Source organism: Roseateles asaccharophilus (genome assembly GCF_031458115.1).
Taxonomy (GTDB): domain Bacteria; phylum Pseudomonadota; class Gammaproteobacteria; order Burkholderiales; family Burkholderiaceae_C; genus Pelomonas; species Pelomonas asaccharophilus_A.
The window spans coordinates 170,172-225,978 of the sequence record NZ_JAVDXV010000006.1; the positions used below are offsets into that span (position 1 = coordinate 170,172).

General features: G+C 68.6%; 53 protein-coding genes and 1 pseudogene (2 of these 54 only partly in view). 17 read left to right on the forward strand and 37 right to left on the reverse strand.

The features are described 5' to 3' along the window. Positions 1-621 carry the 3' portion of a methyl-accepting chemotaxis protein gene (locus tag J2X21_RS16065; protein WP_404667357.1) on the forward strand. It extends 684 nt beyond the left edge of the window, so 621 of the gene's 1,305 nt are visible here — the last part of the coding sequence; the start codon falls outside the window, past its left edge; it ends in the stop codon at positions 619-621. A gap of 64 nt (positions 622-685) precedes the next feature. Here the strand turns inward: J2X21_RS16065 and rpiA are convergent, their stop codons facing one another. From rpiA to J2X21_RS16100, 7 genes are all read right to left on the reverse strand, one after another. Further along, on the reverse strand, positions 686-1,345 hold the full coding sequence (gene rpiA / locus J2X21_RS16070) for a ribose-5-phosphate isomerase RpiA (protein WP_310330275.1): 660 nt from the start codon (positions 1,343-1,345) through the stop codon (positions 686-688). Positions 1,346-1,397: 52 nt separating this feature from the next. Beyond that, positions 1,398-3,155: a glycoside hydrolase family 16 protein gene (locus J2X21_RS16075; protein WP_310330276.1), complete on the reverse strand. Its 1,758-nt coding sequence runs from the start codon at positions 3,153-3,155 to the stop codon at positions 1,398-1,400. A gap of 5 nt (positions 3,156-3,160) precedes the next feature. Continuing rightward, positions 3,161-3,772: a PEP-CTERM sorting domain-containing protein gene (locus tag J2X21_RS16080; protein WP_310330278.1), complete on the reverse strand. Its 612-nt coding sequence runs from the start codon at positions 3,770-3,772 to the stop codon at positions 3,161-3,163. 17 nt (positions 3,773-3,789) lie between these two features. Then, positions 3,790-4,452 carry a PEP-CTERM sorting domain-containing protein gene (locus J2X21_RS16085; protein ID WP_310330280.1) on the reverse strand — a complete coding sequence of 221 codons (663 nt, stop codon included), beginning with the start codon at positions 4,450-4,452 and terminating at the stop codon, positions 3,790-3,792. Between the two features lie 200 nt (positions 4,453-4,652). Continuing rightward, positions 4,653-6,116 (reverse strand): carotenoid oxygenase family protein, encoded by a 1,464-nt coding sequence (locus tag J2X21_RS16090; RefSeq protein ID WP_310330282.1) that lies wholly within the window; start codon positions 6,114-6,116, stop codon positions 4,653-4,655. Positions 6,117-6,125: 9 nt separating this feature from the next. After that, positions 6,126-6,554: a DUF2141 domain-containing protein gene (locus J2X21_RS16095; RefSeq protein ID WP_310330284.1), complete on the reverse strand. Its 429-nt coding sequence runs from the start codon at positions 6,552-6,554 to the stop codon at positions 6,126-6,128. 114 nt (positions 6,555-6,668) lie between these two features. Then, entirely contained in the window at positions 6,669-7,802 is a 1,134-nt protein-coding gene (locus tag J2X21_RS16100) for a 3-deoxy-7-phosphoheptulonate synthase (protein ID WP_310330285.1), read from the reverse strand. Between the two features lie 71 nt (positions 7,803-7,873). Here J2X21_RS16100 and J2X21_RS16105 point away from each other — a divergent pair. Further along, positions 7,874-8,432 (forward strand): annotated as a pseudogene (locus J2X21_RS16105) (transporter associated domain-containing protein); the annotation flags it as partial. 470 nt (positions 8,433-8,902) lie between these two features. On the opposite strand, the gene J2X21_RS16110 reads toward J2X21_RS16105, so the two are convergent. After that, positions 8,903-9,832: a DMT family transporter gene (locus J2X21_RS16110; RefSeq protein ID WP_310330286.1), complete on the reverse strand. Its 930-nt coding sequence runs from the start codon at positions 9,830-9,832 to the stop codon at positions 8,903-8,905. A gap of 99 nt (positions 9,833-9,931) precedes the next feature. Here J2X21_RS16110 and J2X21_RS16115 point away from each other — a divergent pair, with 99 nt between their 5' ends. Genes J2X21_RS16115 through J2X21_RS16125 form a run of 3 tightly spaced genes read left to right on the forward strand, consistent with a single transcriptional unit; the run spans position 9,932 to position 12,446 of the window. Then, entirely contained in the window at positions 9,932-10,882 is a 951-nt protein-coding gene (locus J2X21_RS16115) for a LysR family transcriptional regulator (RefSeq protein ID WP_310330288.1), read from the forward strand. A gap of 14 nt (positions 10,883-10,896) precedes the next feature. Continuing rightward, entirely contained in the window at positions 10,897-11,937 is a 1,041-nt protein-coding gene (locus J2X21_RS16120; RefSeq protein WP_310330290.1) for a quinone-dependent dihydroorotate dehydrogenase, read from the forward strand. 8 nt (positions 11,938-11,945) lie between these two features. After that, complete coding sequence (locus J2X21_RS16125; RefSeq protein ID WP_310330292.1) at positions 11,946-12,446, forward strand: outer membrane protein assembly factor BamE; 501 nt, start codon at positions 11,946-11,948, stop codon at positions 12,444-12,446. Between the two features lie 105 nt (positions 12,447-12,551). Here J2X21_RS16125 and J2X21_RS16130 read toward each other — a convergent pair whose 3' ends face one another. The 5 genes from J2X21_RS16130 to J2X21_RS16150 all read right to left on the reverse strand — a co-directional run bounded on the left by J2X21_RS16130 (position 12,552) and on the right by J2X21_RS16150 (position 18,725). Further along, positions 12,552-13,010: an FxDxF family PEP-CTERM protein gene (locus J2X21_RS16130; RefSeq protein ID WP_310330294.1), complete on the reverse strand. Its 459-nt coding sequence runs from the start codon at positions 13,008-13,010 to the stop codon at positions 12,552-12,554. Between the two features lie 174 nt (positions 13,011-13,184). After that, positions 13,185-15,539 (reverse strand): DNA topoisomerase IV subunit A, encoded by a 2,355-nt coding sequence (gene parC, locus J2X21_RS16135; protein ID WP_310330296.1) that lies wholly within the window; start codon positions 15,537-15,539, stop codon positions 13,185-13,187. Next, positions 15,536-16,195 carry a lytic transglycosylase domain-containing protein gene (locus J2X21_RS16140; protein ID WP_310330299.1) on the reverse strand — a complete coding sequence of 220 codons (660 nt, stop codon included), beginning with the start codon at positions 16,193-16,195 and terminating at the stop codon, positions 15,536-15,538. The genes parC and J2X21_RS16140 overlap by 4 nt, the downstream gene beginning before the upstream one ends. After that, positions 16,192-16,716 carry a GNAT family N-acetyltransferase gene (locus tag J2X21_RS16145; RefSeq protein WP_310330301.1) on the reverse strand — a complete coding sequence of 175 codons (525 nt, stop codon included), beginning with the start codon at positions 16,714-16,716 and terminating at the stop codon, positions 16,192-16,194. Before J2X21_RS16145 ends, J2X21_RS16140 begins: the two co-directional genes overlap by 4 nt. A gap of 14 nt (positions 16,717-16,730) precedes the next feature. After that, the gene (locus J2X21_RS16150; RefSeq protein ID WP_310330303.1) at positions 16,731-18,725 is read right to left on the reverse strand and encodes a DNA topoisomerase IV subunit B; all 1,995 of its coding nucleotides are present in this window, start codon (positions 18,723-18,725) and stop codon (positions 16,731-16,733) included. A 56-nt stretch (positions 18,726-18,781) separates the two neighbouring features. On the opposite strand from J2X21_RS16150, the gene J2X21_RS16155 reads away from it, so the two are divergent. The 7 genes from J2X21_RS16155 (at position 18,782) to J2X21_RS16185 (ending at position 25,008) form a co-directional block, all read left to right on the forward strand. After that, the gene (locus J2X21_RS16155; protein ID WP_310330305.1) at positions 18,782-20,182 is read left to right on the forward strand and encodes an amidohydrolase family protein; all 1,401 of its coding nucleotides are present in this window, start codon (positions 18,782-18,784) and stop codon (positions 20,180-20,182) included. A 13-nt stretch (positions 20,183-20,195) separates the two neighbouring features. Next, the gene (locus tag J2X21_RS16160; protein WP_310330307.1) at positions 20,196-21,413 is read left to right on the forward strand and encodes an MFS transporter; all 1,218 of its coding nucleotides are present in this window, start codon (positions 20,196-20,198) and stop codon (positions 21,411-21,413) included. Next, on the forward strand, positions 21,410-21,535 hold the full coding sequence (locus J2X21_RS16165) for a hypothetical protein (RefSeq protein WP_310330309.1): 126 nt from the start codon (positions 21,410-21,412) through the stop codon (positions 21,533-21,535). The genes J2X21_RS16160 and J2X21_RS16165 overlap by 4 nt, the downstream gene beginning before the upstream one ends. Beyond that, on the forward strand, positions 21,532-22,044 hold the full coding sequence (locus J2X21_RS16170) for a class I SAM-dependent methyltransferase (RefSeq protein WP_310330311.1): 513 nt from the start codon (positions 21,532-21,534) through the stop codon (positions 22,042-22,044). Before J2X21_RS16165 ends, J2X21_RS16170 begins: the two co-directional genes overlap by 4 nt. Positions 22,045-22,075: 31 nt before the next feature. Then, positions 22,076-22,957 carry a 4-hydroxy-tetrahydrodipicolinate synthase gene (dapA, locus tag J2X21_RS16175; protein WP_310330313.1) on the forward strand — a complete coding sequence of 294 codons (882 nt, stop codon included), beginning with the start codon at positions 22,076-22,078 and terminating at the stop codon, positions 22,955-22,957. 76 nt (positions 22,958-23,033) lie between these two features. Further along, positions 23,034-24,206, forward strand: a complete 1,173-nt coding sequence (gene bamC, locus J2X21_RS16180) for an outer membrane protein assembly factor BamC (RefSeq protein ID WP_310330315.1) — start codon at positions 23,034-23,036, stop codon at positions 24,204-24,206. Between the two features lie 22 nt (positions 24,207-24,228). Then, positions 24,229-25,008: an MBL fold metallo-hydrolase gene (locus J2X21_RS16185; protein WP_310330626.1), complete on the forward strand. Its 780-nt coding sequence runs from the start codon at positions 24,229-24,231 to the stop codon at positions 25,006-25,008. 113 nt (positions 25,009-25,121) lie between these two features. Here the strand turns inward: J2X21_RS16185 and J2X21_RS16190 are convergent, their stop codons facing one another. The 3 genes from J2X21_RS16190 to J2X21_RS16200 all read right to left on the reverse strand — a co-directional run bounded on the left by J2X21_RS16190 (position 25,122) and on the right by J2X21_RS16200 (position 27,100). Further along, entirely contained in the window at positions 25,122-25,328 is a 207-nt protein-coding gene (locus J2X21_RS16190; protein ID WP_310330317.1) for a hypothetical protein, read from the reverse strand. A 165-nt stretch (positions 25,329-25,493) separates the two neighbouring features. After that, complete coding sequence (locus tag J2X21_RS16195; protein WP_310330318.1) at positions 25,494-25,988, reverse strand: hypothetical protein; 495 nt, start codon at positions 25,986-25,988, stop codon at positions 25,494-25,496. Beyond that, entirely contained in the window at positions 25,985-27,100 is a 1,116-nt protein-coding gene (locus J2X21_RS16200; RefSeq protein WP_310330319.1) for a JmjC domain-containing protein, read from the reverse strand. The genes J2X21_RS16195 and J2X21_RS16200 overlap by 4 nt, the downstream gene beginning before the upstream one ends. Before the next feature lie 41 nt (positions 27,101-27,141). On the opposite strand from J2X21_RS16200, the gene J2X21_RS16205 reads away from it, so the two are divergent. Continuing rightward, on the forward strand, positions 27,142-27,660 hold the full coding sequence (locus tag J2X21_RS16205; protein WP_310330321.1) for an FKBP-type peptidyl-prolyl cis-trans isomerase: 519 nt from the start codon (positions 27,142-27,144) through the stop codon (positions 27,658-27,660). Between the two features lie 34 nt (positions 27,661-27,694). Here J2X21_RS16205 and dut read toward each other — a convergent pair whose 3' ends face one another. The 12 genes from dut to J2X21_RS16265 form a co-directional block, all read right to left on the reverse strand. Continuing rightward, a complete protein-coding gene (dut, locus tag J2X21_RS16210; RefSeq protein ID WP_310330323.1) occupies positions 27,695-28,144 on the reverse strand; it encodes a dUTP diphosphatase in 450 nt (149 codons plus the stop codon). Further along, on the reverse strand, positions 28,144-29,346 hold the full coding sequence (gene coaBC, locus J2X21_RS16215) for a bifunctional phosphopantothenoylcysteine decarboxylase/phosphopantothenate--cysteine ligase CoaBC (RefSeq protein ID WP_310330325.1): 1,203 nt from the start codon (positions 29,344-29,346) through the stop codon (positions 28,144-28,146). The genes dut and coaBC overlap by 1 nt, the downstream gene beginning before the upstream one ends. Then, positions 29,346-30,050 (reverse strand): tRNA (guanosine(46)-N7)-methyltransferase TrmB, encoded by a 705-nt coding sequence (trmB, locus tag J2X21_RS16220; RefSeq protein WP_310330327.1) that lies wholly within the window; start codon positions 30,048-30,050, stop codon positions 29,346-29,348. Before trmB ends, coaBC begins: the two co-directional genes overlap by 1 nt. Then, positions 30,050-31,360, reverse strand: coding sequence for a thymidine phosphorylase (gene deoA, locus J2X21_RS16225; protein WP_310330329.1), 1,311 nt, complete (start codon positions 31,358-31,360; stop codon positions 30,050-30,052). The genes trmB and deoA overlap by 1 nt, the downstream gene beginning before the upstream one ends. Before the next feature lie 2 nt (positions 31,361-31,362). After that, a complete protein-coding gene (deoC, locus tag J2X21_RS16230; RefSeq protein ID WP_310330331.1) occupies positions 31,363-32,127 on the reverse strand; it encodes a deoxyribose-phosphate aldolase in 765 nt (254 codons plus the stop codon). Further along, on the reverse strand, positions 32,124-32,960 hold the full coding sequence (locus tag J2X21_RS16235; RefSeq protein ID WP_310330333.1) for a purine-nucleoside phosphorylase: 837 nt from the start codon (positions 32,958-32,960) through the stop codon (positions 32,124-32,126). The genes deoC and J2X21_RS16235 overlap by 4 nt, the downstream gene beginning before the upstream one ends. Positions 32,961-32,967: 7 nt before the next feature. Next, positions 32,968-33,384 carry a cytidine deaminase gene (gene cdd, locus J2X21_RS16240; protein ID WP_310330335.1) on the reverse strand — a complete coding sequence of 139 codons (417 nt, stop codon included), beginning with the start codon at positions 33,382-33,384 and terminating at the stop codon, positions 32,968-32,970. Next, positions 33,385-34,350, reverse strand: coding sequence for an ABC transporter permease (locus tag J2X21_RS16245; protein WP_310330337.1), 966 nt, complete (start codon positions 34,348-34,350; stop codon positions 33,385-33,387). Beyond that, positions 34,350-35,441, reverse strand: coding sequence for an ABC transporter permease (locus J2X21_RS16250; RefSeq protein ID WP_310330339.1), 1,092 nt, complete (start codon positions 35,439-35,441; stop codon positions 34,350-34,352). Before J2X21_RS16250 ends, J2X21_RS16245 begins: the two co-directional genes overlap by 1 nt. 97 nt (positions 35,442-35,538) lie before the next feature. Further along, a complete protein-coding gene (locus J2X21_RS16255; protein ID WP_310330341.1) occupies positions 35,539-37,074 on the reverse strand; it encodes an ABC transporter ATP-binding protein in 1,536 nt (511 codons plus the stop codon). Positions 37,075-37,082: 8 nt separating this feature from the next. Beyond that, a complete protein-coding gene (locus tag J2X21_RS16260; protein WP_310330343.1) occupies positions 37,083-38,060 on the reverse strand; it encodes a BMP family lipoprotein in 978 nt (325 codons plus the stop codon). A gap of 77 nt (positions 38,061-38,137) precedes the next feature. Further along, positions 38,138-39,490, reverse strand: coding sequence for an MATE family efflux transporter (locus J2X21_RS16265; RefSeq protein WP_310330345.1), 1,353 nt, complete (start codon positions 39,488-39,490; stop codon positions 38,138-38,140). A 77-nt stretch (positions 39,491-39,567) separates the two neighbouring features. Here J2X21_RS16265 and acnA point away from each other — a divergent pair, with 77 nt between their 5' ends. From acnA to J2X21_RS16280, 3 genes are all read left to right on the forward strand, one after another. Beyond that, on the forward strand, positions 39,568-42,279 hold the full coding sequence (gene acnA, locus J2X21_RS16270) for an aconitate hydratase AcnA (RefSeq protein ID WP_310330347.1): 2,712 nt from the start codon (positions 39,568-39,570) through the stop codon (positions 42,277-42,279). 269 nt (positions 42,280-42,548) lie between these two features. Next, positions 42,549-43,676, forward strand: coding sequence for a mechanosensitive ion channel family protein (locus J2X21_RS16275; protein ID WP_310330349.1), 1,128 nt, complete (start codon positions 42,549-42,551; stop codon positions 43,674-43,676). Positions 43,677-43,678: 2 nt separating this feature from the next. Then, positions 43,679-44,896 (forward strand): potassium/proton antiporter, encoded by a 1,218-nt coding sequence (locus J2X21_RS16280; protein WP_310330351.1) that lies wholly within the window; start codon positions 43,679-43,681, stop codon positions 44,894-44,896. Positions 44,897-44,903: 7 nt separating this feature from the next. Here the strand turns inward: J2X21_RS16280 and J2X21_RS16285 are convergent, their stop codons facing one another. The 4 genes from J2X21_RS16285 to J2X21_RS16300 form a co-directional block, all read right to left on the reverse strand. Beyond that, positions 44,904-45,266: a hypothetical protein gene (locus tag J2X21_RS16285; RefSeq protein WP_310330353.1), complete on the reverse strand. Its 363-nt coding sequence runs from the start codon at positions 45,264-45,266 to the stop codon at positions 44,904-44,906. Positions 45,267-45,350: 84 nt separating this feature from the next. Beyond that, complete coding sequence (locus J2X21_RS16290) at positions 45,351-45,638, reverse strand: hypothetical protein (protein ID WP_310330355.1); 288 nt, start codon at positions 45,636-45,638, stop codon at positions 45,351-45,353. A 131-nt stretch (positions 45,639-45,769) separates the two neighbouring features. Beyond that, positions 45,770-47,422, reverse strand: a complete 1,653-nt coding sequence (locus J2X21_RS16295; protein WP_310330358.1) for an ATP-binding protein — start codon at positions 47,420-47,422, stop codon at positions 45,770-45,772. 8 nt (positions 47,423-47,430) lie between these two features. Further along, complete coding sequence (locus tag J2X21_RS16300) at positions 47,431-48,288, reverse strand: hypothetical protein (protein ID WP_310330360.1); 858 nt, start codon at positions 48,286-48,288, stop codon at positions 47,431-47,433. 558 nt (positions 48,289-48,846) lie between these two features. On the opposite strand from J2X21_RS16300, the gene J2X21_RS16305 reads away from it, so the two are divergent. Then, on the forward strand, positions 48,847-50,949 hold the full coding sequence (locus tag J2X21_RS16305) for a TonB-dependent receptor plug domain-containing protein (protein WP_310330362.1): 2,103 nt from the start codon (positions 48,847-48,849) through the stop codon (positions 50,947-50,949). On the opposite strand, the gene J2X21_RS16310 is transcribed toward J2X21_RS16305, so the two are convergent. The 5 genes from J2X21_RS16310 to J2X21_RS16330 all read right to left on the reverse strand — a co-directional run. Next, a complete protein-coding gene (locus J2X21_RS16310) occupies positions 50,946-51,755 on the reverse strand; it encodes a citrate synthase family protein (protein ID WP_310330364.1) in 810 nt (269 codons plus the stop codon). The two genes, J2X21_RS16305 and J2X21_RS16310, sit on opposite strands and share 4 nt — an antisense overlap. After that, a complete protein-coding gene (locus J2X21_RS16315; RefSeq protein WP_310330366.1) occupies positions 51,752-52,561 on the reverse strand; it encodes a citrate synthase family protein in 810 nt (269 codons plus the stop codon). The genes J2X21_RS16310 and J2X21_RS16315 overlap by 4 nt, the downstream gene beginning before the upstream one ends. Next, on the reverse strand, positions 52,561-53,316 hold the full coding sequence (locus tag J2X21_RS16320) for an SDR family oxidoreductase (RefSeq protein ID WP_310330368.1): 756 nt from the start codon (positions 53,314-53,316) through the stop codon (positions 52,561-52,563). Before J2X21_RS16320 ends, J2X21_RS16315 begins: the two co-directional genes overlap by 1 nt. Before the next feature lie 8 nt (positions 53,317-53,324). Next, positions 53,325-55,103, reverse strand: coding sequence for a thiamine pyrophosphate-binding protein (locus J2X21_RS16325; RefSeq protein ID WP_310330370.1), 1,779 nt, complete (start codon positions 55,101-55,103; stop codon positions 53,325-53,327). A gap of 334 nt (positions 55,104-55,437) precedes the next feature. Beyond that, on the reverse strand, positions 55,438-55,807 hold the 3' portion of the coding sequence (locus J2X21_RS16330) for a M20/M25/M40 family metallo-hydrolase (protein WP_310330372.1). 866 nt of this gene lie beyond the right edge of the window; 370 of the gene's 1,236 nt are visible here — the last part of the coding sequence; the start codon falls outside the window, past its right edge — the gene reads right to left on this strand; its stop codon occupies positions 55,438-55,440.

The following is a 55,807-nucleotide window of genomic DNA, read 5'->3' on the forward strand; positions in this document are numbered from 1 at the left end:
GCCCGCGCCGGCGAGCAGGGCCGCGGCTTCGCGGTCGTGGCCGGTGAGGTTCGCACGCTGGCGCAGCGCAGCGCCGAAGCCGCCAAGGAGATCAAGAGCCTGATCAGCGCCAGCGTGGAGCGCGTGGACTCCGGCACCCAGCAGGTGCAGTCCGCCGGCGCCACGATGACCGAGATCGTCGCCAGCGTGCAGCGCGTGACGGACATCATTGGCGAGATCAGCGCCGCAGCGCGCGAGCAGAGCGAGGGCATCGCCGTCGTCAATGCATCCGTCGTGCAGCTGGACCAGATGACGCAGCAGAACGCCGCGCTGGTGGAGGAGTCCGCCGCCGCCGCCGAGAGCCTGCGCGAGCAGTCGGGCCGCATGACCGAGGTCATCGGCGTGTTCAAGCTCGGCGGTGCAGCGCATCGCGCCGTCGCTGCCAAGGCACCGGCTGCCAAGGCCCCCGCTCCCAAGCCGGCTGCGGCCGCGAAGCCGGCGGCCAAGGTCGCCGCCAAGCCCGCTGCTGCGGCCAAGCCGGTGGCCGCGGCGCCCAAGGCCGCGACGCCCGCCCCTGTGGCGGCTCCCAAGGCTGCGCCGGCCCCAGCTCCGGCAGACGACGGCGACTGGGAAACCTTCTGACGCGGCAGCCAGCCGCAACGACAAAGGGCGCCTCTCGGCGCCCTTTCCTTTTATGCGGTGTCGCTCAGAACTTCAGCGTCTTCACACCATCCGCGCCGCCCAGCAGGCAGACGCTGGCCTTGTGATGCGCGAACACGCCCACCGTGACGACACCGGGCCACTGGTTGACGTCGTTCTCGAAAGCCAGCGGGTCGGTGATGGACAGGCCCGTGACATCGAGGATGTGGCCGCCGTTGTCGGTGACGACACCGCCGCGCAGCTGGGCCTTGCCGCCGATCTCGGCAAAGCGGCGCGTCAGCTGAGCGGCGGCCATCGGGATGATCTCGACCGGCAGCGGGAAGGCGCCCAGCGTCTGCACGAGCTTGGACGCGTCGGCGATGCAGACGAACTGGTCGGCCAGGTCGGCCACGATCTTCTCGCGCGTCAGCGCCGCGCCGCCACCCTTGACCATGAAGCCGCGGCCGTCGATCTCGTCGGCACCGTCGATGTAGACGGCCAGGCGGGTCACCTCGGCGGCGTCCAGCACCTTGATGCCGTGCTTGGCCAGGCGTTGCGTGGAACGCTCCGAGCTGGACACGGCCCCGGGAATCTGGATGCCGCTGGCGGCGAGTGCATCAATGAAGCAGTCCACCGTGGAGCCGGTGCCGACGCCGAGAATCTGGCCGGCGGGGACATAGTCCAGGGCCGCGCGGCCGACGAGTTGCTTGAGCTGGTCTTGGTTCATGACGCCGATTTTCACGGATGGCGCGGGTGGTGCCCGCGCCACCCCTTCGCGGCTACTTGATGACCACCTTTTTCATGGCGGAATCCGTCGCCAGCTGGCGCGTGTTGTCCCAGGCCGTGAAGCGGTACTCGACCACATCGCCCTTGGCCAGGCCGCCTGCGGTGAAGCGGCTGGTCGTGCCGTCCTGGCGCATGCGCACGGTGCGGGCGTCGCCGCCGTTGACCGTGTAGTGCACGTCCACCCAGCCCGACGCCGAGGCGCTGAACTGCAGCGTGCCGGCGCCGGTCTGCGCGGCGCTACCCGAGGCGGTCGGTGCCGGTGCCACCTGGGCCTTGGCCGTGGCCACCTGCACGGTAGCGCCGGTGCCCGAATCCCAGATGATGTCGTCGAACGCGATCTGGAACGGCGCCGTCGGTACCGCGGCGTCCACGCTGAGGAACTCGAACAGCGAGTTCATGGACTGCAGCGCCACCAGCGGCCCCGCGATCTCGGCCACCGGGATGGTGGCCGTGCCCCACTCGCCGTTGCGCACCAGGCCGTAGGCGGTGGTGTTGGCGGGGAAGGTCACCCAGTGGTGGTTGGTGTAGTTGTCCAGGATGCCGATGCGGAACGCGACATTGGCGGGCGCCTTGATCTTCAGCTTGATGTTGCCGCCGCGGAAGCCGCTCATGTCGTGCGCCTGGCGCGACTGGATGGCGCCGCCGAACCACTGCCCGGGCGCGAAATAGTTCAGCGCCAGCACGTTGGACCCTTCAAACGGCGGGATGCTGCCGCCGCTCATGGAGCCGTTGTTCCAGATGAAGAAGTCCGCCGAGCCACCGAGCTCCTGCTTGTTGTCGACCGGCGTGTTGTCGGTGAACACACCGAACTTGCCGACCTCCGGCGTGATGCCCAGGCCCAGCTTGACCTCGCCCTTGCCGTCCAGCTCGTAAACACGCACGTAGTCCACATAGGTCGTGGCCGGCAGCGGCGCGGTGACCTGGGCCGGCGTCGCGGCCGGCGTGAAGTTGCCACCCACGGCCATGTTCAGCAGCAGGTAGAAGGGCTCGTTCAGCGCCGACGACGCGATCGTGATCGGCGACTTGTACATGTCGTACTCGCGGCCGTTGTCGACGACGGTGAAGCGCATCTGCGTGTCGGTCCAGTAGAGCCGGTAGGTCACGAAGCGGTTGGCCAGCGAGCGGCTGGGCGTGTACCAGTTCTTGGTCTGCCAGGCGGTGGACGCGGCGCAGGTCTCGTTGCCCGGCACGCAGGCGTCGGGGTGGAAGAAGATGACGTTGGCGCCGACGAACTGGTCCGGCGAGATGGCCGGCAGGCCGGCCGGCTGGCGGCCGCCCATCTCCATGATGTCGATCTCGCCCTTGCGCGGCCAGGCCTGCGGGCTGGTGCCCAGCATCCACGCGGCGGGCCACAGGCCCACGCCGACCTTGGGCGTGGCCATGCGCACTTCCACCAGGCCGTACTTCACCTGCACCTTGCCGGCGGTGTCGACCTTGCCGGACGTGAACTGGTTGTCACCCACGGTCTCGCGCCGGGCCGTGATGGCCAGCGCGCGCGTGCCCGGCTCGAACGGCACGTTGACGATGCTGAGGTTGCCAGGCTGGTAGGTCTGCAGTTCCTGGTTGCCGTAGCCGCACAGGCCGATCTGGCAGCCGTTGCCGTTGCTGGCGGCCCAGACGCTGCCGTCCAGCGCCGCGGCGTTGAATTCCTCGGACCACAGCAGCTTGCCGATGACGGGACTGGTGACGCTGGCCGAGGCCGCGGCGCTGGCGGCCAGAAGGACGCCGCCGACGATGTGTTGAAGCTTCATGGCGTTCATCCTTGGTGACGGGTCTTGCGGCGGGCAACGGCTGCGATGAGCAGGCCGCCGGCGAACATCAGGCCGTAGGTGGAGGGCTCGGGCACGGCACTGGTGACCGTGATGCGGGCGCCCGGCAGGCCGGTGAACGAGGTGTTCACCTCCGCCCACGTGCCGCCCGACGAGTAGGCCCAGTTGGCCGTGGCGTTGTTGGTGGGGCTTTGCCAGCTGCCTTCGAAGCCGGCGTCAGGCACGGCCACCAGCCAGTAGCTGCCGGCAGCCAGCGTCCAGCCCGTGGGCGTCAGCGTCGTGTTGGCCCAGGGGTCGGTCAGCTGCATGCTGTGCAGCCAGCCGCCCGCGGTGGGCAAGGCGCCGCTGCGGGACAGGATGCCCAGCGTCAGGCTGCCCGTGCCGTCGAGGGTGGTCAGGATGGACTGGATGGACGTCGCTGCGGCGATGTCGAACGGGATGGCGACGTTCTGGCCCTGGAACAGCGGCGTGGGCCAGCCTTCCAGGTAGGTGATGTCGTCACCATAGGAATCGAGCACGACGGTCTGGGCGCCGGCCTGGGCGGCGAGGCCGCACAGCAGCACCGCGGCGGCGAGCTTGGAGAGGGCGTGGGTTTGCATGTCGGTTCTCCTTGGGCTCAGGCGCGGCGGCGGCGGGCAACGGCGGCCACGACGCCGAGGCCGGCGATCAGCAGCGCGTAGCTCTCGGGTTCGGGGACCGGAGCGGTGGTCAGCGTCAGCTGGATGTCGTCGATGTAGACGGCGTTGACGCGGCCATCCAGCAGCGGGCCTACGGCCGTGTTCATCAGCAGGTAGACCGCCGTCGTGCCGGCAGGAATGGCGCCGGCCTGGAAGCTGATCTGTGTCCAGCTGGAGCTGACCAGGCTGCTCTCGAAGTGCTGGAAGCCGCTGTCGTACAGGACGCCCGCATCGCCCACGTAGCGCAGCACGTACTTGGCATTGCCGGTGGGGCTGGCGTCACCCTTGGCCCAGAAACTCAGGATGGGCGTGTCTCCGACGTTGGCCGCCGTCAGCGCGGCCAGGCCGCCATGCGCCACCGAGTGCTGCTCCATGCCCGACCCGCCGAAGCCGCCCGGCCGGCTCAGCAGCAGCGAATACGCGCCCGAGTGGGCGTCGGTGGACAGCACCGGGTGGGTGGCGTCTCCCAGTGCCCAGCCGACGGGAATGCCGCCATCGACGGTCTCGAAGCCGCCATTGGCAAAGCCGTTGAACGTGGCCGCGCCGGCAGCGCCTGCGCACAAGAGGGTGGTGATGGCCGCTGTGGCCTTCAGATTCAGCATGTCGTCTCCTGGGTTCTGCGTGGGGAAATTCCCGCGACGTGGCGACGACAAACTGCAATGCCGGTCACCCGTCAGCTCTTTTGAAACCGCTTTCTGAAAGCGCTTTCATTGGCGACGGCGACCATAGATTGAGCAGCCCGCGGCTGTCAATGCGGTGTGCCCTGAACGCGGCCGCCATGGCCCACGTTCAGGGGACAGGGTCAAGCCGGATGGAACTTGCCGTGGAACCCGTACGGCACGGCGTAGGGCAGCCAGGCGCGGGCCAACGGCCCGTTGGCCAGCCGCAACGCATCGAAGACGCTGAGGAAGCTGCGGCGGCGCGCGATGTCATAGCCCATGCCCACCAGCCAGCCCTCGCCTTCCCGGCTGCTGCCGGGCTTGGGCACCAGCACATGCTCCTCCACCACCGTGCCGGCGCCGAAGCTGAAGCGCTCGCGCGCGCCGGTCTCGATGTCCAGCCGCATCAGCCCGTTGAAGCCCCAGCGGTCGCCGATATCGGTGGCCATGGGGTACCAGACATGGCGATGGCGCCGTGCGACGAAGCGCGGGTCGACGACCGGGAACTCGACGGACTCGTCGCGCGCGGCGACGCTCAGGCGGCCGGCCTGCAGGTCGATCTCCAGCACGCGCGGCGTGGACCCGTCGCGGTTGGAGCGCTCGCCGCGCATGACTTGGTTCAGCGCCAGGTTGAGCTCGGGCAGCGCCACGCTCTGCACATAGTCCACGCGCAGCTTGCGGCCGTCGTCCCAAGCATTGCCGAAGTGGAAGACGTTGCAGGCGGGCATCTCGAGTACGCGCGTGCGGGAGAAGTCCGCCTTGTCGACGACCAGCACGCGCGTGGGCTGCTCGCCGGTCCAATGCATCGCATCCAGCATCGCCGTGCCGTTGCGAACGGCAGCCATGTCCATCGTGATGGGCGCCAGCAGGAACACGAGAAAACGCTGCGACACGGCGAAGTCGTGCAGCATGGCCGGCGCGCGGACGTCCAGCAGCGCGTGGCGGACCACCGCGCCGGCGGCATTGAGCTGATAGACCACCAGCCGGCCGTTGGCGCTGCCGAAGTTCCACACGGTGCCGTCGGGCTCGACCTTGGGATGGGCAGAGAAGGGCATGCCGCGCAGGTCCTCCGACCACACCTTCAGGCCCCGGGTCTCCAGCGTCACCGGGTCCAGCTCATGCGCGCTGCCGCCTTCCCACAGCGCATACAGGCGCCCGCCCATGGGCAGCACGCTGGTGTTGGCGACGTTGACGCTGTCGGGTCCGCGCACGGGGCGCTCGGCACGGATGGCGGTGCCGAAGGCCGGCAGCAGGAAGCGGCCGGCCTGCTGCTCGGCGCGAAACTTCTCGGTCTGCACGAAGCGCGCGCGGTGACTGGCACGGCCGTCCGCCAGCGTCCACGACTGCACCAGGCCGTCGCCGTCAAACCAGTGACGGTAGCGTTGGCCGGCACGCTGCATCAGCCCCGGGCCGTTGCGGAAGTAGCGGCCGCGCAGACCGGCCGGCAGCCGGCCTTCGATGACGGTGTCGGCGGCATCCAGGCCTTCACCGTCCAGCCCCAGCAGCGGCAGTAGCTCCGGCGCGCTCGATGCGAACCCTTGTGCCAGCAGTTCAGGTGCATAGCCGGCCGCCAGCACAGCGGCCAGCCAATGGCGACGTTGCAGCATGACGGCCCCTCAGTTCATGCGGACCTTGAGCACCTGCCCGGCCGCGGGCGTCAGCACGGCCTGCTCGAACTTGGGCGGGCCAAAGCTGCCGGCGGCATTGTTGGAAAAACCGTAGGGCTCGGTCGGCATGCCCATGGCGTTCATGTCCACGCGGCCGTTGGCATTCACATCCTGGAACAGGCTCAGCGCCAGCGGGCCGGCCGGCAGGTCCTTGATGACGACGCTGAGCTTGCCGCTGGCCGCATCAGCATTCAACGGGAAGCGATGGGCAGCCTGGGGCTGGCGCAGCCAGGTGGCGGGGTCGGTGAACACGGCCACCAGCAGGTTCGCCCCTTGCAGGCGGCTGGCGTCCAGGCCTTCGATCTCCAACGTGATGTCGGCAGCCTGGCTGGCCAGTGACGTGGCGGCGAGCAGTGCGGTGGCAAGGACTTGTTTCATCGCGATCTCTAGTTTCAGCAGTGGGAATGGCTGAATCCTGGAGATCGCCCCACGGCGGCGCGAGCGCGCTGCGATGGGTGGGCGCCTGGCGGCGCCAGTGGCAAGCAGGTGGTGTCAGCCGCGACGCTTCTGGACGGCGGCGGCCAGTTCGCGCAGCAGGGGCTCGGTCTGCGACCAGCCCAGGCAGGCGTCGGTGATGGAGACGCCGGGCTTCAGGTCCGCCTTGGTCTGGCCGTCGAGCAGATCCTGGCGGCCGGGCTGCAGGTGGCTCTCGATCATGACGCCGGTGATGCGCCTGTCACCTTGTCCATTGCCGCCGGCGATCTGGCCGGCCACGTCGTGGCCCACGTCGACCTGGCGCTCGTACTTCTTGCTGGAATTGGCGTGCGAGAAGTCGATCATGACCTGCTCGCGCAGGCCCGAGGTCTTCAGCGCATCGCAGGCCGCGTTCACCGAGGCCGCGTCGTAGTTGGGCGCCTTGCCGCCGCGCAGGATGACGTGGCAGTCCTCGTTGCCACGGGTCTCGAAGATGGCGGCGGTGCCCATCTTGGTCATGCCCATGAAAGCATGGGCCGAGCGCGCGGCCAGCACGGCGTCGCTGGCGACCTTGATGCCGCCGTCGGTGCCGTTCTTGAAGCCCACCGGACAGCTCAGGCCCGACGCCAGCTGGCGGTGGCTCTGGCTCTCGGTGGTGCGCGCGCCAATGGCGCCCCAGGCGATCAGGTCGGAGATGTACTGCGGCGACAGCAGGTCCAGGAACTCGGTGCCCGCCGGCAGGCCCAGGCCGTTCACGTCCAGCAGCAACTGGCGCGCCAGGCGCAGGCCTTCGTTCATGTGGAAGCTGCCGTCCAGGCGCGGGTCGTTGATGTAGCCCTTCCAGCCCACCGTCGTGCGCGGCTTCTCGAAGTAGACGCGCATGACGATCAGCAGGTCGCGCTTCAGTTCGTCGCGGGCCACCAACAGCCGCCGCGCGTAGTCCATCGCCTGGTCATGGTCGTGGATGGAGCAAGGGCCCACGATGACCAGCAGCCGGTCGTCGCGGCCATGCAGCACGTCGCTGATCTGCTGGCGGGCCTCTTCCACCAGCGACAGCGTCGCGTCGGGAATGGGCAGCTCTTCCAGCAGCAGCGCCGGGCTGATCAGCGCACGCACGGCGCCGATGCGGGTGTCGTCGGTGCGCGTGGTGTCGCGGGTCTCGTCGCGGGAACCGGCTTCGCGGTCGTGTTGCGGATCGTCGAGGGGTTTCATTGGCCAGGCTCCCAGTAGAGCCTGCGATTGTCGCCGCTTGGCCGCCGCGCTGCACGGCCCGCCGAACCAAGCGCTTCGTCGTCGTGCGCGGCGGCATCGATGACATCGTCGGCGTCTTGAGCGCGCGCCAGGTGCTGCCGCGCCAGTTGCACCGCAACCGCTGCTGCCGCCGTCCGGCATGGCGGAGCCTCTCTACGTGCCCGAGACGCTCACCGGCATGGAACTGCTGGAGAACTTCCGCAGCTGCAACGTGCACATGGCGTTCGTCATCGACGAGTACGGCGAGATCAAGGGCTTGGTGACGCTGCACCTGGTGGAAGCCATCACCGGCGATTTCCAGCCGCGCGACCCGGCGCAGGCCTGGGCCGTGCAGCGCGACGACGGCTCCTGTCTGCTGGACGGGCACATCCCCGTGCCCGAGCTGAAGAACCGGCTGACGCTGACCGCCGTGCCGGAGGAGGAGCGCGGCCGCTATCACACGCTCAGCGGCTGATGATGTTGCTGACCGGGCGCCTGCCTCGCGTGGCCGAGACGGTGGATTGGGAGGACTGGCGTTTCGAGATCGTCGACATGGACGGCAAGACCATCGACAAGGTTCTGGCGACGCGCTTGCCCGCAACAACCGCCGCGGGGCGACGCGATGGCATCTCCCCTTCATTCCATCGTCGCCTGGCTCGCCGTGGCGGTGCTGCTGGAGGGCTGCACCGGCTACCCCACCGAGGACGCCGCATCGCCCAACCCGCACGACCTCAGCAACGGGGAACGGCTGCAGGCGCTGGATGCACTGGGTGCCGCCTACCGCGCCGAACGCAGCCGCTTCGCGCTGGATGACAGCTGCACGCTGCGGGTGACCCGCAGCAACAGCGCCGAGGGCGTCGAGCGCTTCGAGCAGGCGCTGACGCCGGAACTGCACGTCGGCGTCAGCTTCGACAAGACCGCGCGCGTCTTCGAGGTCCATCTGCTGTCCGGCAGCGGGCCCGACGCGCAGCGCCTGGGCCTGCTGCTGCGCAGCTCCCGCGTGGATGCAGGCGACGCAGGCGGAGCTGGTGGTGCAGCTGATGATCCGCGACTGCCGACTGCCGCCGGCCGCCGCGTGAATCTCAGCGCCGGGCCGGGCCTGCCGCGGCGGCGCACACCGCCACCGCAGAGATCACGAAGCCGGCCAGGGCCAGCGGCTCCAGCCGCTCGCCCAGCAGCACGAAGCCCATCAGCGCCGACATGCCTGGCACCAGGAAGAACAGCCGCGCCACGTCGCCGGCCTGGCCGCGTCGGATCATCACGAACATCAGGCTGAAGGCGCCTATGGAGTTCACCAGCCCCAGCCACAGCCAGGCCCCCACCAACTCCCACTGCCAGGCTATGGCGAAGCCCTCGGTCGGGCCCGCGACGGCCGCCACGGTCAGCGCCGACACCGCCATCTGCACGCCGCTGCCGGTGCGCAGGTCCATGTGGGCGCAGAACCGCTTCTGGTACAGCGTGCCGGCGACCAAGCCCAGCAGTCCCAGCGCGGCCAGCGCGTAGCTCAAGCCGGCGCCGGCCAGGGGCTTGCCGCCCACCACCAGCGCAACGCCGGCCAGCCCGCCTACGAGGCCCACCGCCTGGCGGGCGTTCAGCTTCTCGGCCAGCCACAGGTGGGCGCCCAGTGCCGTGGCCAGCGGCATCAGCCCGATCAGCAGGCCCGCGACGCCGGCCGACAGCCCGTGGCGCAACGCGAAGTAGATGGCCGAGAAATGCAGCACCTGCATCAGCAGAGCCACAACGGCCAGGTGGCCCCAGTCGCGCGCCTTGGGCCAGGGCGCTTTCGTCACCACCGCCACGGCCAACAACACGACGGCGGCGAGGCCGAAGCGCAGCGTCAACAGCGTCAGCGGGCCGGTGTGCGGCAGCGCCAGCTTGCCGGCGACGTAGCCGCTGCTCCACAGCACGATGAACAGCAGCGGCAGGCTGAACCCGGCCAGCACGGTGGCCAAGCGGTCCAGCGGACCCGGGCGGAAGGAACGGGCGGGCAGTGAGGTCGAGAAGCTGGCCATGAGCAACTCCAGTCAGTGGATGACTGGACTCTAGAAAAGCACCCGATCAGACACAATCTCCAATAAATTCAGTTCAGAGTTTCCATTTGGAGTCCATTCATGGGCCGACTTGAAGACCTGCAAGCCTTTGCCCGTGTCGTGGATGCGCGCGGTTTCTCCGGCGCCGCGCGGCTGCTGGGCACGACCAAGTCGGCCGTCAGCAAGCAGGTGGTGCGGTTGGAGGATCAACTGGGCACGCGGCTGCTGCATCGCACGACGCGCAGCGTCAGCCCTACGGCGGAAGGCCGCGCCGTCTACGAGCGCGCGCTGCGCCTGCTGGAAGACGCCCGCGCGCTGGACGCCGAACTGGCCGGCCGCCGCGACGAGCCCAGCGGCGTGCTGCGGCTGTCCACGTCCACAGCCTTCGGCAATCTGCAGTTCACCGCGCTGGCCGCAGAGTTCTGCGCCCGCCATCCGCAACTGCAACTGGTGCTGGGCCTGAACGACCGCTACGTGGACCTGGCCGAAGAAGGCTTCGACGTCGTGCTGCGGCTGACGCACAAGCCCTCCGAAGGCCTGGTGGCGCGACGGCTGGCGGCCGTGCGCTTCGTGCTGTGCGCCGCACCGGCCTATCTGGCGACGCACGGCGAACCACAAGCGGTGGCCGACATCGCGGCCCACCGCTGCCTGCGCTTTGGCTACCTGCAGTCGCCCGACCGCTGGCGCTTCCGTCACGCGGAGTTGGGCGAGGCGGAAGTCGAGACGCGCGGTGCGCTGCGCTTCGAGAGCGGCCTGACGGCCAACAGCAGCGAATCGCTGCGCGTGGCCGCACTGGCCGGCATGGGACTGGCCGTGCTGCCCACCTATGCCGTGGGCGCCGACCTGCGCGCGGGCCGGCTGAAAGCGGTGCTGCCCGACTGGCAGCCCGTGGGCGGGCTGGCCGACGCGGACACGCTGTACGCCGTCTACCTGCCCAGCCGCCACCCGGCGCCCAAGGTGCGGGCGCTGATCGACTTCCTGTTGGAGAAGATGGGCGACGTGCCGCCGTGGGACCGCGACGAGGTGGCCTGAGAGAATCGCGGGCTATGCCGCTGATCCCCTACGCCCTCACCCGCCCCTTCCTGTTCGGCCTGGACCCCGAGCACGCCCACGAACTGACGCTGGACGCCATCGCCCGGCTACAGAACACGCCATTGCAATGCCTGTGGAGCGGCTCGCGGGTCAGCGACCCGGTGACCGTGGCCGGCCTGCGCTTCCCCAACCGCATCGGCCTGGCCGCCGGCCTGGACAAGAACGGGCGCTGCATTGACGGCCTGGGCGCGATGGGCTTCGGCTTCATCGAGGTGGGCACCGTGACGCCCAAGGGCCAGCCCGGCAACGACAAGCCGCGCATGTTTCGCCTGCCGCAGGCCAACGCGCTGATCAACCGGCTGGGCTTCAACAACGAAGGCCTGCAGAGCTTCATCGCCAACGTGAAGCGCGCGCACAGCTTCCGCGCCGCGGGCGGCGTGCTGGGCCTGAACATCGGCAAGAACGCCGCGACACCCATCGAGAACGCGGCCGACGACTACCTGCTGGGCCTGGAAGGCGTGCATCCGCATGCCGACTACATCACCGTCAACATCTCCAGCCCCAACACCAAGAACCTGCGCGCGCTGCAGAGCGACGAGGCGCTGGACGCCCTGCTGGGCACGCTGCAGCGGCGCAAGCAACAGCTCGACACCCAGAGCGGCAAGCGCGTGCCGATGTTCGTGAAGATCGCGCCGGACCTGGAGGAAGACCAGGTCACCGTCATCGCGAAGACGCTGACCGCCAACGGCATCGACGGCGTCATCGCCACCAACACGACCATCGCGCGCGACAAGGTGCAAGGCCTGGCGCACGCGGAAGAAATGGGCGGCCTGTCCGGCGCGCCGGTGTTCGAGGCCAGCAACCGCGTCATCCGCCTGCTGCGCGCCGCGCTGCCGGCGGGCTACCCCATCATCGGCGTGGGCGGTGTGCTGAGCGGAGAAGACGCCCGCGCCAAGATCGCGGCCGGTGCGGACCTGGTGCAGGTCTACACGGGCCTGATCTACAAGGGTCCGGCGCTGGTCAACGATTGCGCCAAGGCCCTGGCCCGGCGCTGAGGCCTGACATGCGAGCCGGCCTCGTCGCTCTCGGCCTCGCGGCACTGCTGTCGGGCTGCGCGACGCCGGATCGCGACACGCGGCTGCAACCGGGACTGAGCCGTGGCGAGGACGTCATGGCCTTGTACGGCCAGCCCCGACGCATCTGGCCCGAGGCCGATGGCGGGCGCACGCTGGAGTACTCCAGCCAGCCCATGGGCCAGCACTGCTACATGGTCAGGCTAGGTGCCGATGGCCGCCTGGTGAGCCTGGAGGATGGCCTCTCGCCCGCCGCCAGGGAGCGCATCGCGCCCGGCATGACGCCCGAGCAGGTCTCGCGGCAGCTGGGGCAGGAGCGCAGCCGCGTGTTCTTCCGCAACAGCGGCGAGGACGTCTGGGACTGGACCGTGAAGCCCGACCAGTCCGGCTATGGCCTGCGATTCAACGTCCATTTCAAGGACGGCCATGTGGTGCGGACCAGTCACAGCATGGTCTTTCCCAACCGCCTTTTCCCCGGCCTGGACGACTGAGTCCACCAACAAAAACGCCCCGGCGCTTGCGCACCGGGGCGATACGGGAGACTCAATTCTTTCGAGGCCGCCGCCCGGCAACCTCGTCGAACCCAATGGGTCCGATCAGAAATCGCGGCGACGACGCGAGGCGACGAAGCCGACGATGCCCAGGCCAGCGGCCAGCAGGGCGTAGGTCTCGGGTTCCGGCACGGCCGTGACGGCCGAAGCGATGCTGTAGGCAGCGGTGCTCGGAGCGAAACCACTCACGAAGTAGTAGTAGCTGCCGGCGCCCAGCGAGACGGTGACGTCCGCTGCGTTCTGGCTCCAGGAACCGATGTAGGTGTTGTCAGCCTTGAACAGGCTGTACGTGCCGGCCAGCACGCCGAACGAATCGACGCTGCTCGTCACGTTGGAGGCGGTGTCCAGCGAGAACGTGAAGAAATCGCCAACGGTCCCGGAGGGAACGCTGAACAGGGTTGCATGCTCCAGAGGATCATGGCCGCCCCAGCTCCAGGTTCCAGCTTGGGCACTTAGCCCGCTGAGTGCCACCACAGACGCGGCGGCGATAGTTTTCAACTTCATTGCGTAGCTCCTGACTTTTTGACGGTCAAGCACAACCGCCGGAACCGATTGTGCAGTGCAGCGAAGCCCCGTGAAGTCCTGCACACCCTTCGGCTTAGGGGGGAACGCGCGGTTACTTGTACCGACGTGTAAAGCGGGAGTTACCCGATGTCCCGTCTTGGGGCGACATGCAACTTATTCGGTGCCGAGACGCACCACTTTCTGCAGCCCTTCGACGGCCTTTCCCTTGCGCGCGCGCTTGCCGGCGTGAGCCGCCAGCGACTGGTTCTTCAGCAGCTCGTCGCGCGGCTTGGCGCCGCGGCCGGTGCCGTGCACGCGCAGCTGCGTCGAGAAACAGGCCAGGGACAAGACCTTGTCCTTGGCCTCCAGGTCCATCAGCATCAGGCCGCGGCCACCCTTGGGCTGATGCTTCAACTCGTCCAGCGGGAAGGTCAACAGCCGGCCTTGCTCGCTCAGCACGCCCAATTGGAGGCTTAGCGCATCACCTGGCACCGGCGCCAGCAACGGCGCCTCGCCATCCTCCAGCGCCAGGAAGGTCTTGCCGGCCTTCTGGCGGCCAACCAGGTCGCCGACCTGGGCCAGCAGGCCGTAGCCACCGGTGCCGGCCATGACCAGACGTTGACCTGCAGCGGCAGCGAAGTAGTGGGCGATCTGCGAGCCGGTTTCCAGCTCGATCATCGTCGTGATGGGCTGGCCGTCGCCACGCCCGCCCGGGAGCGTCGACACGGGCACCGAATACGCCCGGCCGTTGCTGCCGATGACGATGAGCGGGTCGACGCTGCGGCACCGGAACGCGCCCCACAGGCCGTCGCCGGCCTTGAAGCTCTGCGCCGCGATGTCGACCTCGTGGCCCTTCAACGCCCTCACCCAGCCCTTCTGGCTGACGATGACGGTGACGGGCTCGTCGACGATCTTGACCTCGGCAACGACGCGCTTCTCGGGCTGGATCAGCGTGCGGCGGTCGTCGCCGTACTGCTTGGCGTCGGCCTCGATCTCCTTGATGACCGTGCGGCGCAGCGCCGCGGCCGAGCCGAGGATGTCTTCCAGCTTGGCGCGCTCGTCGCGCAGCTTGGACAACTCCTGCTCGATCTTGATGGCTTCCAGCCGCGCCAGCTGGCGCAGGCGGATTTCGAGGATGTCTTCGGCCTGGCGGTCGCTCAGCTTGAAGCGGGCGATCAGCGCTTCCTTGGGCTCATCCGACTCGCGGATGATGCGGATCACCTCGTCGATGTTGAGCAGCACCAGCTGCCGGCCCTCGTAGACATGGATGCGGTCATTGACCTTGGCTAGCCGGTGCTCGGTGCGGCGGCGCACCGTCGTCTGGCGGAAGCCCACCCACTCGGTCAAGACCTGTCGCAAGCTTTTCTGCGTGGGCCGGCCGTCGTCGCCGATCATGGTCAGGTTGACCGACGCGCTGCTTTCCAAGCTTGTGTGAGCCAGCAGCGCGTTGATCAGGTCCTGCTGCTCGACCGTGCGGCTCTTGGGCTCGAAGACGATGCGCACGGCGGCGTCCTTGCTGGACTCGTCGCGCACGCCGTCCAGCACGGCCAGCAGGCTGGCCTTGAGTTGCAGCTGATCGGCGGTCAGCGCCTTCTTGCCGGCCTTGACCTTGGGGTTGGACAGTTCCTCGATCTCTTCCAGCACCTTCTGCGCGCTGGTGCCGTGTGGCAGCTCGGTGACCACCAGCTGCCACTGGCCGCGCGCCAGGTCCTCGATCTTCCAGCGCGCGCGCAGCTTCAGGCTGCCGCGGCCGGAAGCGTAGGCGGCGCGGATGTCTTCCGGCGCGCTGATGAGCTGGCCGCCACCGGGGAAATCGGGCCCGGGCAGCAGCTCGAACAGCGCGTCGTCGGACAGCTTGTCGTCCTTCAGCAGCGCGACCGCCGCCGCGGCGACTTCGCGCAGGTTGTGGCTGGGGATCTCGGTGGCCAGGCCCACGGCGATGCCGCTGGCGCCGTTCAGCAGCGCGAACGGCAGGCGCGCCGGCAGTTCGACCGGCTCCTGCGTCGTGCCGTCGTAGTTGGGGCGGAAGTCCACCGTGCCTTCGTCGATCTCGTCCAGCACGAGGCGGGCGATGGGGGCCAGACGAGCTTCCGTGTACCGCATCGCGGCGGCGCCGTCGCCGTCGCGGCTGCCGAAGTTGCCATGGCCGTCGATCAGCGGGTAACGCAGCGAAAAATCCTGCGCCATGCGCACAAGCGCGTCGTAGACCGACTGGTCGCCGTGCGGGTGGAAGCTGCCCAGCACGTCGCCCACGACCTTGGCGCCCTTGACCGGCTTGGCGCCCGAGGAACCGCTCCAGCCCAGGCCCAGGCGGTGCATCGAATAGAGGATGCGGCGCTGCACGGGTTTCTGGCCGTCGGCATAGCTGGGCAGCGCGCGCCCCTTGACGACGCTGAGCGCGTACTCGAGATAGGCCTGCTGCGCATAGGCGGCCAGCGTCAGCGCGCTGGGATCGTCGCCGCCGCCGTTGTTGTTGCCGCCGCCGTCGTTGGGGCCGTTGAAGTCGATGGTGGTCTGTTCGGAACTCATGGATGCAAGGTCAATCGCTGCGCGCGGGCCGGTTGGCGCTGCTGCAGCAAGGCCCAGTACAGCTCGAGCACGAGATGCACATGGGCCTGGGTTTCTTCAATGTCGGGAATTCGGTTGCCGGCGCGACGCACGCTGCCTTCGCCGGCGTTCCACGCGGCCAACACCACGTCGATGGAGCCGAAGCGGCGGATCAGGTCGGCCAGCATGCGCGCGCCGGTGTGGATGTTGATGCGGGGTTCGATGAGACGGGCCGCCTCGGCGGGCGTCGCATAGCGGCTGGCCGTCTCGGGCGTGATCTGCATCAGGCCCAGCGCGCCGCGCGGCGACACGGCGTCCTTCTGGTAGCTGGACTCCACCGCGATGATGGCCTTCAGCAGCTCGACGTCCACGCCATGCTCGCGCGCGGCCTCGCGCACCCAGGGCTGCACGGCCTTCACTTCCGGCGCAATGTCCAGCCAGGTCAGTATCGTGGCGCCGGCATCGGCCTTGCCGGGCACGCGCAGCGCGCCGACGTCGCCGCCCAGCACCGGCTTGAAGCGGGCGTCCAGCTTGCGCGCCGCGAAATGGGCCACGCCGGCCGAGTCCACATAGCCCCACAGCTCCGCATGCGCAGGAATGGCGCAGACCAGCAGCAGCGATGCGAACCAGTGCCTCATGCGGCCTCCTGTCCCAGCGCCACGCGGGCCTGGTATTCGCGGTCCAGCAGCGACATGACGATCAGCGAGTCGTAGCCGTCGGCGCCGTCGGTGGTCACGCGCACGCTCTCGCGCAGCCGCCCTTCCTCGACGAAGCCCTCGCTCTGGTAGAGCTTCAACGCCCGCGTGTTCAGCGCCTTCACGTCAAGCCAGAAGCGGTGCGCCTTCAGCTGCGTGAACGCCATCGCCTTGAGCTGCCGCACGGCCGAGCGGCCCAGGCCGCGGCCCTTGGGCTGCAGCACCAGTCGCTTCAGCTCGACGGAGCCGTTGGGGTTGCGGCAACCCTGCAGGATGACGAAGCCGATGCGCGCCAGTTCGTCGCCCTCTTCCAGGATGAAATGGCGCGAGTCCGGGAAGCGGATGGCGCCCTCGTGCTGAGGCCGTTCCCAGGCCGTGATGAACGGCAGGTTCGCGGCGTCGCGCTCGACCGAGACCACCCAGTCCAGGTCGGACAGCATCGTCGGGCGCAGGCGCAGGCTCATGCCGAGTGGCCGGCTCAGATGTCGATCTCCACGGCGTCGCCGTGCAGTTCCATCAGCTCGCGGCGCGAGGCGGCCTCGCCCTTGCCCATCAGCTTGTTGAACGCGTCCACCGTGGCGGCGAAATCGAACTGGCCGTAGGCCACGCGCGACAGGCGGCGGGTCTCGGGGTTCAGCGTCGTGTCCCACAGCTGCTCGGCGTTCATCTCACCCAGGCCCTTGAAGCGGCTGATGCTCCACGAGCCCTCGCGCGCGCCTTCCTTGCGCAGCTTGTCCAGCGTGGCGGTCAGCTCGCCGTCGTCCAGCGCGTAGAGCTTGGCGGCGGGCTTCTTGCCGCGGGCCGGCGCGTCCACGCGGTACAGCGGCGGGCGGGCGACGAACACATGGCCGGTCTCGACCAGCTTGGGGAAGTGGCGGAAGAACAGCGTCAGCAGCAGCACCTGGATGTGCGAGCCGTCCACGTCGGCGTCCGACAGGATGCAGACCTTGCCGTAGCGCAGGCCGCTCAGGTCCGGCGTGTCATTGGGCCCGTGCGGGTCCACGCCCAACGCCACCGAGATGTCGTGGATCTCGTTGTTCTTGAACAGCAGGTCGCGCTCCACCTCCCAGGCGTTCAGCACCTTGCCGCGCAGCGGCAGGATGGCCTGAGTCTCCTTGTCACGGCCCATCTTGGCGCTGCCGCCGGCGGAGTCGCCCTCGACGAGGAAAACCTCGTTCAGCGTCAGGTCGCGGCTTTCGCAGTCGGTCAGCTTGCCGGGCAGCACGGCCACGCCGGAGCCCTTGCGCTTCTCGACCTTCTGGCTGGCGCGCTGGCGCGTCTGCGCCTGCTTGATGACCAGTTCGGCCAGCTTCTTGCCATGGTCCACATGGTGGTTCAGCCACAGCTCGAAGGCCGGCTTCACGTAGGCGGACACCAGACGCAGCGCGTCACGCGAGTTCAGGCGCTCCTTGGTCTGGCCCTGGAACTGTGGGTCCAGCACCTTGGCGCTCAGCACGAAGCTGGCGCGCGAGAACACGTCGTCGGGCATCAGCTTCACGCCCTTGGGCAGCAGCGAGTGCATCTCGATGAAACCCCTGACCGCGCCGAACAGGCCGTCCTTCAGGCCGGACTCGTGCGTGCCGCCGGCCACGGTCGGGATCAGGTTCACATAGCTCTCGCGCAGCGGCGCGCCGTCTTCCGTGAACGCCACGCACCACGACGCGCCCTCGCCTTCGGCAAAGTTCTCGCTCTCGCCGGCGGTGGCAAAGCCCTCGCCCTCGAAGGCCGGGATGATGGGATCGGCGTTCAGCGCCTGCGCCAGGTAGTCGCGCAGGCCGGCCTTGTACTGCCAGGTCGTGACCTCGTTGGTCTTCTCGATCTTCAGCGTGACGATGACGCCGGGCATCAGCACGGCCTTGGACCGCAACAGATGAATCAGTTCGTGACGTGGCAGCTCCGCGCTTTCGAAGTACTTGGCATCGGGCCACACACGCACCGTCGTGCCCTGCTTGCGGTCGCCGCTGGCGGCCGGGCGGGTCACGACCTGCTGGACCACGTCGCCATGCTCGAAGGCGATGCCGGCCACCTGCTTGTCGCGCCAGACGGCCACTTCCAGCCGCTTGGCCAGCGCGTTCGTCACCGAGACGCCCACGCCGTGCAGGCCGCCCGAGAAGCTGTACGCGCCGCCCGAGCCCTTGTCGAACTTGCCACCGGCGTGCAGGCGGGTGAAGACGATCTCGACGACGGGCACGCCTTCTTCGGGATGCAGGCCGAACGGAATGCCGCGGCCGTCGTCGGCGACGGAGACGGAGCCGTCGACATGCAACGTCAGGTCGATGCGCTTGCCGTGGCCGGCCAGCGCCTCGTCGGCCGCGTTGTCGATGACTTCCTGGATGCAGTGCAGCGGGTTGTCGGTGCGGGTGTACATGCCCGGCCGCTGTTTGACGGGCTCCAGGCCCTTCAGAACGCGGATGGAGGCTTCGCCATAAGCGGCAGGCGCAGTGGCGGGAGTGGCGGGGGGACGGCTCGACATAGGGGCGGGATTCTAAGAAGTAGGATTCGCTGCCCCCGAAGACCGAGTTCCAGCGCTTGAGATTCCTGATCGCTTGCTTGTTGCTGACCTGTAGTTTTTCACAGGCCCAAACCCCGCCTCCTCCGCAACAGCCCTACCAGGCCAGTGCGCCGCTGAGCTGGGAGCTGAAGAACGCCCGCTGGTTCGACGGCCACAAGATCCAGCGCGGCAACCTGTACGTGCAGGACGGCGTCTTCGTTGCCAAGAAGCCCGCCAAGGTCAACCGCAAGATGGACATGCGCGGCCAGGTGCTCATCCCCCCGCTTGCCGAGGCGCACAACCACAACCTGCAGACGGCCTGGGGCTGGGGCCAGTTCGCCGACAAGTACATCGACGAAGGCGTGTTCTACGCCGCCATGCTGTGCGGCGACCCGGCCGGCGTCGCCGACGTGAAGCCGCTGGCCGCCACACCGGCGGCGCCGGACGTCAGCTTCGTCACCGCCTGCATCACGTCGCCCGACGGCTACCCGCTGGCCGCCGTGCTACCCGAACCCAGCGCCGAGGCCGCCGCGGGGCAGCAGCAGATCGTGCTGGTCGGCAGCCCCGAGCAGGCGCGCGCCCAGTGGCCCGCCATCAAGGCCCGTGGCGGCAGCTGGATACGCGTGGTGCTGGCCCACAGCGAACGGCCCGATCTGCGCCAGCAGCCCGGCATGTTCGGCCGCCTGGGCCTGACACCCGAGACCGCGGCCGAGCTGACGCGCCTGGCCCATGCCGACGGCCGCCGCGTGGTGGCCCATGTGGAAACGGCCGCCGACTTCGCCGCCGCGCTGGCCGCCGGCGTCGACGCCATCGCCCACCTGCCCGGCTATGCCAACACGCTGGACGAGCCGGCCGAGACCTTTGCCCTCTCCGACACACAGGCCACCCAGGCCGCCCGGCAGCGCACGGCCGTCATCACCACGACCGCAGCCACCGGCCTGTTCCAGCTGGAAGCCAGCGCCCAGGCCCAACTGCGCCACGTGCAGCGCGCCAATCTCACCAAGCTGCAGGCCGCCGGCGTGCCGTTGCTGGTGGGCTCCGACGTCTTCATCGCCACCGCCCGCGCGGAGCTGCATGCGCTGGATGCGCTGGGCATGGACCGCGCCACGCTGCTGCGCCTGGCCACGCAGGACACGCCGCGCGCGCTGTTCCCCGGCCGCAAGCTGGGCTGCTTCGAGCCGGGCTGCGAGGCCAGCTTCCTGGTGCTGGGCGACGACCCGCTGGCCGACCTCGCGCAGGTCGACATGCCGATGCTGCGCGTCAAGCAGGGCCGGCTGCTGACCCGCCTGGCAGACGTGGCGGCGTCCAGCTCGCAGGCTTCCGCCTCCACGGTCGAACCTGCAAAGAAGACGGCCAAGGGCAAGGCGTCCAAGAAGAAGCCCGCCGCCAAGGCCAAGACCACGCAAAGCAAGACGCCCAGCAAGGCCAAGCGGCGCTGATTACAGTGGCCGCATGAACACCGCCCGCTCCGCTGCGCCTGCCACGCTGTCCGTCAACCAGGTGCTGCTGTGCGGCGCGCTCATCGTCACGCTGTCGATGGGCATACGCCACGGCTTCGGCTTCTGGCTGCAGCCCATCATCACGGAGCGGGGCTGGACGCGCGAGACCTTCTCGTTCGCGATGGCCATCCAGAACCTGGCCTGGGGCGCAGCCGGCCCCATCGCCGGCATGCTGGCCGACCGCTTCGGTGCCTGGAAGGTGCTGATCATGGGCGGCGTGGCCTATGCCCTCGGGCTGCTGGCCATGGCGGTGAGCAGCGATCCGCTGAGCTTCACGCTCGGTGCCGGCGTGCTCATCGGCATCGCGCAGTCGGGCTCCACCTACGCCGTCATCTACGGCGTGCTGGGTCGCACCGTGTCGCCCGAGAAGCGCTCCTGGGCCTTCGGCGTCGCCGCCGCGGCGGGCTCGTTCGGCCAGTTCGTCATGATCCCCATCGAGACCTGGTTGATCAGCCACCTAGGCTGGCAAACGGCACTGTTCCTGCTGGCCGGCACGGCGCTGCTCATCGTGCCGCTGGCGTTGGGCATCCGCGAGCGTCAGGCGGTGGGCGTGGCCACGGGCCAACAGAGCATCGTCCAGGCCCTGAAGGAGGCCTTCGGCTACCGCAGCTTCCAGCTGCTGATGCTGGGCTACTTCGTCTGCGGCTTCCAGGTCGTCTTCATCGGCGTTCACCTGCCCAGCTACCTGAAGGACCATGGTCTCGGCATCGAGGTATCCACCGGCGCGCTGATGCTGATCGGCCTGTTCAACATCTTCGGCACCTACGCGGCGGGCATGCTGGGCCAACGCTTTCCCAAGCGCTACCTGCTGTCGGCCATCTACGGCCTGCGCTCGGTGGCCATCGTGGCCTTCATCTCGCTGCCCCTGTCGCCACTCAGCGTCTACGTGTTCGCGGCGGTCATCGGCTTCCTGTGGCTGTCCACCGTGCCGCCCACCAATGCCGTCGTCGCGCAGATCTTCGGCGCGCAACACCTGTCCATGCTGGGCGGCTTCGTGTTCTTCAGCCACCAGATCGGCAGCTTCCTGGGCGTGTGGCTGGGCGGCAAGCTCTATGACGCGACCGGCAGCTACGACGTCGTCTGGTGGCTGGCCATCGCGTTGGGCGTCATGGCCATGCTGGCCAACCTGCCGGTGCGCGAAACGCCCATTGCCCGGGCGCAACCCGCATGAAGCCCGGACGCTGGCTCGGTGCTGTCGCGGTGATCGCCGTGCTGGCGTTGACCGTGCTGGCCTACCGCCATCCGGCGGTCATGGTGCAGCTCAGCGAACAGATCTGGGCCTGCTTCGGATGACGCCTTCAAACTGGCTGCAGCGCTTCGCGCCGACCACGCCGGGAGCCGCTCTGGATGTCGCCTGCGGCTCCGGCCGCAACCTGCGCTGGCTGGTGGGGGCCGGCTGGCAGGTCACCGGCGTCGACCGTGACGTGGCCGCCACGGCGCCTCTGCAAAGCCTTGCAAAGATCATCGATGCCGACATCGAGAACGGCCCCTGGCCATTGCGGCAGCAGCAGTTCGACCTGGTCGTCGTCTGCAACTACCTGTGGCGCCCGTTGTTCGACACCATCAAGTCGTCCGTGAAGCCCTCTGGCTTGTTGATCTGGGAAACCTTCGCCGACGGCCAGCAGACCATCGGTCGCCCGTCACGCCCCGATTTCCTGCTGCAGCGGGGTGAACTGCTGCGCGTGTGCCACGACTGGCGCATCGTGGCTTACGAAGACCTGTTCGAGGAGGGCGCTGATATCAAAACCTCGCCGCGCTTCGTCCAACGCGTTGCGGCGATCCGGCCGCCGGTGACAGCCTAAAATCGTCAGAATTCCTCAAGTCATTTCCACCATGAAGCCCATTCTCGGCAGCATCGTCGCCCTCGTCACGCCCATGAACGAGGACGGCAGCATCGACTACCCCGCCCTGCGCCGCCTGATCGACTGGCATGTCGAGTCCGGCACCGCCTGCGTCGGCGTGGTCGGCACCACCGGCGAGTCGCCCACGGTCAGCATGGAGGAGAACCGCGAAATCATCCGCGTCGCGGTCGAGCATGCCAAGGGGCGCATCCCCATCCTGGCCGGCACCGGCGCCAACTCCACGGCCGAGGCCATCGAGCTGAGCCGCTACGCCAAGGAAGTCGGCGCGGACTGCACGCTGTCCGTCGTGCCCTACTACAACAAGCCGTCGCAGGAAGGCATCTACCAGCACTTCAAGGCCATCGCCGAGGCCGTGGACATCCCCATGATGCTCTACAACGTGCCCGGCCGCACCGTCGCCGATATGGCGCCCGAGACAGCGCTGCGTTGCGCCGGCCTGCCCGGCGTGTTCGGCATCAAGGAAGCCACCGGCAACATCGAGCGCGCCGCCTTCCTGATCAAGCACGCCCCGCAAGGCTTTCACATCTATTCGGGCGACGACGGCACCGCCGTGGCGCTGATGCTGCTGGGCGGCCATGGCAACGTCAGTGTGACGGCCAACGTCGCGCCGGCCGAGATGGCCGAGCTGTGCCGCCTGGCGCTGGAAGGCAATGCCATCGAGGCCCGCAAGGTCCATCTGAAGCTGCTGGGCCTGCACAAGCAGCTGTTCTGCGAGCCCAGCCCCGGCCCGGCCAAGTGGGCGTTGTCGCGCCTGGGCCGTTGCGGCGGCGCGCTGCGCCTGCCCATCACGCCGCTGACCGCCGCGGGCCAGGCCAGCGTGGGCCAGGCGATGGTCGAAGCGGGCCTGCTCTGAGCCCCCTGCCGCCTCTGGTCTAATGCGCGGCTGCGCCGGCCCGGTCCGGCGCTCTTGTTCCCCGGAGATTTCCAGCGTGACGTCCCTTTCCCAGATTCGCCCCTCGGCGACCCGCCTGGCCTGCACGGCCCTCGTCCTGTCGCTCGCAGGCTGCAGTTCCCTCGACATCTTCTCGTCGGACAAGGTGGATTACCGCACCCAGTCCAAGCAGACCCAGGGGCTGGATGTTCCGCCGGACCTGACCCAACTGGCCAAGGACAGCCGCGCCCAGGTGCAAGGCGGCTCCATCACGGCCTCGGCACTGAACGCCAACCGCCCGGCCGCAACGCCGGCCGTCGCCACCGGCGCGGCCAACACGGTGGCCTTGAACGCCGCCGGTGACGTGCGCATCGAACGCAGCGGCACCGACCGCTGGCTGCACACCAACGCCACGCCCGAGCAGCTGTGGCCCGCGCTGCGCGCCTTCTGGGAAGAGCGCGGCCTGCAGGTCGTCAAGGAACAGCCCGAACTGGGCATCATGGAGACCAACTGGGCCGAGAACCGCGCCAAGTTGCCGCAGGACTTCATCCGCCAGACCATCGGCAAGGTGTTCGACAACCTGTACTCGACCGGCGAGCGCGACATGTACCGCACCCGCATCGAGCGCGGCGCCAACGGCACCGACGTCTTCATCAGCCACCGTGGCATGCAGGAGGTCTACACCTCGCAGAGTCGTGACTCGACCTCCTGGCAGCCGCGCCCCAGCGACGCGTCGCTGGAAGCCGAGATGCTGTCGCGCCTGATGCTGAAGCTGGGAGGGCACGAGACTGCGGCCAAGGCCGTCGTCGCCGAGACGCCCGCAGCGCCCGCCACGCAGGCGTCCAAGCTGGCCGTGGGCGCCGAACCCAACCGTCCGCGCCGCGCGCTGTCGGAAGTGCCCGAAAGCCTGAGCGTCGCCGATGGCTTCGACCGCGCCTGGCGCCGCGTGGGCCTGTCGCTGGACCGCCATGGCTTCACTATCGAAGACCGCGACCGCGCCGCCGGCCTGTTCTACCTGCGCTATGCCGACCCCGAGAAGGCCGGCCAGGAAGAGCCCAACTTCTTCCAGCGCCTGTTCGGCGCCAAGTCCTCGGAGCCGGTGCGCTACCGTGTGTCGGTCAAGTCCGAAGGCGCGAAGAGCACGGTGCGCGTGCTGAACGACCGCGGCCAGACCGTGGCGGACGACAACGCCAAGCGCATCCTGTCGCTGCTGATGGACGACCTGAAGTAACACTTCAGGCGCCACTGCCGTGATGCGGTTCTGCAGCCTCGGCAGTGGCAGCGGCGGCAACTCGACGCTGATCGAGGCCAGTCAGGGCATCACGACCACCCGCGTCCTTATCGATGCGGGTTTCAGCGAGCGCGAGCTGACGAAGCGCCTGGCGCGCGCTGGCTGCACGCCGGCGGATATCGATGCCATCTTCATCACGCACGAGCATGGCGACCATGTCGGCTGCGCGTTGAAGTTCACCCAGCGCCACCGCATTCCGCTCGTCACCAGCCGTGGCAGCTGGCGCGCCGTCGGCAGCGCCGACTTCGATGCAAACCTGCTGCACGTCACCCGCAGTGGCGAGGTCATCGCCTGGGGTGACCTGGAGCTTCGGCCGTTTGCCGTACCGCACGATGCGAACGAGCCGCTACAGCTGGTCTTGAGCGATGGCGACTCACGCCTGGGCGTCATCACCGACCTGGGCTGCGCTCCTGCTGCGGTGGCCGACGCGCTGCAGGCCTGCCAGGCACTGCTGCTGGAATGCAATCACGACGAGGGCCTGCTGCGATCGGGCACCTATCCACCCGTGCTGCAGCGGCGCATCCTGGGCACGCACGGCCACCTGTCCAACGAGGCGGCCGCGGACCTGTTGTCACGCTGCCGGCATGCCGGGCTGTCCACCGTCGTCGCGGCTCATCTGAGCGAGCGCAACAACACACCGGCCCTCGCGCGAGAGGCGCTGGCGGCCGTGCTGGGCAGCGCCGCTGACGACATTCGCGTCGCCGATCCCCTGCTCGGCTTCGAATGGCTGGCCATGAACTGAGACGCAGGCAAAGTTTTGTAACTGCGCTCTCCGACCACCGAAAACCGTCGCCGGAATAGAAAAAAGCCGCCGCTGCTTGCGCAGCGACGGCTCTTTTCTTGGGGACGAAGCGATTACTTCGAGGCGGCCGAAGCGGCGTCGACTGCCGAAGCGGCGGCGTCCACGGCCACCGAGGCGGCGGCAGAAGCTTCAGCAGCAGCTGCGGAGGCGGCTTCCACCGGAGCGGCAGCGGGAGCTTCAACCTTGGGTTCTTCCTTCTTGCTGCAAGCGGTCAGAGCAGCAGCAGCCAGCAGGGAAGCCAACAGGATCGACTTGTTCATTACTTGTCCTCAAACGTTTAAACGACGGTGCACACCATAACTTTGGGGTCGTGCGCCAGTGTTTTTTCGATCACCAGCGGCCGACCCCGACAGAAAAGACGCGGAAAACCTCGAGCGCTTCCCTCGCCTAGCCAGCAATTATAGGGCTACCAACGACACAAACCCTCACAGCCCCAAAGTCGTCGGGGCAAATGATTCGCTGGAGCGTTGCGCCAGGGCATCAAACCACTCCAGCGCGCGAAGCCGGTCGCCCGCCTCGACGGCCAGTTCACCGCGCCAGAGATGGCGGTCGAACAGGCGCAGCGTGAGCTGAGCTTGCGGCCCCGCAATCAGCAGCAAGGCTTCGGGTGCGGCCTCCAATCGCAGCTCGGGTTCGACGGCTCGCGCCGTCACGCAGTGCGCGTAGTCACGGCGCCAGCGCACGAAACGCGCATGTCGGCGCTGCAGATCGTCGTACTGCAAGGCCAGCAGATGCAGCTGCCGCCCCTGTCGCGCCCAGTTGCCCAGCGACGCCAGCAGCGCCGCATCGGACAGCGGCCAGTCGACGAAGCTGGCGTCCCAGGCATGCAGTTCGCGCGCGCCCTGCTCCGCCGCCCAGGCCAGCATCTCGACGACCAGCCGCTGGAACTCCGCGCGACCGCTGAAGTGCTGCGCGTTCATGACGCCAACGGCTGCACCCAGCCGTCCTCGGTCCACTGATCCAGCAGTTCGCGTGCCTCGGCCGACAGGCGCCCCACCTCGGCTGCTGTCAACGCGCGGCAGTCGGCCAGGCGGCGCATCAGCACCGCATCACGGCCACCGGCACGGAAGCTCTCGCCGTTCAGGAACACCTGGCTCTCGTCGTACAGCATGCGGCTGCGTCTATCCAGCGCGCAGCCCAGACCCGGCGGCAGCTGGTCGCCAGGCTCGAACCAGACATTGGCCTTGGGCTCGGTCAGCGCCTCGCCCAGTGCGCGCTCCAGCGCCAGCGGTTTTTGCACGGCGGCCTCGACGGCACGGCGCGCGAAATCCAGCAGCGCCGCAGGCACGCGGGCCGGCTCGGTGACGGCCTCCTGGCGCGGGTCGGTGTAGAGCTTGCCGGCGCTCTCGATGTCATCCAACAAGCGCGGCAGCAGCTCCGCGGCCAGGCCTACACCGGTCGACGCGCGAAAGCCCACCGAGCCAGTGATGCAGCCGCCACCCACGGCCACGCCGTCATGCGCCCAGCCGGGCGGCAGATACAGCATGTCGCCGGCGTCCAGCACGAACTCTTCCTCGGGCACGAAATTGGCAATGATCTTCAGCGGCACGTCGTCACGCAGCGCCGCGTCGCGCTGGGCGCCGATGCGCCAGCAACGCTGACCGGCCAACTGGATCAGGAACACGTCGTAGGAATCGAAATGCGGGCCCACGCCACCGCCATCGCTGGCGACGGACAGCATCAGATCGTCCAGCCGGGCGTCGGGGATGAATCGGAACAGGTCCAGCATCGCGCGTGCTTCGGCCAGGTGCTGATCCAGCCCCTGCACCAGCAGCGTCCAGCCCGGCTTGCTCATGGCTGGCAGGCGGGCGATAGGACCCTGCTTGAGTTTCCAGTCGCCGTCGAAGGCTGTGACGAGCCGTGACTCGACGTCGTCGCGCGCGGCCAATGCGGCCAGCTCCTTCAGCGACGCCGGCGGCTGGACGGGGTTGAAGGCCTGGCGCACCAACAGCGGCTTCTTCTGCCAGTGCTTGCGCATGAACTGCGCCGGGCTGAGGCCGGCGAGCAGGGGGGTCGGGAGATCGATCTGCATCCGCAGCATTGTGCCGAGAGCCCCATGCGAAAATCACTCCCATGCAAGTGACCCGCCCCTGTGTCGTCTCCCTGCGTTGGAGACTCGATGATGCCCAGGGCCAGCTCATCGACGAGCTGGCCGAGCCGATGGAATTCCTGTTGGGGGGCGACGACCTGTTCGCCAAGGTCGAGGCCGCGCTGGAGGGCCAGGAAGTCGGTTTTGAGACTGACCTCGCGCTGCAGCCCGAGGAGGCCTTTGGCGACTACGACTCCAACCTCGTGTGCTTCGAGGCGCGTGGCCTGTTCCCGTCGGACGTGGAGCCCGGCATGCAGTTCGAGGGCCTGCCTGAAGGCGCCGTCACGGAAGGCATGCCGGAGGCGGTCTACACGGTCACCGAGGTCTACCCCGAGCACGTCGTGCTGGACGGCAACCACCCGCTGGCCGGCATCGGCCTGCGCATGCATCTGACGCTGCTTGACGTGCGTCAGGCGACCGAAGCGGAGATCCAGGCCGGCTCAGTCGGCGAGCCCATCTTCATGGTGCAGACCGGCGCGCCGCCGGACGAACCGATCCACTGAATGCAAAAGGCGCCTCACGGCGCCTTTTGTTTTTCTATGTCTTGCCGGTGGAGCCGAAGCCGCCCGCACCGCGGGACGACGCATCGAAGCTGTCGACACGACGGAACGTGGCCTGCACCACCGGCACGATGACCAGCTGCGCGATGCGCTCGAAGGGCTGGATGACGAACTCGGTCTGGCCGCGGTTCCAGCAGCTGACCATCAGCTGGCCCTGGTAGTCGCTGTCGATCAGGCCCACGAGGTTGCCCAGCACGATGCCGTGTTTATGGCCCAGGCCCGAGCGCGGCAGGATGATGGCCGCAAGGCCCGGGTCGGCGATGTGAATGGCCAGACCCGTGGGGATCAGCGTCGTCTGGCCTGGCGCCAGTGTGATGGCCTCATCGAGGCAGGCGCGCAGGTCCAGGCCGGCACTGCCGGGCGTGGCGTAGGCGGGGATCTGCTCGGCCATGCGGGCGTCGAGCACTTGCAGGTCAATTGCGTGCATCAGAGTCGTTTCGAGAGTTCTTGGATCAGCTCGCGCGCGAGGCTGAGCTTGTCTGCGCGAGGCAGTTCGCGCTGGCCCTGCTCGTCGATGAGCAGCAGCGCGTTGTCGTCGCGGCCGAAGGTGGCGGGGCCCAGGTTGGCAACGATGAGCGGGATGCCCTTGCGGCGGCGCTTGGCGTCGGCGTGCTCGGCGAGCTTCTCGCTTTCAGCGGCGAAGCCAACGCAATAGGGTGGCGAGTGCAAGCCTGCGACGGCCGCGAGGATGTCCGGGTTCTCGGTCATGGCGATGGTCGGTGCCGACACGCCGCCCTCGGCCTTCTTGAGCTTGTGCTCATGCATCTCCGCCGGCCGCCAGTCGGCTACAGCCGCGGTGGCGATGAAGGCATGCTGCCCCGGCGCGAGCAGCATGACGTTGTCATGCATCTGGCGGGCAGTCTGCACGTCGATGCGGCGCACGTCGCGCGGCGTGGTCAGGTGGACCGGGCCCGCGACCAGCGTGACGTCGGCACCGGCCTCGGCCGCAGCACGGGCGATGGCAAAGCCCATCTTGCCGCTGCTGTGGTTGGTGATGCCGCGCACCGGGTCGATGGGCTCGAAGGTGGGACCGGCGGTGATGAGCAGCTTCTTGCCGCGCAGCGGCTTGGGCGCCAGGAAGGCCTCGACGTCGTCGAAGATCTCCTGCGCCTCCAGCATGCGACCGTCGCCGATCTCGCCGCAGGCCTGGTCGCCGTTGGCGGGGCCGATGAGCGTCGCGCCGTCGGCCGTGATCTGCGCGACGTTGCGCTGTGTGGCCGGGTGGGCCCACATCTCGCGGTTCATCGCCGGCACGACCAGCAGCGGGCATTCGTGGATGCGGCGGGCCAGCGCGGTCAGGCTGACGAGGTCGTCCGCCCTGCCCTGCGCCAGCGCGGCGATGGCGTCGGCGCTGGCGGGTGCCATCAGCATCACATCGGCCTCGCGGCTGAGGTTGATGTGGGCCATGTTGTTGTCGGGCCGCGCGTCCCACTGGTTGGTGTAGACCGGGCGGCCGGACAGCGCCTGCATCGTCACCGCGGTGATGAAGGCCTCGGCGCCCTCGGTCATCATGACCTGCACGGTCGCTCCGCCCTTCACGAACAGCCGTGTCAGCTCGGCGATCTTGTAGCCGGCGATGCCGCCGGTCATCGCGAGCAGGATGTGTTTGCCGTGAAGAGGACTTGTCATCAACGCTTCCTGAACACCAGGTCCCACACGCCATGTCCGAGCTTGATGCCGCGGTTCTCGAACTTGGTCAGGGGACGATAGGCGGGCTTGTCAGCATAGCCCGCCGCTGTGTTCAGGAGATGGGGCTCGGCGGACAGCACTTCAAGCATCTGCTCGGCATAGGGCTGCCAGTCGGTCGCGCAGTGCAGGTAGCCACCCGGCTTGATATGGCGAACCAGGTTAGCCACGAACGGCGCCTGGATCAGGCGGCGCTTGTTGTGGCGTTTCTTGTGCCAGGGGTCGGGGAAGAAGATGTGCACGCCATCGAGCGCGGCTTCGCCGACCATGTCGCGCAGCACCTCGACCGCATCATGCTGGACGATGCGGATGTTGCCGATCTCGCGCTCGCCGATCAGCTTGAGCAGCGCGCCAACACCGGGTTCGTGCACCTCGCAGCCGATGAAGTCGTGATCGGGCAGCGTAGCGGCGATGTCGGCGGTGGCGGCGCCCATGCCGAAGCCGATTTCCAGCACCAGCGGCGCGCTACGGCCGAAGGTCGCGGCGGTGTCGATGCGCTCGACCTTGTAGGGCAGCACGAACTTGGGACCCAGCTCCGTCAGCGCCTTGATCTGCCCCGTGCCCATGCGGCCGGGTCGGGTCACAAAGCTCTTGATCGGCCGATGTTTCAGGTCCTGCGGTGGCTGCTTGTTGTCCTGTTCTTCCATCAGCCTATTGTCGCCATCACCATGGGCGTGGCGGCCACGTCGGCCTCGTCCAGCGTGCAGGCAGCCAGGTAGGCGCCAATCGCGCGATCGGCCGCGGCATCGTCGGCGGCGTGGATCAGCGCCAGCGGCTGGCCGGCCGTCACGCGCGTGCCCAGCGGCAGCACCTCGGAGAAGCCCACGCGCATGTCGATGGCATCGCCGGCCTTGCGGCGGCCACCTCCCAGTTCGACGATGGCCACGCCCAGGTCGCGGGTCGACATCGTCGTGATGACGCCGTCGCGCGGCGCCGGCACCGGCTTCACGACGGGCGCTGCCGTCAGATAGGCATCGGGGCGCTCCATCAAGTCCTTGGGGCCGCCCAGTGCGGCGACCATCTGCGCGAACTTCTCGGCGGCGGCGCCGGAGTCCAGCGACGCCTGCAGCTTCACGCGCGCGGCGGCGGTGTTGGCGGCCAGGCCGCCCAGCACCAGCATCTCGGCGCACAGCGCCAACGTCACTTCGTGCAGACGCGGCTCGCGGTGCTCGCCCTTCAGGTAGCGGATGGTCTCTATGACTTCCAGCGCGTTGCCGACATCGGTGCCCAGGATCTGGTTCATGTCGGTGATCAGCGCGCGCGTCTTCAGCCCTGCACCGCCCGCAACGGCGACGATGCTCTCGGCCAGTTCCTTCGCGAACTCGGGCGTGGACGCGAACGCGCCATTGCCGCACTTGATGTCCATGGCAAGGCCTTCGAGGCCGGCGGCCAGCTTCTTGGACAGGATGCTGGCGGTGATCAGCGGCACGCTCTCGACGGTGGCCGTCACGTCGCGCGTGGCGTAGAAGCGCTTGTCGGCCGGAGCCAGGTCGGCGGTCTGGCCGATGATGGCGCAGCCCAGCGAGCGGACGATCTGGTCGAACTTGGCCGGGTCGGGCGTCGTCGTGTAGCCCGGGATAGCTTCGAGTTTGTCGACAGTGCCGCCGGTGTGACCCAGGCCGCGGCCGGCAATCATCGGCACGTAGCCGCCGCAGGCCGCCACCATGGGCGCCAGCATCAGGCTGACCTTGTCGCCCACGCCGCCGCTGCTGTGCTTGTCCAGCACGGGGCCGGGCATGTCGGGCCAGCGCATGACGCGGCCGGAGTTCATCATCGCGCGCGTCAACAGAACGGCCTCGTCACGGCCCATGCCCTTCAGGAACACGGCCATGCCGAGCGCGGCCACCTGGCCCTCGCTCCACGTGTTGTGCGTCAGGCCATCGACGAAGTTCTGGATCTGCGCTTCGTTGAGCGCCTGGCCGTCGCGCTTGGCGCGGATGATTTCTTGGGCAAGCATGGTCAATACGTCGAGTTCGTGGCGACGGACTCGGCGCCAGAGAGAACGGATTCAATGTCGGAGAGCAGGCCGCTGGCGCCAAAGCGCAGGCGTTGCGGGTTCAGGGCTTCGGCGCCCAAGGCCGCTTCGGCCTGTGCGATGTAGCCGGCGGCGTCCGCCACCGTACGCACGCCACCCGAGGCCTTGAAGCCGGCTGCCGGCAGGCCGCTGGCCTTGATTTCCTTCAGCATGACGGCGGCGGCTTCGGGCGTGGCACCGGTCTTGGTCTTGCCGGTGCTGGTCTTCACGAAGTCGGCACCGGCCGCCAGTGCGAGGCGCGTGGCCTGCGCGATGCGCTCGGGCGCCACCAGCTCGCCGGATTCGATGATGACCTTCAGTGTCAGCGGGCGCGACGCGAAGCGGACTTCGGACAGGAACTCGGCGACCTCGGTGGACTGGTCGGCCAGCAGCGTGCGATAGGGCAGCACCACGTCCACCTCGTCGCCACCGGCCAGCGCGATCTCGGCGACATCGGCCAGCGCGCGCTGCGTGTCCAGCGCGCCATCGGGGAAGTTCGCGACGGCAGCGACCTTGACGGTCGGCGGCAGCGCGGCACGCGCCTGCGCGACGAAGCGCGGCCACACGCAGACGGCGGCCACGTTGCCGTGCGGCGTCTGCGCGCGCTGGCACAGCGCGGCGATGTCGGCCGCGGTGTCGCCGTCATTCAGGCTGGTCAGGTCCAGGCAGGCCAGCGCCGTGCGGGCCGCGGACTGTAGGTCGGCTGTCATAGCGCCACGTCCTTCAGGCTGGCCACCAGCGCCGCCAGGAAGGACGCCGCGCGCTCGCCCGACAGCTGCGCCTGCTTCAGCGTCAGGTCATGCGTCAGCGCCTCGGCAGACAGGCCGGCGGCCATGTTGGTCATCAACGCGATGCCCATGACCTTGAGGCCGGCGTGGCGGGCCAGGATGGTCTCGGGCACGGTGCTCATGCCGACCGCGTCGGCACCCCAGGCGGCGAACATGCGGATCTCGGCGGGCGTCTCGAACTGCGGGCCCAGCGCCCAGCAATATGTGCCCTCGCCCAGCATCAGGTTCTCGTGCTTGGCCAGCGCCAGCGCGTGCTTGCGCAGGTCGCCGTCGTAGGCGTTGACCATGTCGACGAAGCGATGGCTGCCCTGCTCGCCCACCAGCGGGCTGCGTTGCGGCGCGTTGATGTGGTCGGCGATCAGCATCAGGCTGCCGGGCGGCATGTGGCTGCGCAGCGAGCCGGACGCGTTGGTCTGCACCAGCACCTTGACGCCCCAGCGCTTCAGCGTGCGCAGTGCGCCCGCCATGCCGGTGCAGTCGCCGCTCTCATAGGTGTGCGCACGGCCGCGCAGGAAGATGACGCGCTGCTCGCCGATCTTGCCGACGACGATCTCGTTGACGTGGCCTTCCACCTTGGGCTGCGGGAAGGCCGGCAGCTCGGTGTAGGGCAGATTCTTGGCTTCCTGCACATGGCTGACCGCGCCGGCCCAGCCGGAGCCGAGCACGACGGCGACTTCAGGAGCGTTGCCGAACAGGGATTGCAGCTTGTCGACGCTCGCGGTGATCGCGACGTCGAGGGATTTGTTATCGATCATGGAAACCTCAGAAATTCAGATGACTGGGGCCGAAGCTGTGGGGGAGCAGCTCGGCCAGGGTCCAGCGTTGGCGGATGCCGCCAGGATCGCCGGCGATGATGACAAGCTCCTCGGGCACGGAGAACTCCCGGAGCTTCTGGCGGCAGCCGCCGCACGGCGTGATGATGTCGGGACCGGGCCCTGTGACCAGCGCCACCTTGGCCTCCTTGCCGCCGGCCATGATCATGGCCGTCAGCGCCGAGGGCTCAGCGCACCAACCCTGCGGATAGGACGCGTTCTCCATGTTGGCGCCGATGTGGATGCGGCCCTGCTCGTCCAGGATGGCCACGCCAACCCTGTACTTGGAATACGGGGCGTGCGAGAACTCGCGAGCGCGCAGCGACTCAGCCAGCAGACGGTCCAGCAGGTCTTGGCTCAGCTCCATTCAGCGCTCCTTCACGTACGGCTTGCCCAGCGCCTTGGGGGCGATGGCGGAACCAATGAAGCCAGCCAGAAGGACCACAGTCAAGATGTACGGCAAAGCCTGGATCAGCTGCACGGGTACTTCGCCGATGCCCGGCAACTGCACACCCTGCATGCGGATGGCCACCGCGTCCAGGAAGCCGAACAGCAGGCAGGCGCCCATGGTGGGCAGCGGCTTCCACTTGCCGAAGATCATCGCGGCCAGCGCGATGAAGCCGCGGCCGGCCGTCATGTTGGGCGAGAAGGATGCGTTCTGTGCCAGCGTCAGATAGGCGCCGGCCAGGCCGCATAGCACGCCGTTCATCAGCAACGCCTGATAACGCAGGCCTTGCACGGACATGCCGGCCGCTTCCACCATGGCCGGGTTCTCGCCCACGGCGCGCAGGCGCAGACCCGGGCGGGTACGCTCAAGGAAGAACCAGACCGCCACCACCATCAGGAAGGCCGCATAGACCAGCATGTTGTGGCTCAGCAGGCCGTGGCCGAAGACCGATGCGAACCAGCTGCCCGGTTGCGGCTCGGCAAAGCCGGGAGCGACGGCCGTGAGGCGCACTTCCGGCGGAATGGGCGGCGTCTGGCCGCCTTGCTGGAACCAGGCGATACCCAGCACGACCGTCAGGCCGGCGGCGATCATGTTCAGCGCGACGCCGGAGACGACCTGGTCGCCCCGGTTGGACACGCAGGCCAAGCCATGCAGCAAGGACGCGATGCAAGCCACGCCGATGCCGGCCAGCAGGCCGTAGCCGGTGGATTGCGTGACCGAGGCCGCGGCCGCAGCCGCGAAGGCTGCGAACAGCATCTTGCCTTCCAGACCCAGGTCGACGACGCCGGCGCGTTCGGACAGCACGCCGGCCATCGCGCACAGCAGCAGGGGCGCGCTGACGCGCAGCGTGGACGCCAGCACCGAGGCGATCAGGACTTCATCCATCAGCGGCCTCCCTTCAATGCAGCGTAGGCCCGCGCAAACAGCGGGGCGCTGACGGTGGCCATCGCCCCGGAGAACAGCACGATCAGGCCCTGCGCCGTCACGACCATCTCACGGCTGAAGCCTTGCAGCTCGAATGACACCTCGACACCGCCCTGGTACAGCACGCCGAACAGCAGCGAGGCCAGCACGATGCCGATGGGATGGTTGCGGCCCATCAACGACACGGCGATGCCGGTGAATCCGGCGCCGGCGACGAAGTCCAGCGTCAGCTTGCCCTGCACGCCGGAGATCTCGTTGATGCCCACCATGCCCGCCAGCCCACCGGAGATGGCCATGGCCAGCAGCACCTGCATGCGCGGGCGGATGCCAGCGTAGTGCGCGGCACGCGGCGCGCTGCCGACGGCGCGCACGGCATAGCCGGCGGCGCTCTTCCACAGGAACCAACCGACCAACACGCAAGCGATCAGCGCGATGACGAGACTGAGGTTCAGCGGCGATGACGGCAGCTCATAGCCCATCGCCGCAGCGATCTGGTGCAGGCCCGGCATGCGGGCGCTCTCGGCGAATTCGGCGGATTCGACGGCCATGCTGCCGGCCGGGCGCAGCCAGTTCACCAGCAGATAGCCGTTCAGGCCGGCGGCCAGGAAATTGAACATGATCGTCGTGATGACGATGTGGCTGCCACGCCAGGCCTGCAGATAGGCAGGCAGCGCCGCCCACAGCATGCCGAACCCGGCCGCCGCGATGACCAGCAGCGGCAGCATGACGACGGCCGGCAGTGAAGCGCCCAGCCACAGCGCCACCAGCGCGACACCCACGCCGCCCAGCGTCGCCTGGCCTTCGCCGCCGATGTTGAACAGGCCGGCGTGGATGGCGACCGCCACCGCGAGGCCCGTGAAGATAAAGGTGGTCGCGTAGTACAGCGAATAACCGAGGCCGCGCACGCTGCCCAGGGCACCGTTCAGCAGCACGGTCAGCGCCTGCCAGGGGCTGTGCCCGATGACCATGACCACCAGGCCGGCCACGACCAGCGCGATGGCGAGGTTCCACAGCGGCAGCAGGCCGATGTCGATCCAACGGGGAAGTTGCAAAGGTTGGCTCATGTCTGCCCCTCGCCCGCGGAAGACCGCAGTCGATCCCCCGAGGGGATGCGAGCCGGCTCGGGAGCGGCCCAGCGCTCGGCTCGCTTCATGCAGCCGCCCTTTCTTCTTGTGCGGCCATCAACAGGCCGAGTCGCTTCTCGTCGCAGTCTTCAATGGCCAGCTCGCCGGTGATGCGGCCGCAGTTCATGACGACGACACGGTCGGCCAGCGCCAGGATCTCATCCAGCTCGCTGCTGACCAGCAGCACCGCGCAACCGGCGTCGCGCAGCGCGCGCAGCTGGTGGTGGATGAATTCGATGGCGCCAATGTCGACGCCGCGGGTGGGCTGGCCCACCAGCAGCACGGTGGGCTGCTCGCCGATCTCGCGCGCCAGGATCAGCTTCTGCTGGTTGCCGCCGGAGAACTTGGACGAGCCCAGGTTCTCGTCGCGCGGGCGCACGTCGAAGCGCTCCTGCATCTGCTTCGTGGCCTCGCGCATCGCGGCGTGGTTCATCGCAGCGCCCTTGCGGTATTTGGGCAGGCCCTGGTAGCCCAGCACGGCGGATTCCCAGGCCGGGAAGCTCATCACCAGGCCCACGGCATGGCGGTCCTCGGGCACATGGGCCAGCCGCAGCGGGCGGGCTTGGGCCGTGTCCAGCCAGGCGTCGGGCGTGAAGCCCTGGCCGCCCAACTCCATGCGGCCGCCCTCCGGCGCACGCAGGCCGGACAGCACCTCCAGCAGCTCGCTCTGGCCATTGCCCGACACGCCGGCCACGCCGACGATCTCGCCGGCCTTCAAAGTCAGGCTGACGTCCTTCAGCGCCGGCACGCCGTTGGCGTGCTTGAGACTCAGGCCAGACGCCTGCAGACGCACGTCGCCGGCATGCACCTGCATGCCTTCGGGTCGGCCCAGCGTGACCTTGCGGCCCACCATGGACTCGGCCAGCGACTCCTCGCTCCATTGCGAGATGTCGCGCGTCTCGACAACCTGGCCGGCACGCATCACGGTCACGGCGCTGCACAGGCTCATGACCTCGCGCAGCTTGTGCGTGATGAGGATGATCGTGGTGCCGCGTTCCTTCAGCTTGCGCAGCGTGACGAACAGCTGATCGGTCTCCTGCGGCGTCAGCACGGCGGTGGGCTCGTCCAGGATCAGGATCTTGGCGCCACGGTACAGCGCCTTCAGGATCTCCAGCCGTTGCAGTTCGCCCACCGGCAGGTCGGCGACGACGGCGTCCAACTGCACCTGCAGGCCGGTCTCGGCCATCAGCGCCTGCAGCTTCTCGCGCACCTTAGCCTTGGAGGGCGTCAGGAAAAAGCCGCCCTCGGCGCCCAGCATGATGTTTTCCAGGCAGGTCAGCGTGTCGACCAGCATGAAGTGCTGGTGGACCATGCCGATGCCCAGGCCGATCGCCTGCTGGGAGTTCGCGATGTGCACCTGCTGGCCGTTGACCTCGATATGGCCCGAATCGGCGTGGTAGTAGCCGTACAGGATGGCCATCAGCGTGCTCTTGCCGGCGCCGTTCTCGCCGACCAGGCCATGCACGGCGCCCGCGGCGATGTCGAACGACACCTCGCGGTTGGCTTGCACGGCGCCGAAGCGCTTGGAGATCGCCTGGAGGCGAACAGCGGGCGCGCTCACGGCCGGCGTCAGATCTTGCAGGCGTTATCGGCCATGTAGTCGGCCACCTTCACCTTGCCGGCAATGATGTCGGCCTTGACCGCATCGACCTTGGCCTTCAGCGCCGGGTTCAGCAGCTTGGCGTTGTGGTCGTCGGCCGCGTAGTCCACGCCACCTTCCTTCAGGCCCAGGATCTGCGTGCCGGGCTTCCAGCCCTTCAGCACGTTGTAGACGGCCACGTCCACGCGCTTGACCATGGAGGTCAGCATGGTGCCGGGCTGCAGGTGGTTCTGGTTGCTGTCCACGCCAATGGCCAGCTTGCCGGCGTCCTTGGCGGCCTGGTAGACGCCCACGCCGGTGCCGCCGGCGGCGGCGAAGACGACGTCCGAGCCCTTGGCGAACTGAGCCTTGGCCAATTCACCGCCACGGGTGGGGTCGTTCCACGCGGTGGACGTGGTGCCGGTCATGTTGGAGAAGACCTCGATCTTCGGATTGGTCTTCTTGGCGCCCTGCTCGTAGCCGCACTGGAACTTGCGGATCAGCGGGATGTCCATGCCGCCCACGAAGCCGACCTTGCCGGTCTTGCTGACCAGCGCGGCCATGGCGCCGACCACATAGCTGCCCTCGTGCTCCTTGAACAGCACGGACTGCACGTTGGGCAGGTTCACCTGGGCGTCGATGATGGCGAACTGGGTCTTGGGGAAGTCCTTGGCCACCTGCTGCAGCGCCGAGGCCTGGGCGAAGCCGATGCTGATGATGGGGCTGGCGCCCTTTTCAGCCATGCGGCGGATGGCCTGCACGCGCTGCGTGTCGTTGCTGATCTCGAACTCGAGATATGGCTTGCCGGTTTCCTTCTTCCACTGCTCGGCGCCTTGGTAGCCGGCCTGGTTGAAGGATTTGTCGAACTTGCCGCCCATGTCGAAGATCACCGCGGGCTGCTGGGCCTGGGCCAGGGACGAGCCGACGGCCAGGGCCAGGGCTGCGAGACGGGGCAGGAAAGAAGTCATGGGCGTGCTTGTGGCGGGGCGAAAGGGGCGCATTGTAGAAAACATCCCTCAAGTTTTACTGACCTGAAAAATACGGATTACCCTGCCTTGGCCAGGCGCAACTTGCGGTGCGCGGCCCTGGCGTGGGGCAGCCAGCCCAGTGTCGCCCAGCGGCGCCACATCAGCAGGCCTCGAATCCACTCGTCCGCAGCATAAGCAATCCACACGCCAACCAGGCCCCAGCCCAGGTGCACGCCCAGGAACCAGCTGCCGCCGGCCAGCACCAGCGCCATGGACGCCGCCCCGGCGATGACGGGGTAGCGCGCATCTCCCGCTGCCCGCAGTGCGTTGATGACCACCATGTTGAACACCCGCCCCGGCTCCACCAGCACGGTCCACCACAGCAGCGTGCAGCCCAGCTCGATGATGTGGGGGTCGGACGTGAACTGCCGCAGCAGCCAGGGCCCCGACAGCGCGAAGGCGCCGGACACCCCCAGCGCCACGATCAGCCCCAGCCCCAGCGACTTGCGCACCAGCTTGTGCGCCGCGTGCAGCTGCCCTGCTCCGATCATGTGACCCACAAGGATCTCGACCGCGAACGCGACGGCCAGGCCGAACATCAGGATCACATGCAGGAACTGCATCGTGTAGGCGTGCGTGGCCAGCGCCAGCGCGCCCAGTTGGGCCACCGCGGCCAGGCTGGTCATGAAGGCCAGGCGCCAGGAGATGTTCTCGGCCGCGCCCGGGATGCCTATGTGCAGCACCGTGCCCAGCGGCGCGCGCACGATGCGCCACCAGTCGGGCGCCTTCAGCGTCAGGTTCAGCCGGCCGCGCCACAGCACGATGTGCAGCGCCAGGCCCACGCCGCGCCCGCACAGGCAGGCCAGCGCGTAGCCCACCAGGCCCAGGTAGGGCATGGCCAGCAGCGCCACCACCAGCGTGACGAGCTGGATGGCGATGACCACCACCAGCGCCTCGCGGCTGCGCAGGTGGGCGCGCATGACGCTGGCCATGGTTGCATTCCAGGCGTCCAGCATCAGCGCCGGTGCCAGGGCTTGCAGCAGCGTGGCGGCCAGCGGCGCGACCTCGGCCGGCGCGTTGACCATCTTCAGCAGCGGCCCCGCCGCCAGCAGCGCCACGGCGGCACCGCCCACGCCCAGCCAGCTGCTGGCGCCCACGCTGGCCCGGGCCACGGCATCGGCCTGGTCGCGCCGGCCGGCGCCCAGCGCCTGCGTGACGGCCACGCTGACGCCCGCGCCGATGACACGGAACAGCACGAAAAGGGCCGCAAACACCTGGTTGGCCAGGCCGAAGGCCGCGCCGGCGTCGTCGGACAGCCGCGCCGCCAGCAGCGTGCCGATGACGCCGATGCCTATGCCCAGCAGCAGCTCGAGCAGCAGCGGCCAGGTCAGCGGAAAGAGACGGGGGCGAGCGGATGAGGAGGCCGCCATGGCTACCTCCTAAGGCCAGGTTTCACACAAATCACAGCAAGCTCGCCAGAATGAGGCGAAATCGTAAAGGAGTAACCATGCCGAAACTGCCCGTCCACGCGTTTGCCTCCACGGAATCCAGCTTCAAGACCGCTTCCGGCAAGTCCGGCAAGCTCTACTCGCTGCCCAAGCTGGCCGAGGTCTTCCCGAACGTGGCTCGCATGCCCATCTCCATGCGCATCGTGCTGGAAAGCGTGCTGCGCAACTGCGACGGCAAGAAGGTCACGGCCGAACACGTGGAGCAGCTGGCCAACTGGAAGCCCAACGCGGCGCGCGTCGACGAGATCCCCTTCGTCGTGGCCCGCGTGGTGCTGCAGGACTTCACCGGCGTGCCGCTGCTGGCCGACCTGGCCGCGATGCGCAACGTGGCGGCCGCATTGGGCAAGAACCCCAAGACCATCGAGCCGCTGGTGCCGGTGGACCTGGTGGTGGACCACTCGGTCATGATCGACCACTACGGCACGAAGAAGTCGCTGGACCTGAACATGAAGCTGGAATTCGAGCGCAACCGCGAGCGCTACGAGTTCATGAAGTGGGGCATGCAGGCCTTCGACACCTTCGGCGTCGTGCCGCCGGGCTTCGGCATCGTGCACCAGGTGAACCTGGAATACCTGGCGCGCGGCGTGCACAAGACCAAGGACGGCGTCTACTACCCCGACAGCCTGGTCGGCACCGACAGCCACACGACCATGATCAACGGCATCGGCGTCGTCGCCTGGGGCGTGGGCGGCATCGAGGCCGAGGCCGGCATGCTCGGCCAGCCGGTCTACTTCCTGACGCCCGATGTCGTCGGCTTCGAGCTGACCGGCCAGCTGCGCGAGGGCGTCACCGCCACCGACCTGGTGCTGACCGTCACCGAGATCCTGCGCAAGCACAAGGTCGTCGGCAAGTTCGTCGAGTTCTTCGGCGAGGGCACGGCCAGCCTGTCGCTGCCCGACCGCGCCACCATAGCCAACATGGCACCCGAGTACGGCGCGACCATGGGCTTCTTCCCGGTGGATGAGAAGACCGTCGACTACTTCAAGGGCACGGGCCGCACCAAGGCCGAGATCGAAGCCTTCGAGGCCTACTGGAAGGCGCAGGGCATGTTCGGCGTGCCCAAGAAGGGCGAGCTGGACTACACGTCCGTCGTCACGCTGGACCTGGGCACCGTGGCGCCCAGCCTGGCCGGCCCCAAGCGCCCGCAGGACCGCATCGAGATCACGCACCTGGCGCGCCAGTTCGGCGAGCTGTTCAGCAAGCCGGTGGCCGAGAACGGCTTCAACCAGCCGGCCGAGAAGCTGGCGCAGGGCTTTGTCACCGAGTCCGGCATCCCGGTAAAGAACGGCGACATCCTCATCGCCGCCATCACCTCCTGCACGAACACCAGCAACCCCGGCGTGCTGCTGGCCGCCGGCCTGCTGGCCAAGAAGGCGGTCGAGGCCGGGCTCACGGTGTCGCCGCACATCAAGACCTCGCTGGCGCCGGGCTCGCGCATCGTCACCGAGTACCTGGAGAAGGCCGGCCTGCTGCCCTACCTGGAGAAGCTGGGCTTCAACGTCGCCGCCTATGGCTGCACGACCTGCATCGGCAATGCGGGCGACCTGACGGCCGAGCTGAACAAGGTCATCCAGGACAACGACCTGGTCTGCGCGGCCGTGCTGTCGGGCAACCGCAACTTCGAGGCGCGCATCCATCCCAACCTGAAGGCCAACTTCCTGGCCAGCCCGCCGCTGGTCGTGGCCTACGCCATCGCCGGCACGGTGACCAAGGACCTGATGACCCAACCCGTGGGCTACAGCAAGACCGGCAAGCCGGTGTATCTGGGCGACATCTGGCCGTCCAGCGACGAGATCTACAAGTTGATGAAGTACGCCATGTCGCCCAAGGCCTTCAAGGAGAACTACGACAAGGTCGCCAAGAAGCCCGGCAAGCTGTGGGACGCGATCAAGGGCGTGAAGGGCCAGGTCTACGACTGGCCCAAGAGCACCTACATCGCGCAGCCGCCGTTCTTCGAGGGCTTCACGATGGTGCCGAAGGCGCTGGAGTCGGGCGTCAAGGGCGCCAAGGTCATGGCCTTGTTCGGCGACTCCATCACGACGGACCACATCAGCCCCGCGGGCTCCTTCAAGGAGACCACGCCGGCCGGCAAATTCCTCATCGAGAACGGCGTGCAGAAGGCCGACTTCAACTCCTACGGCGCGCGCCGCGGCAATCACGACGTGATGATGCGCGGCACCTTCGCCAACGTGCGGGTGAAGAACCTGATGCTGCCCGCCCGCGAGGACGGCTCGCGCGAGGAAGGCGGCTACACGCTGAAGAACGGCGTCAAGACCACCATCTACGACGCCGCGATGGCCTACATCACCGAAGGCACGCCCACGGTCATCTTCGCCGGCGAGGAATACGGCACGGGCTCCAGCCGCGACTGGGCGGCCAAGGGCACGCAACTGCTGGGCATCAAGGCCGTCGTCGCCAAGAGCTTCGAGCGCATCCACCGCAGCAACCTGATCGGCATGGGCGTGCTGCCGCTGCAGTTCAAGCCGGGCGTGAGCTGGGAAAGCCTGGGCCTGACCGGCGCCGAGACGATAGACATCAAGCTGGCCGACGACATCAAGCCCCAGGGCGATGCAGTGATGACCATCACGCGCGCCGACGGCAGCGCGGTGCAGGTCACGCTGACGCTGCGCATCGACACCGCCATCGAGGTGGACTACTACTTCCACGGCGGCATCTTGCCGTTCGTGCTGCGTCAACTGCTCGCGGCCTGATCACAGCCCCCCCGGCCGCCGTGCCTTTCGCGGGCCGAGCGCCGGGCCGCCCCAAGCCGGCCCGCCTGGCGATGTGCTCGCGGCTCGATGTCGCGAGCATCGCCGCCCCCTCGGGGGACCGACCGCTTGCGACCGCGTTCAGCGTGGCGCAAGCGGGCGAGCGGCATACGGATGTCAGCCCAAGCCCACAAGGCCGTCGGGCCACCGGCTGACAGACGTTGGCGCGCCGCGCGCCTACCGTCATCGCATTACGACTATTCCTCACTGCGATGACCTGGGAAGAATTTCTGAACCGCGCCAGCACCGCCTGGCCGGACGTGGGCTGGGCCGAGGTGCTGCCCGCCGTGCTGGCCGGCCTGTTGACCATCATCGTGCTGCGCACCGGCCTGGCCCTGGCCTTGTCGCGGCTGCGCAAGCTGTCTGCCCACACGACCACCACGGTGGATGACGCGCTGGTGCGCGTGCTGGAAGGCACCAACACCGCGCTGATCTGGGTCGTGGGCCTGCTGGTGGGGCTGGGCCTGCTGCCGCTGGACGACCGCTGGCATGACCGCGTGTCGCAGCTGTGGTTCGCTGTCGTCGCGCTGCAGATCGGCCTGTGGGGCCAGCGCGCGATCGCGCTGCTGCTGGAGGCCCAGCAGCGCCGTGCAGCGGCCAGCAGCAACAACCACGCGCTGTCCGCCACGGCGACGCTGATGGGCTGGGGCCTGCGCGGCGCGCTGTGGGCCATCGTGCTGCTGGCCGTGCTGTCCAACATGGGCGTGAACATCACGGCCTTTGTCGCGTCGCTGGGCATCGGCGGCATCGCTCTGGCGCTGGCGGTGCAGAACATCCTCGGCGACCTGTTCGCGTCGCTGGCCATCGCGGTGGACAAGCCCTTCGAGGTGGGCGACTCCATCACCGTGGGCGACGTGACCGGCACCGTGGAGCGCGTGGGCCTGAAGACCACGCGCATTCGCGCCCTGGGCGGCGAGCAGATCGTCATGTCCAACGCCGAACTGCTCAAGCGCACGGTGGCCAACTTCAAGCGCCTGCAGACGCGCCGCGTGCTGTTCGGCTTCGGCATCACCTACGACGCCACGGCCGACCAGGTGGCCGAGATCCCTCCGCTGGTGAAGCAGCTTGTCGAAGCCGATGCGCAGCTGGAATTCGTTCGCGCGCACTTCAAGGGCTTCGGCGACAGCTCGCTGGACTTCGAGGTGGTCTACCGCGTCCGCGACGCCAGCTACGACGTCTTCATGGATCGCCAGCAGGCGCTGAACCTTGCATTGATGCGGGCGCTTCAGGAGCGCGGCATCAGCTTCGCCTTCCCGACGCGCACGGTGAACATCGTTCGCACGCCGTCGGCGCAGGCGGCTGGCACAGCGCCGGTGCATGCCGTACCGGCAGCGCAGTGACCATGAGCCATGGCGGCGGCGCTGACATCCTGACGGCCGTCGCCGCCGCCCTGGTCCTCGCCGCCATCGTCGGCGCGCTCTACACGCACCGCTTCGGGCTGTCGCACCTGGTCGTCTTCATGGGCGTGGGCATGCTGGCCGGCGTCGACGGTCCGCTGGGCCTGCGTTTCGAGAACTACGGCGCGGCCGTGCTGGTGGGCAATCTCGCGCTGGTGCTCATCCTGTTTGACGGCGGGCTGCGCACGCGCTGGAACTTCCTGCGCATAGGCATGGCGCCGGCCGCGCTGCTGGCCACGCTGGGCGTGCTGGTGACAGCCGGCGTCGTTGCCGGCGCGGCGCGCCTCCTGTTGGGCGTGCCGTGGCTGCAAGGCCTGCTGCTGGGCGCGGCCGTGTCGTCCACCGACGCATCGGCGGTTTTCGCGCAGTTCAACGCCAGCAAGCTGGCACTGCCGCATCGGCTGGCGGCCACCATCGAGGTCGAATCGGCCGTCAACGACCCCATGGCCATCGTGCTGACGGTGGGCCTCATCACGTGGATGAAGGCCGGCGGCGGCAGTGACGAGGTGGAAGGCCTGCAGATCCTGGTCCCGCTGCTGTTGCGGCAGTTGGGACTGGGACTGGTGATGGGCGTTGCGGCGGGCCTGATCGCGGCGGCCTGCGTGAAACGCCTGCCACTGCAGGACGACCACGACGGCCTGGCCGCGCTGCTGATGGCCGCCTTCGGCCTGCTGCTGTTCGGGTTGACCAACACGCTGGGCGGCTCCGGCTTCCTGGCGGCGTACATCGCGGGCGTGTTCATGCGCCACCACGCCGACCGCGAAGCCCAGCTCGCACTGCCCGGGCTCAACGGCTACACCTGGCTGGCCGAGGCCGGCCTGTTCCTGCTGCTGGGCCTGCTGGTGACGCCGCACGAGGTGTTGCAGTTCGTCGTGCCGGGCCTGGGCGTGGCGGCGGCGCTGATGCTGGTGGCGCGGCCGCTGGGCATCGCGGCCTGCCTGGCGCCGCTGCGCTTTGGCTGGCGCGAGCAGGCCTTCGTGGCCTGGTCCGGGCTGCGGGGCGGCTGGCCCATTGTGCTGGCGGCCTACCCGGTCCTGGCGGGCGTGCCGGGCGCGTGGCAGTTGTTCGACGTGGCCTTCCTCGTGGTGCTGCTGTCGCTGCTGATCCAGGGGCCGACACTGGCACCGCTGGCGCGGGCGCTGCGGCTCGACAGGAAGGTGTAAGACGCGATCAGGCCGCGTCGAACGCGGCGACCAGATGCGGCCGGCCGCCGGCCAGCGCAATGACGCGGCGCGGCAGGCAGGCCAGCGGCGTGGTGCCGGCCCGCGTCGTGCGGGCGACAGCGGCGCGGGCAGCGTCCAGCAGCGCGGCCAGGCGCGGCCGCTCACCGCGGCATTTGGAGCGCGGGATGACGAGCGCGAGATCCATGCTGCGCGGCGAGCCGGCATCCGGCTCGGCCACTTCCAGCCTGGCTTTCACGACCAGCGTGGACGGCGTGCTGAGGCACAGGTCCAGATCGGTGTCGACGACATCGTCGGAGGCCACGGGCAGCGACTGCAGTGGCCACGAGAAGGTGGGAGGGTTGTGTGACATGGAGCGTCATCCTCGGGGGAGGCACGCGGACACGCCGTCGGGCGTGCCGCTGCGCTTGCGTAGGACCCGGCCTATTCGCCGCCGCTAGACGCGGGCGGCCAACTGCGGCACCAGGCGTACGGTGGGCGCGGCGAACAGCCGGCCGATCAGCGTGCGCGCGAAGAAGTAGTCGTTGCGCAGTTTGTCGCCCAACGCATCCAGGCCGACACGCCCTTCGCGGTCGCAGGGAATGTCCAGACTGGCATCACCGGCCGTCAACGGCTCGAAGTGCAGCAGGTGGGTGGACTGGGTATGGGCTTGTTCATCGCCGTTGCCACCGAAGGCATCGGGCAGTTCGATGGCAGCGATGGTGCTGGGGGGATTGCGGGACATCGTGACCTCCGTGGATGACCACTGCGGTGATGTCAATGTGCGCCCGCCGGCCGCCCGACCGTGTAGGCAGGTCAGCGCGCCCGCGGTATGCGCGGCCGCTTGTGCTTGTAGGACAGCCCCTGCAGCCCCGATCAGGCCGTGGGAACCTGCACCTCGAACCAGAAGCAGCTGCCCTGCCCCAACCGGCTCTCCAGGCCGATCTCGCCGCCCATCATGCGCACCAGCTGGCGGCTGATGGCCAGGCCGAGGCCCGTGCCGCCTATGCGCTGCTCCGCGCTGCCGGCCTGCTCGAAGGGTTCGAACAGCCGCTCGACCTGGTCCGCCGCGATGCCCACGCCGGTGTCGTGCACCTCGAAGCGCAGCAGCGCCATGCCGGCCGGCACATCGGCCGCCGGCAGCGCCTGCGCCTTCAGCGTGACGCCGCCCACATGCGTGAACTTGACCGCGTTGCCCAGCAGGTTCAAGAGGATCTGGCTCAGCCGCTTCTCGTCGGCCAGCACGGTGGCGGGCAGGCGCTCGTCCAGCCGCAGGTCCAGCGCGATCTGCTTGTCCTGCGCCATCACGCGCACGATGTCGGCCACCGCGTGCAGCCGGGTCACCAGGTCCACCGGCGCGATGCGCAGCTCGGCCTTGCCAGCCTCGATGCGTGACAGGTCCAGGATGTCGACGATCAGCGTCAGCAGGTGCTGGCCGCTGCTGTGAATGATGTCCAGCCCGCTGCGCTGCTTGGGCGTCAGGCCGTTCTCCATTTTCAGGATCTGCGCATAGCCCATCACCGCATTCAGCGGCGTGCGCAGCTCGTGGCTCATGCGCGCCAGGAACTGGCTCTTGGCGCGGCTGGCCACTTCGGCGCGCTCCTTGGCGTCGCTGAGCTCCAACGTGCGGTCGCGCACCAGCTCGCCGAGATGGTCGCGGTGCGCGGCCAGCTCGGTCTCGCGCTCCTGCAACGAGCCGATCATGCGGTTGAAGGTGTGCGCCATCGCGGCGATGTCGCGCGGGCCGCCGGCCGGTGCGCGGGCATCGCTGTCGCCGCCCTCGACCTTCTCCATCGCGGCCGCCAGCGCCATCAGCGGCCGGGTCAGCCGCAGCGCCAGCAGGCGCACGGCGAACAGGAACAGCGTCGCCAGACCCAGCGCCACGGCGAAGTTGGACAGGAACAGCTCGGTCTGCGTGCGCCGCAGCGTCTCCTTGCTCTGGATGACGCGCACATGGCCCAGCAGCTGCGGCGGGCGCAGCTCCACGTCGAACGGCGAAGCCTCGGGCCGCGTCCACACCGGCGCGGCAAAGGCCCAGCTGTCGTCGTTCTCCTGGTCCAGCCAGGGTTCGCTGGCCGCGCGAGCGGGTTCCGCCGCGACGGGCAGCTTGTTCGCGCCGGTGCCCAGCGCCAGCAGCATGCGGCCACGCGTGTCGCGGATCTCGATGCCGGTCACGTCCGGGAAGGCCAGCGACGAACGCACGGCCTCCTCGGCGTTGTCGGCCGCCGCGTAGATCAGCGCCAGCGCGCTGTTGGAAGCCAGGTTCGCGGCCACGCGGCCGCCCTGCTCCATCAGCGTGGCGCGCAGCACGCGGCTGCCCTGCCACGCGTTGACGGCGGCCATAAGCAGCGCCAGGCACAGCGCGCCCAGCGTGACGGCGACGCTGAGATGGCGGCGGAACGAGGTCTGGCGCAGCCAGCGCACGTAGACGTTCAGTGGCCAGGGCCTCTCGGCGACCGCCACGGGCAGCTCCGCCTCGTCCCGCAGGAGGCGCGGCGGCTGGCTGTCGATGGGAGGAGATACAGGCAAGGCAGGCCTCAGTTGGACGGGTAGACCATGTCGAATCCGGACTGCGCCACCGCCACGTCAAGCCCCAGGTGGGCTGCGGTGCGGATGTTGATGGCGGCCAGGGCCTGGCGCAACGGCAGAACCCCGGGCGCCGCAGAACGCGGCGCGGTGGTCAGCCGCTGCGCCGTGGTGGCCAGCGATCGACCCAGTTCGCGGTTGTCGGGGTACAGAGAGAACAGCGCGCCGCGGCGCACATGGGCGAGATGACTCGAGAACACGGCGATGTTGCGGTTCCAGCCCTCGCGCAACACCAGCGGCAGCACCGCGTTGTCGTCCACCGTGGTGGGATCCTGCGGCAGCCATAACGCATCGCGGGCCGGGTCGGCCCCCGCCAGCAGCTGCGTGTAGATGCGCAGCGCGCCGGCCTGGTCGGCCGCCTCCTGCGCCAGCAGCTCCAGCCCCTCGGCCTTGGCGGCATCGCGCGCCAGCTTCACCAGCCAGCCGTTCAGGCGCGGGTCGTAGACGATGTGCACGCGCCGCGCGGTGGGCATCAGCTTTTTCAGCCGGGTCAGCAGCAGCGCCGGGTCGGGGGCCAGCGTGTAGACCGGGAAGGCGCGCGACTCGGCCTCCTGCACCGACACCACACACCCCACCAGCACCGACAGCTCCGCGGCCAGCGCCGCGGCGATGCGCATGCCACCGCGGCCAAGGCCGATCAGCACCTTGATGTCGCGCTTGCGCAAGTCTTCCGCGATACCGGCCGGCGTGGCCGCGTCGGTCACCGCGACGCTGGTCACGCCATTGCCCAGCCGGTCCTCGATGCCATCGAGGATGGTCGCGAAGATCTGCTTGAACGGCTCACCCAGGCTGGGGTAAACGACCGCCACGGATCGACCCGCATCCGCCCCCAGGGCGCTGCCTCCGGCCAGCGCCGCAATGCCTCCAACGGCCTGTCGCAGCAGCGCACGGCGCGTGGCTTCGGAAGGGCAACCGTGGGCTTTCAAGTGAAGGATGCGGACAAGGGCGATAGCGGGTGGGGCCGGGCGCATTATGCAGATGACCCCAGCGCCGAAGTGACTCGTGTGCCGGCCTCCATCCACGGTGTTCGGGAAACTGCCAAGGCTGCCGCGACGAAGGAGAGCCTGGCGATCACGGGTCAAGGCGCCAGGTCTTGCCTCTGCCGACACGGCAACCGTATCAACCCCGGACATGGCCGCGTTGCGGGGCATCAGCGAGCACGCCCGTTCCAACGCCGCCAGACGCTGAGTCCGGGGCCGCGCACGAGCAGCCCATCGGCCGCATGCCGGCACGCCGCGTGAGACGGGCTTGGCGCGAGTCGCGTGGCGTAGTTCACGATCGCTTCATGACGGCTTGCGGCCGGCTCAAGGACAGCCCGGATGACAGCACAATACGCGCCCGTCACCGCCCCCTCGGAGAAGCCAGCAATGAGACCTTTCGTTGGTTTGGTGGTCCTCGCAAGCCTCGGCTGCAACGCCGGAGCTGCGCTCGCCCAGACGCCAAGCGAAGAAGAGGAACTGGCCCAGGTCTACGGTGACAAGGCCACCGTCAGCATCGCCACCGGCACCTCGCAGTCGCTTCGGCGCGCACCCGCCGTGGCCAGCGTCATCACCGCGCAGGACATCGCGATGATGGGCGCAACCGACCTCGACCAGGTGCTGGCCACCGTGCCCGGCATTCACGTGGGCCGCAACAACCAGGGCTACAACCCGCTGTACGTCGTGCGTGGCATCTACAGCGAGTTCAACGCGCAGACGCTGGTGCTCTACAACGGTGTGCCGATGACGACGATGTTCATCGGCAACCGCGGCACGATCTGGGCGGGCATGCCCGTCGCCAACATCGCACGCATCGAGGTCATCCGAGGCCCGGGCTCGGCGCTGTACGGCGCCGACGCCTACGCCGGCGTCATCAACATCGTCACCAAGGGCCCGGCCGACCTGCAAGGGCTGGAGCTGGGCCTGCGCGCCGGTTCGTTCGCCAGCCATGACGGCTGGGTGCAGTACGGCGGTGCGATGGGCCCCGTGAAGGTGGCCGCGTACCTGCGCGCCGGCCGAACCGACGGCTTCAAGGAGATCGTGCAGGCCGACGCGCAAAGCAGCCTGGACGCGCTGTTCGGCACCAAGGCCAGCCTGGCCCCCGGGCCGGTAAACACCGGGCACGACGCGGTGGATGCCCATGTCGAGGGCAACTACGGCAAGCTGCGCGTACGCACCGGCTACACGCTGCGGGACGACGTGGGCACCGGCGCTGGCGCCGGCGGTGCGCTGGACCCGGTCGGCAAGGGGCGCAACCAGCGCTGGAACGCCAGCGCATCTCTGTCAGACCTGGAACTCGCCCCCGAGCTGATGCTGAACTTGACGGGCAGCTACTTCCAGTTCGTCAACCAGTTCACCCAACCCTTGCAGGTCTTCCCGCCCGGATCATTTGGCGGCGCCTTCCCCAGCGGCATGCTAGGCGCGCCCAACACCTGGGAGCGGCAGACCCGCGTGTCGGCCGTGCTGGGCTACGGCGGCTGGGCCGGCCATCAGCTGCGGATGGGCGTGGGCCATGACGACCTGGACATGTATCGCACCCAGGAGTTCAAGAATTTCACCATCATCGACTCCGGCCCGGCCAAGGGGCTGCCGATGCCGACGCCGGGCGGGCAACTGGTGGAGTTCCCCGTCGACAAGTCCTTCGCCACGCCGCAGCGGCGCCGCGTCAGCTACGCCTATCTGCAGGACGAGTGGAGCGTGGCGCCGGACTGGACGTTGACGGCCGGCGTGCGGCGCGACCAGTACAGCGACTTCGGCAGCACCACCAACCCGCGCATGGCGCTGGTCTGGGACGCCAGCCTGGACATCACCGCCAAGCTGCTGCTTGGCCGCGCCTTCCGGGCACCGTCGTTCTCTGAGGAATACAGCATCAACAACCCGGTCATGCGCGGCAATCCGGCGCTGAAGCCGGAACGCATCAGCACCGCCGAAGCCCATGTCAGCTGGCAGCTCAGCGGCGAGGTGCAGCTGCAGGCCAGCGCCTTCCGCTACGTGATGACCGACATCATCCGTGCGGCCAGCATCGGCGGCGGCACCTCCGAGTACACCAACCTCGGCAAGCAGCGTGGCCACGGCTTCGAGCTGGAGCTGGTAGCCGACGTGGCGCGCAACCTGCGGCTGGCGGGCCACTACGCCTACCAGCGCGCGGTGGACGAGAGCACAGGGCAGGATGCCGGCTACGCGCCGCATCACATGGCCTATTTGCGCGCCGACTGGCATTTCGACAAAGGCTGGGCCCTGAGCGGCCAGGTCAAGCGCGTGTCGGGCCGCCTGCGCGCCGCGGGCGATGCACGGCCCGCCGTGCCCGACTACACCAGCGCCGACCTGACGCTGCGCACCTCGCTGCAGCAATCGGGCTGGGACCTCGCCGTCTCGGTGCGCAACCTGCTCGATGCCGACGTGCGCGAGCCCAGCCTGGCCAGCACCGGCATCCCGCACGACCTGCCGATGGCCGGCCGTGCGCTGGATGTGCAGTTGATGTACCGCTTCTAGCCGCCCCAGGCCCGCGGCGCCTGGCCCTCGTAGGCCACGTGATCGCAGGCCAGCGGCAACAGCGCGCCGGCCGGCTGCTCGCTGGCCTCGATGTAGCAGGGTTGCATGCCGGCCAGGAAGGCCGGGAAGCCGTACTGGTAGTGCTGGCGGGGCGTGAACCCCATGTCCGACGTCAACGCGGCCGTCAGCGCGGCGTAGTTCATGCGCAGCCGCCAGCGGCCCTCCTGCAGATGCTTCTCGACGGCCAGCGCCGCCTGCAGGTGCGGCCCCTGGGCCAGCCCTTCCTGCTCGACCAGGCGCAGCATCGGCGCGATGCGCTCGTCGCCGGCTGCGATGGGGCGCCCGTAACCGGCGATGGCGCGGTGGCGCTTCAGTTCATCACGCACGCAGTCATCCAGACTCGCGCCCGAGGCGATCACCTGTTGTGCCCGCTGGATGAAGCTGGCGGCGCGGATGTCGATGCCGCGGCCGTAAATCTCGGCCTCGGACACGGCCAGCGCTGCCGCCACGCCCAACGTGCCAGAACTGCGCGCGCTGCCGGCCAATGCGGCTACGCGGTTGTTCCAAATGCGCGCATCCGGGTAGCTCGTGTAGACCCAGATCGCATGCAGCACCTTGATCTGCGCAGGCGTGTAGCGCTGGCCGGTGATGCCGAAGACATACAGCGCCAGCCAGTCCATGCTGGCCAGGTCGGCGTGCAGGTCGTGACCACGGAACACAGCACGCTGGCCCACGAAGGCGCCGCCCATGCGGGTGCGCAGCCGGCCGGCGTGACGTTCAAGCGGGGATGTGCGGTGGTCGCTCATGCGGCCTCCTTCAACGGGTCGTCCTGCAGGTCCAGTGCGAAGAACGGAAAGTCCTTGTAGCTGCCGGCGCGCTGCTCCAGCGCATGGGCCGCCGCGCCAGGAAGGCGCAGCAGCAGATGCAGCATCTCGCCCTGTTCCGGGCCGAAGCCCAGGTCGCAGAGCGCAGCCGCCGCCACGCCCGACATCGCCAGCGGCAACTTCACCGCCGCCTCGATGTCACCGCGCCGTTCAGCCAGCCAGCGCAGGCGCGGGCCGTCGCCGATCTCGGCCAGGCGCTGCAAGGCAGCGCGAACGATGCCGGCGCTGACCACCCCGTTGGGCTCGAAGCCCGGCGGGTGGTCGGTCTCGGACCAGATCGCCGACGTGGGTGCCGCCGCGGACAACCAGCGTGCTGCCCACGAAGGCACGTCGTCGGTCGGCGGCATGTCGGCCCAGAGACTCATGGCAGCGGCAACTTCCTGGGCGCCACCGTGGCGGCCGGCACCCACGGCCAGCGCCGCCATCAACGCGGCCGCGGCCGGGGAGCGCCCCAGCCCCGAGCACATCGCCGCATGCACTGCCGCGTCGCGCGGCCCGGCATTCGCCAGGGCCACGGCCAACGCCTCCAGCAGACGGGCCTGTGCGTCGGTGGCCGCCTCCTCGCGGAACAGCAGCCAAAGCATGTCGACCCAGCGGGCGCGGCCCAGCATGTCACCGTACACGTCGTAGCCACGGCACCACGCGGCGCGCGTGGCGAAACGGTCGGCTGGCTCCGACTCCTCGCGCCAGATGCGCGTACGGACCTGCTCCAGTCGTGCCTCGGCCATCACATCAACTGGCTGAAGCCGCCGTCCACGACCAGCTCCGTGCCCACCACGTACGACGAGGCCGGCGAGGCAAGGTACAGCACCGCGTTGGCGACTTCCTCGGCCGTGCCGAAGCGTTGCAGCGGCGAGCGCCGCGTCAGGTCGGCACGCGCGGCATCCACCATTTCGCGGGGCACGTCCCAGCGGCCGAATCCGGGGGTGTCGACCGGCCCGGGGCAGACTGCGTTGACGCGCACGCCCATCGGGGCCAGCTCCAGGCTGGCAGTGCGCACCAACGAGCGCGCAGCCGCCTTGCAGGCCGCGTAGGCCGAAAAGCCCGGCGCGCCGACCTGGTTGGCGATGGAGGTCGTCACGACGATGGAAGCGCCCGGACGCAGCAGCGGCAGCGCGCGCTGGATGGCGAAGAACACGCCCTTGAAGGCGACGTTGTTCATCGCGTCGAACTGGTCTTCCGTCATCAGCGCCATGGGCATGGGCGAGCCCCCGGTGGCGTTCAGCACCAGCACGTCGAGGTGCTCGAAGCGCGCCTTCACCTGCGACATCAACCGGTCGATGTCGGCCAGCTTGCCGGCATCGCTGCGCTCGGCCAGCACGTCGTTGCCCAGCGAGCTGCGGGCCGAAGCCAGCGTCGCCTCGTCGCGGCCGGTGATCATCACGCTGGCACCTTGCTCCAAAAAGAGCTTGGCCGTTGCCAGGCCGATGCCACTGTTGCCGCCCGTGATCAGGGCCTTCTTGCCTGCAAGCATCTGCGTCATCGTCGTTTTCACTTTGCTGTTCCCAGGGTTTTCATTCGGAGGTTCATCGGCGGCACTTCATCGCCGTCGATGCGCACATCAATCAGCGTCGGCCCACCGCGCGACAGCAGCGCCCGGAAGTCCAGCGCGTCCAGGTCCGCCGACGAGCGCACCACCACGCCCGGGATGCCCATGGACTGCGCCATGAGCGCGAAGTCCACCTTGGGCAGCTGGAAGCCGATGGGCTCGGCGCCCGCCAGGCGCTGGCCGTGCTTGACCATGCCCAGCGCGCCGTCGTTCAGCACCACGTACAGCACCGGCAGGCTCAGTTCGGCGGCGACCGTGATCTCCTGGCCGTTCATCAGGTAGCTGCCGTCGCCGGTCAGGCACACCACCGGGCAGCGGCGGTTGGCCATCGCGATGCCCACGGCCGAGCCTATGGCCCAGCCCATGGGCGCGAAGTCCATGGTCACGCGCAGCCAGCTGCTGTGACGCGTGCGCCGTTCCTGGCCGGTCGGCAGATAGGCGCCGCCCGGCATGCGGCCGCTGCGCTTGTCGTGCGGTGCGAGGTAGTGCACCGCCCACGCGGCGCTGTTGCCGGCGTCGGCCACAAACCGCGTCTGCGGCGGGCAGCCCTCGCTCAGCGCCGTCATCAGGCGCTGCGGCTTGACGGGCGCGCTGTCGCCGTGCGCGGCCTGCGGGCTGTCCACCATCGCGTCATAGGCCTGGCGTGCCATCTGCGGGTGCATGAAGGGCAGCAACTGCGCCTCGGGCCCATTGCTCGCCGGCGCCAGCAGCGCGATCAGCTGCTCACAGACCGACTTGATGTGGCCACGCACGTGCAGCCGCGCCATCGGCGAGCGCATCAGGTTCTCGTCGCTGTCATCCACGTGCACGAGCCGGCTGTTCAACAGCGCAGCGCTCCAGCCGCCGCTGTTGAACTCGCCGAAGCCGGTGCCCAGCGCGATGACGAGGTCGGGTTCATCCTGCAACAGCTCGGCCGCGGTGGCATGGCCGCCGAAGCCGAACACGCCGCGGAAGCGCGGATGGCGCGGGTTGATGAAGCCCTTGCCGTCGGGCGTCGTGATGAAGCGGCCGTCGGTGCGCTGCACCAGCTGCATCAGGTCGGCAGCAGCCTCACCGCAGCCATCGCCGATCAGCCAGACCGGCTGGCGGGCAGAGAACAGCAACCGGGCCAGCTGGCGCACGGCGGGCAGGTCCACCAGCGCTGGCGCGCGGCGCAGCAGGCCGGCGAAGTCGGGCATGTCGAGGTCGCCCTCCAGCGGCGTGCGCATGATGTCCACCGGGATGGACAGGTGGGCCGGCCCGCTGGGCGCGCGCTGCGCCTGCATCAGCGCGTTGAACAGCTTGGTGGGCAGCTGCTCGGCATGCGAGACCAGCGAGTTGTAGCGCGTGCACGGGCGGAACATGGCCATCGTGTTGATGCCCGTGCAGCTGGACTCCTGCAGCGCGCCCTTGCCGAAGTTCTTGATCGGCGGCTGGCCCGTGATGACCAGCATGGGCACGTTGTTGTCGTAGGCGCAGGCCACGCCGGTGATCAGGTTGGTGGCGCCTGGGCCCGAGGTCGCGATGCACACGCCCAGCTTGCCGGTCTCGCGGGCATAGCCGTCGGCCATGTAGGCGGCGCCCTGCTCGTTGCGGGCCACGATGGCCTGCGGGCCGCCACGTCGGGCGCTGCGGGCCAGCGCGTTGTACAGCGGCTCGATGGCGCCGCCCGGCACGCCGAACACGTATTCGACGCCCAGCGCGGCGAGGGCTTCGACGATGAGGTCGGCGGCGTCGCGCACCTCAGGCGCAGGCTTCAGATCCAGGGGGCGGGCAAGAGCGGTACAGGCTTCCACGGAACGGCAGGCAACGGTTGCCCACGGGCCGCGATGCCGCGCTGCTTGAGCGCTGCAAAAAACGTCCGCAGGACATGGGATGAGGACGGGCCCGCAACGGCGGACCCACGAATGGCCAATTGACCTATCCCCTCCCTGCGTGCGCTTCAGGTCATGACAGGACCCTGCGACATCTGCTGCCCGCGCATGGAGCCATTAGCAACCGCGCAGTGGTCGCAACTGTATCGAGTTGCAACAATCGCGCATCCCCGCGAATGCGGGCGGACAAATTGTCCAGGGGTCAGGGCTTGACCTGCGCGCCTGCGAGTTGCGCGACCGCCGCCAGCGTCGTCTGCGCGGCATTCAGGCCCAGCAGGAAGTCCTTGTCCGAGTACGTCGAGTACAGATCGGTGGGCTGGTGCCAGTGCGGGTTCCAGCCGGCACCGATCTGCATGCCGCGTTCGTTCTCGCGCACGGAGATCGCCGGCACCAGGTCCATGAAGGGCACGGAGTCGGTGTTGGTCATGCGGTTGCCCACGGCCGCCGGGTAGTCGGTCGCGTACTTCTCGTTGGCAGCACGCAGCGCCCAGGCCAGCTTGGCGGCGCCGTCGGCTTGCCTGGCGCTGACCTGGAACTCGATGTTCACGTCGGCCTCGGCACGTTGCTCCTTG

Coding starts and splice junctions, on each gene's coding strand:
- rpiA (WP_310330275.1), bottom strand. CDS start 1,345: ATGAACCAAGACCAGCTCAAGCAACTCGTCGGCCGCGCGGCCCTGGAC.
- J2X21_RS16075 (WP_310330276.1), bottom strand. CDS start 3,155: ATGAAGCTTCAACACATCGTCGGCGGCGTCCTTCTGGCCGCCAGCGCC.
- J2X21_RS16080 (WP_310330278.1), bottom strand. CDS start 3,772: ATGCAAACCCACGCCCTCTCCAAGCTCGCCGCCGCGGTGCTGCTGTGC.
- J2X21_RS16085 (WP_310330280.1), bottom strand. CDS start 4,452: ATGCTGAATCTGAAGGCCACAGCGGCCATCACCACCCTCTTGTGCGCA.
- J2X21_RS16090 (WP_310330282.1), bottom strand. CDS start 6,116: ATGCTGCAACGTCGCCATTGGCTGGCCGCTGTGCTGGCGGCCGGCTAT.
- J2X21_RS16095 (WP_310330284.1), bottom strand. CDS start 6,554: ATGAAACAAGTCCTTGCCACCGCACTGCTCGCCGCCACGTCACTGGCC.
- J2X21_RS16100 (WP_310330285.1), bottom strand. CDS start 7,802: ATGAAACCCCTCGACGATCCGCAACACGACCGCGAAGCCGGTTCCCGC.
- J2X21_RS16110 (WP_310330286.1), bottom strand. CDS start 9,832: ATGGCCAGCTTCTCGACCTCACTGCCCGCCCGTTCCTTCCGCCCGGGT.
- J2X21_RS16115 (WP_310330288.1), top strand. CDS start 9,932: ATGGGCCGACTTGAAGACCTGCAAGCCTTTGCCCGTGTCGTGGATGCG.
- J2X21_RS16120 (WP_310330290.1), top strand. CDS start 10,897: ATGCCGCTGATCCCCTACGCCCTCACCCGCCCCTTCCTGTTCGGCCTG.
- J2X21_RS16125 (WP_310330292.1), top strand. CDS start 11,946: ATGCGAGCCGGCCTCGTCGCTCTCGGCCTCGCGGCACTGCTGTCGGGC.
- J2X21_RS16130 (WP_310330294.1), bottom strand. CDS start 13,010: ATGAAGTTGAAAACTATCGCCGCCGCGTCTGTGGTGGCACTCAGCGGG.
- parC (WP_310330296.1), bottom strand. CDS start 15,539: ATGAGTTCCGAACAGACCACCATCGACTTCAACGGCCCCAACGACGGC.
- J2X21_RS16140 (WP_310330299.1), bottom strand. CDS start 16,195: ATGAGGCACTGGTTCGCATCGCTGCTGCTGGTCTGCGCCATTCCTGCG.
- J2X21_RS16145 (WP_310330301.1), bottom strand. CDS start 16,716: ATGAGCCTGCGCCTGCGCCCGACGATGCTGTCCGACCTGGACTGGGTG.
- J2X21_RS16150 (WP_310330303.1), bottom strand. CDS start 18,725: ATGTCGAGCCGTCCCCCCGCCACTCCCGCCACTGCGCCTGCCGCTTAT.
- J2X21_RS16160 (WP_310330307.1), top strand. CDS start 20,196: ATGAACACCGCCCGCTCCGCTGCGCCTGCCACGCTGTCCGTCAACCAG.
- J2X21_RS16165 (WP_310330309.1), top strand. CDS start 21,410: ATGAAGCCCGGACGCTGGCTCGGTGCTGTCGCGGTGATCGCCGTGCTG.
- J2X21_RS16170 (WP_310330311.1), top strand. CDS start 21,532: ATGACGCCTTCAAACTGGCTGCAGCGCTTCGCGCCGACCACGCCGGGA.
- dapA (WP_310330313.1), top strand. CDS start 22,076: ATGAAGCCCATTCTCGGCAGCATCGTCGCCCTCGTCACGCCCATGAAC.
- J2X21_RS16185 (WP_310330626.1), top strand. CDS start 24,229: ATGCGGTTCTGCAGCCTCGGCAGTGGCAGCGGCGGCAACTCGACGCTG.
- J2X21_RS16190 (WP_310330317.1), bottom strand. CDS start 25,328: ATGAACAAGTCGATCCTGTTGGCTTCCCTGCTGGCTGCTGCTGCTCTG.
- J2X21_RS16195 (WP_310330318.1), bottom strand. CDS start 25,988: ATGAACGCGCAGCACTTCAGCGGTCGCGCGGAGTTCCAGCGGCTGGTC.
- J2X21_RS16200 (WP_310330319.1), bottom strand. CDS start 27,100: ATGCAGATCGATCTCCCGACCCCCCTGCTCGCCGGCCTCAGCCCGGCG.
- J2X21_RS16205 (WP_310330321.1), top strand. CDS start 27,142: ATGCAAGTGACCCGCCCCTGTGTCGTCTCCCTGCGTTGGAGACTCGAT.
- dut (WP_310330323.1), bottom strand. CDS start 28,144: ATGCACGCAATTGACCTGCAAGTGCTCGACGCCCGCATGGCCGAGCAG.
- coaBC (WP_310330325.1), bottom strand. CDS start 29,346: ATGACAAGTCCTCTTCACGGCAAACACATCCTGCTCGCGATGACCGGC.
- trmB (WP_310330327.1), bottom strand. CDS start 30,050: ATGGAAGAACAGGACAACAAGCAGCCACCGCAGGACCTGAAACATCGG.
- deoA (WP_310330329.1), bottom strand. CDS start 31,360: ATGCTTGCCCAAGAAATCATCCGCGCCAAGCGCGACGGCCAGGCGCTC.
- deoC (WP_310330331.1), bottom strand. CDS start 32,127: ATGACAGCCGACCTACAGTCCGCGGCCCGCACGGCGCTGGCCTGCCTG.
- J2X21_RS16235 (WP_310330333.1), bottom strand. CDS start 32,960: ATGATCGATAACAAATCCCTCGACGTCGCGATCACCGCGAGCGTCGAC.
- cdd (WP_310330335.1), bottom strand. CDS start 33,384: ATGGAGCTGAGCCAAGACCTGCTGGACCGTCTGCTGGCTGAGTCGCTG.
- J2X21_RS16245 (WP_310330337.1), bottom strand. CDS start 34,350: ATGGATGAAGTCCTGATCGCCTCGGTGCTGGCGTCCACGCTGCGCGTC.
- J2X21_RS16260 (WP_310330343.1), bottom strand. CDS start 38,060: ATGACTTCTTTCCTGCCCCGTCTCGCAGCCCTGGCCCTGGCCGTCGGC.
- J2X21_RS16265 (WP_310330345.1), bottom strand. CDS start 39,490: ATGGCGGCCTCCTCATCCGCTCGCCCCCGTCTCTTTCCGCTGACCTGG.
- acnA (WP_310330347.1), top strand. CDS start 39,568: ATGCCGAAACTGCCCGTCCACGCGTTTGCCTCCACGGAATCCAGCTTC.
- J2X21_RS16275 (WP_310330349.1), top strand. CDS start 42,549: ATGACCTGGGAAGAATTTCTGAACCGCGCCAGCACCGCCTGGCCGGAC.
- J2X21_RS16280 (WP_310330351.1), top strand. CDS start 43,679: ATGAGCCATGGCGGCGGCGCTGACATCCTGACGGCCGTCGCCGCCGCC.
- J2X21_RS16285 (WP_310330353.1), bottom strand. CDS start 45,266: ATGTCACACAACCCTCCCACCTTCTCGTGGCCACTGCAGTCGCTGCCC.
- J2X21_RS16290 (WP_310330355.1), bottom strand. CDS start 45,638: ATGTCCCGCAATCCCCCCAGCACCATCGCTGCCATCGAACTGCCCGAT.
- J2X21_RS16305 (WP_310330362.1), top strand. CDS start 48,847: ATGAGACCTTTCGTTGGTTTGGTGGTCCTCGCAAGCCTCGGCTGCAAC.
- J2X21_RS16310 (WP_310330364.1), bottom strand. CDS start 51,755: ATGAGCGACCACCGCACATCCCCGCTTGAACGTCACGCCGGCCGGCTG.
- J2X21_RS16315 (WP_310330366.1), bottom strand. CDS start 52,561: ATGGCCGAGGCACGACTGGAGCAGGTCCGTACGCGCATCTGGCGCGAG.
- J2X21_RS16320 (WP_310330368.1), bottom strand. CDS start 53,316: ATGACGCAGATGCTTGCAGGCAAGAAGGCCCTGATCACGGGCGGCAAC.